The sequence below is a fragment of the Microtetraspora glauca genome, from assembly GCF_040656155.1.
Classification (GTDB): domain Bacteria; phylum Actinomycetota; class Actinomycetes; order Streptosporangiales; family Streptosporangiaceae; genus Microtetraspora; species Microtetraspora glauca.
The window spans coordinates 113,262-170,932 of the sequence record NZ_JBFALK010000017.1 but is presented as its reverse complement, the minus strand read 5'-3'; the positions used below and the strand labels follow the sequence as shown (position 1 = coordinate 170,932).

Here is a 57,671-nt window from a genome sequence, read left to right as displayed (position 1 = left end):
CCACGCCGGTGCTGCGGTCCCTGATCGACTGGAACAGCCCGGTGGACAACACCCGGTAGTCCGCCGGCAGTCCCAGCACGTACGGCGTGCCGAACGTGCCGAGCACCCGGCCGATGACCAGCAGCACCGCGGACGAGAGCGCGGGGAGCATCAGCGGCACCACGATCCGCCGGATGACGGTCCGCTGCGGGGCGCCGAGGATGCGGGCCGAGTCCTCCAGCTGGACGTCGATGCGGCGCAGCGCGTTGCCGACCAGGAGCAGCACGAACGGGTAGTAGTGCAGCCCCAGGGTGACGATGATCGGCAGCGGGCCGTAGGCGAGCCAGTCGGGCGTCCTGATGCCCACGGACTGCAGGATCCCGACCTGGCCGGCGGCGCGCTCGTTCTTGAACAGCGTCAGCCAGGCCAGGGAGAACGTCCACGACGGCAGCATGTACGGCACCACGAGCGCGCCGGCCAGCCACTTGCGGCCCGGCACGTTCGTCCTGGTCACGAGCCAGGCCATGCCTCCGCCGACGATGAGCGCGAACAACGTGGTCCCGACGGCGACCACCAGCGTGTTGAGCAGCGGCTCCCAGAACAGCAGGCCGCTGATCTGCGAGCGGAACACCCGCCAGAGGTAGTAGCCGGTCCATTCTCCGGGGCGCTGACCGGCGTGGATCTCGTCGCCGTACTGCAGCCGGGCCGAGTCGGAGAGCACCGCGACCAGCGGCGCCACGACGAGGTAGCCGAGGACGACGACCAGGATCAGGCCGAGCGCGGCGGTCGGATCATGGCGCAGAACCTGGAGCCGGTACAGCAGCCTGCGCCGTCCTGGTGGGGGTGGCGGTGCTTCCGCCTTGGTGAGAACTGCCATGGGGATTTCCTTCGGGGGGATGGTTCCACTTCTCAGTGGCTTCGCTTGAGCATGGCGTCGGCGAGGGCGTCGGCCGCCTCGCCGAGCCGGCGGCCCACCGCGTCCAGCCGGGACAGCAGTTCGCGCCTGCGCAGGGTGTCCATCTCCAGCGGGCCGGCGAACAGCTCGGCCAACCGGGTCTGGTAGAGCTGGCGGACCCTGCTGCACGCCTTGCGCGTGGCGAGCACGGCCCGGGTCACCGAGCCCGGATCATCGATGATCTTGTCGACGGCGGCCTCCAGCTCGTCCAGGCCGTCGATCACCGCCTGCAGCGGCTCGACCGCGAATCCGAGGTCCTTCGGCCCGAACAGGTCCGTCTCGCGCACGTAGTCGCGCAGGTGGTCGAGCACGTCGTCGATCGACCGGGAGAGCCGGAACAGGTCCTCCCTGTCGATGGGGGTGGCGAGCACCCGGCGCAGGACGCGGACGAGCTCGGCGCGTTCCGCGTCTCCCTCGTGCTCCACCTCGGCCATCTGGACGCGCGCCGCCGACCGCTCGATCGTGCCCTCCGCCACCGAGCGGGCCAGTACGGCTCCCGCCCTGGCGACCGCGATCTGGCCGAGGACCAGGTCCACGATCCGCCGTCCTGACCGGCCCCGCAGGTCGTCCCATGCCCGTACGAACCGCCTGAGGCGGCGGTCGGCGCTCACACCAGTCTCAGCGCGAGGCCGGCGAGGCAGGCCAGCGCCATCGACGACGGCAGCGTGACCAACCATGCCGTACCCATGTTCACGACGCCCTGCCATCGCACCCTCCGCACTCCCTCGCTCGCCGCCACGCCCACCACTCCGGCGGTGATGGACTGGGTCATGCTCACCGGACTTCCGAGCGCCGCGCTCCCGAGCACGGCGCCGGTGGCCGCCGTCTCGGCCGACACGATGTGCAGCGGGCGGGTGATGACCAGGCCCCGGCCGAGCCGTTCGCCGACCCGGGTGAGGCTGGTCAGCGCCCCGACGAGGAACAACCCCGCGAGCAGGGCCATCCAGACGGGCGGGACCTCGACCGGCCCGACACCGCCCACTCCCGCGCGGGCCACGCCGACCGCCACGCTCACGACCGCGATCATCTTCTGGCCGTCGTTCACCGCGTACGCCACGCACTGCGCGGTGTAGGCCAGAACGTGCGCGCCGAGGACGACCCGGGGCATCCCCCGGAAGGACGGCACGCGGCGCGACGACGCTCCCAGCAGGAGCCCCAGCAGCAGGCCGACCAGGGGCGCGGCGGCGCCGATCAACAGGACGGACACCAGGCCCGACCACGACACCGGGAGCCCGGCGCCCAGCCCGGCGCCGGCGATCCCCCCGATCACCGCCAGGGTCAGGCTGGTCGGCAGCCCCTTGCCGGTGAGGACGGCGACCACGACCACGCCGGTCACCACTCCCGCGAGGAACACCGCGGCGCCCGTGCCGGTGCCGAGGTTCGCCAGCCGCTCGGTGAACGTCCGCGCCACCTCCACGCCCAGCGCGTACGGCGCCGCGAAGATCACCAGCAGCGGGAGCGCCGCGATCAGCCAGCCCGGGGAGCGGGGGAACCTGAGCCCGAGCCCGATGAGCGTGGCGCCGTCGTTGGCCCCGCTGATCAGCACGAACAGGATCGCCACGGCGGCGAACGCGAGCGTCCACCCCATCAGAGGTAGAGCCGCTGGTCGCGCTTGTGCTCGTCGTAGCGTTCCCGTGCCGCCCGCACCTCGGGCAGGTTCGACACCTCGGCGACCGGGACGTCCCACCAGGCCTGCGCGCCCGGCCCCTCTCCCGGGACGGGCTCGACGTAGACGACCGTGGTGGTCGTGGCCGCGACCGCCTTGGCGAGCGCGGCCCGCAGGCCCTCCGGGTCCCTGGCCGTCAGCACGTCCGCGCCGAGGCTGGCCGCGTTGACGGCCAGGTCCACGGGGAGCCGGTCGCCGTCCAGGTCGCCCGACTCGCCGCGCAGGCGGTACGCCGTGCCGAGCCGCCGCGCGCCCACCGACTCCGACAGGTTGCCGATGGAGGCGAACCCGTGGTTGTCGACCAGGACGACGACGAGCTTGACGCCCTCCTGCACGGCGGTGGCGATCTCCTGGGCCATCATGAGGTACGACCCGTCGCCCACCAGCACGACCACCTCGCGCTCCGGACGGGCCAGCTTCACGCCCAGCCCTCCGGCGATCTCGTAGCCCATGCAGGAGTAGCCGTACTCGACGTGATACTGCTCAGGGTCGGACGCCCGCCACAGCCTGTGCAGGTCCCCGGGCATCGATCCGGCGGCGTTGACCACCACGCCGCCGTCGGGCAGGTCGTTCACCACGTCGTTGACGATGCCGAGGAGCACCGGCTGGGTGAGCGCGTCGCCGGAGACGGCTCCGGCGATCTCCGCCCGCCATCCGTCGGCCAGGTTCGCCGCCCGCGCGGTCCACTCGGGATCGGCCCGCCAGCCCGCCGCGCCCACGGTCCTGCCGACCGCCGCGTCGAGGGCGAGGAGCGCCTCCCTGGCGTCGGCGACCAGCATCTCGCCCGCGTGCTTGGCCGCGTCGAACGCGGTGACGTTGAGGTTGAGGAACCGCGCGGCGCCGAACAGCGTCCGCGAGGCGGTGGTGAAGTCGCTGTAGCGGGTGCCGACGCCGATCACCAGGTCGGCCTCGCGGGCCAGCGTGTCGGCCGCCTCCGTACCGGTGTGGCCGATGGCGCCGACCGCGAGCGGATGGTCGTGCGGGAGCGCGCCCTTGCCCGCCTGCGTCTCGCCGACCGGGATGCCGTGCCTCTCGGCGAAGTGCCGCAGTTCCTCCCACGCCTCGCTGTACTTGACCCCGCCGCCGGCCACGATCAGCGGCCGCTGCGAGGACTCCAGGGCGCGTACGGCACGGGCCAGCGCGGCGGGCTCCGGCACCGGACGCGGAACGTGCCACACGCGCTCACGGAACAGCTCGTCCGGCCAGTCGTACGCCTCGGCCTGCACGTCCTGCGGCAGCGCGAGGGTGACCGCGCCGGTCTCGGCCGGGTCGGTCAGCACCCGCATCGCGGCGAGCAGCGCCGACGGGAGCTGCTCGGGCCGGTTGATCCGGTCGAAGAAGCGGGAGACCGGCCGCAGCGTGTCGTTGACCGTCACGTCGTAGGAGCGCGGGTCCTCCAGCTCCTGGAGCACCGGGCTGGCGACCCTGGTGGCGAAGACGTCGCCGGGGAGCAGCAGCACCGGGATCCGGTTGATCGTGGCCAGCGCCGCCCCGGTGACCATGTTGGTCGCACCGGGGCCGATCGAGGTGGTGCAGGCGAACGTGGACAGCCGGTTCGCCGCCCGCGCGTACCCGACGGCGGTGTGGACCATGGCCTGCTCGTTGCGCGCCAGATAGTACGGCAGGGCCGACCGGGTGCCCCCGCCCTGCTCGGCCAGCGCCTGGCCGACGCCCGCGACGTTGCCGTGGCCGAAGATGCCGAAGCAGCCCTCGATCAGCCGCCGCTCCACGCCGTCCCGTTCGCTCCACTGCCGGGACAGGAAGAGGACCAGCGCCTGGGCCGTGGTGAGTCTCATGATGGGGTACCTCCCGATATCTCCAGCAGGCCCGCCGCGGTGTCCACCGCCGTGGCCACGTCGTCGTCGGGCGGGTAGAGCAGTGCCCTGCCGACGACCAGGCCGCGCACGCCGGGCAGCCGCAGCGCCTTGCTCCAGGACGCGAAGACCCGGTCGGGATCCTGGGCGGGGTCGCCTCCGAGCAGCAGCGTCGGCAGCGTCGTGGCCCGCATGACCCGCTCCATGTCGTCGATCACGGGAATCTTCAGCCAGGTCCTGGCCGAGGTCGCGCCGAGCCCCTGGCAGACGCTGATCGCACGGACCACCGCCTCCGGGGACAGGTCGTGGGTGACGACGCCGTCGACCCGGCCGGACCAGAACGGCTCGATCATCGCCATCAGGCCGTGCCCGGCGAGCTGGGTGATGGCCTGGCCGCAGCTCTCCAGGGTGGCGGCGGTCGCGGTGTCCTCCGGGGCGATCCGGCACAGCATCTTGCCGCCGTCCAGACGCATCGCCGCGATGGACTGGGCGTCGTAGGCGGTGAAGCGGTCGTCGAACTCGAACACCGCGTTCTGGACGCCGCCCCGGTTCATCGAGCCGATCACGATCTTGTCGTCCAGCGCGCCGAGCAGCAGCAGGTCCTCGACGATGTCGGGTGTGGCGAGCAGGCCGTCGACGCCGGGCCTGGCCAGGGCGGTCAGCAGCCGGTCGAGCAGGTCGACGCGGTTCTCCATCGCCATCGGACGGCCGCCCACGCCGAGGGCGCCCCTCGCCGGATGGTCCGCCGCGATGATCAGCAGCTGGTCCCGGTCGACCATCAGCGGCCGGCGCCTGCGCAGCGCGGCCGTGTCGGCCACCCGGCCGGGGTACCACGCGCGGTCGTCGAGCAGCCGGCGGTAGTCCTCCTCACGCATCTGACACGTCCCCCCTCAATGAGCCACCCGCAAGGACGGCCTCGACTTCCTCGGCCGTGGGCATCGCGGGCGCGCACGCCAGCCGTCCGGCGACGATCGCGCCCGCCGCGTTGGCGAAGCGCAGGGTGCGCTCCAGCGGCCAGCCCGAGAGCAGGCCGTGGCAGAGGGCGCCGCCGAAGGCGTCTCCGGCACCGAGCCCGTTGACGACGTCCACCGGGACCGGGGGCACTTCCACGGTCTCTTTCCTGGTCATGCCCAGCACTCCGGCCGAACCACGTTTGACGATCGCCAGTTCCACGCCCGCCTCCAGCAGCGCCTCGGCCGCGGCGTACGGCTCACGGGTGCCGGTGGCCACCTCGGCCTCGTCGACGTTGCCGACCGCCACGGTGACGTGCGCGAGAGCGCGCCGCACCTGCTCTCCGGCCGTCTCCATGCTCGTCCAGAACATCGGGCGGTAGTCGAGGTCGAGCACCGTGTGCGGCCTGCGCCCCCGCGACCGCCAGGCCGCGAAGTGCGCGGCCCGGGACGGCTCCTGGGACAGGCCGGTCACGGTCGCCCAGAACAGCGGGACCCGCGCGATGGCCCGCAGGTCCAGCTCGGAGGGGAGAATCTCCAGGTCGGGGGCCTTTGGGAAGCGGTAGAAGTAGAGCGGGAAGTCCTCCGGCGGCCTGATCTCGCAGAAGGTCACTGGCGTGGGCAGGCCCGGCACCGCGAGGACGTACCGGTCGTCCACTCCGTACTCGCGCAGGGCGTCGTGGACGAACAGCCCGAACGGGTCGGCCCCGGTCCGGGTGATCACGGCGCTGGACCGGCCGAGCCTGGCGGCGGCCACGGCCACGTTGACCGGGCTGCCGCCGAGGTATTTGCCGAAGGTCGAAACCTCCCGGAGCGACACCCCGGTCTGGAGGGGGTAGACGTCGACGCCGACCCGGCCGATGGTGAGCACGTCCGTCACGCGGCGCTCCTGAGAAACGCGACGCCGGCCCGGACGTCCTCGATCGGGCCGTCGCCCGCGGAGGGCTCGGCGTCGAGGATGAGGTCCTGCTCCATGACATACCAGCCGCGGTATCCGGCCCGGTCGAGGCCGCCGACGATCCGGGCGACGTCCACGTCTCCCTTGCCGAGCGGGCGGTAGATCCCCGCCTTGACGGCCTCGGTGTAGGTGAGCGCGCCCTCCCGGACCCGTGCGGCGAGCTCGGCGTCCACGTCCTTGAGGTGGACGTGCGCGACGCGGCCGGGACGGCCGCGGACGATGTCCACGGGGTCGGTGCCGCCGATGAGGAGGTGCCCGGTGTCCAGGCAGAGCGCGATGTCGCACCCGTCGAGCACCCGGTTCACCTCGTCCCGGCTCTCGACCATGGTCCCGACGTGCGGGTGCAGGGTGACCAGGTGGGACGTCTCGCGCCGGATCCGCTCCAGGTTGGCGAGCAGCGTGCGCCAGCCCTCGGTGCCGAGCTCCGGGCGGGTGTCGTACCCGTCCACGCCGGTGGCGGCGGCCAGGACGACCACCATGTCGGCGTCGAACGAGGCCAGCGTGGCGCGCAGGCCCGGCATCGGGTCGTGGCCCGGATCGTGCAGCACCACGGGCACGAAGCCGCCCACGGCGCGCATGCCGTACCGGCCGAGCAGGGACGCCCGGTCCGCGGGATCAGGGGGAAGGAAGCCGTCCGGGCCGAGTTCGGTGGCCGTCAGGCCGAGCTCCGCCATCTCGGCGAGCACCCGCTCCGCCGCCATCTGGTGCCCCCATCCGGGCACCTCGCACACACCCCACGAGATCGGGGCAGCGGCGATCCTCACTTGGTCACCTCCAGGAGACGGACCGGCCGGTCCGTACGACGGGAAAGGTCTGCCGCCTCGGCGATGTAGAGGGCGGCCAGCGCGTCACGGACGGTGCAGGGGCTCTCGCGCTCGCCCCGCGCGGCCGCGAGGAACGCGCCCATCTCGGCGACGTACGCGGCCTCGAACCTGGCCTGGAAGTCCGGCCACGGCTCGCCCTGCGGCGCGAGGCCCTCGACGGAGCTCACCGGGGTACGCTCGCCGAGCCCGACCGCGCGCGTCCCCAAGGTGCCGGCCAGCTCCATCCGCACGTCATATCCCGCGCCGTTGTAGCGGGAGCCCTGCATCGTGACGAGCGTGCCGTCGTCGAGGGTCAGCAGCGCGGCGCTGTTGTCGACGTCCCCCGCCTCGGCGAAGAACGCCTCGCCTCGGTTGGATCCGGTGGCGTAGACGACGTCCACCTCCCTGCCGGTGACCCAGCGCAGGATGTCGAAGTCGTGGATGTGGCAGTCACGGAAGACCCCGCCGGACAGCGGGATGTAGCCGGGGGCGGGCGGCCGGGGGTCGGCGGTCAGCAGGTGGACCCGGTGCAGCTCGCCCAGCTCGCCGGAGGCCAGCGCGGCGCGCGCGGCGGCATACCCGGCGTCGAAGCGCCGCTGGAACCCGATGTGCACGAGGGTGCCGGTGCGCTCGACTGCCTCGGCCACCCGCACGGTCTCCTCCACAGTGGGCGCCGCGGGCTTCTCGCAGAACGCCGGCACGCCCAGCTCGCAGGCCCGGAGCAGCGCCTCCGCGTGCGTGGAGGTGGGGGTCGCGATCACCACCGCGTCGGCGTCGAAGGGGTCTCCCACGCGGGCTCCGAGCCGCCCCGCCACCTCCTCGGCCCTGCTCGTGTCAGCGTCGAAGACGACCAGTTCCTCCACGAGGGCGGCGAGGGAGGTGGCATGAAATGCTCCTATGCGACCAAAACCCAGCAGACCCACACGCATATCGACTCCTTGTCCGGGGCCTCCAGTTCTAGATGACCGGTGGTCACATCGTCAAGGGTTTGTCCTGACATTCTGACGAACTATCATCATCACCAGCCGAAACGGATGGTTCAGCGCTCGACGAGCGTGACCTCCAAGGAGTAGTGGGACGCGCGGTAGACGTGCGAGCCGTGCTCGACCGCCCTCCCCTGGTCGTCGTACGTCGTGCGCACCATCGTGAGCAGCGGGCAGGCGCGGCGCTCCTCCAGCAGCCGGACCTCGGCCGGGGTGGCCGTGCGGGCGCCGATCCGCTGGGCGGCCACCCGCATCCGCACCCCGGCCGCGCGCAGCAACTCGTACAACCCGCGCGCCTCCAGCGCCTCGGCGGTCAGCGACGCCGGCCCCGGCGGCAGCCAGTTGTGCATCAGGGCGAGCGGCTTCCCCTCGGCGTACCTGAGCCGCTCCAGCCGGACCACCTCGGTTCCCGTGGCGACGCCGAGCGCCCCCGCCGTCGACTCGTCCGCGGGCACCGTCTCGATGGCCAGGACACGCGTGGCCGGCTCCTGGCCCACCCTGCGCAGGTCGTCGTACAGGCTGGTGAGCTCGACCGCTCGCTTGACCTGGCCGTGGACGACCTGGGTGCCGACCCCGCGTTTGCGCACCACCAGGCCCTTGTCGACGAGGTACTGGATGGCCTGGCGGATGGTCGGCCGGGAGAGCCCCAGCCGGTCGGCCAGCAGGACCTCGTTGTCGAGCCGGGATCCGGGGGCCAGCTCTCCGGCCTGGATCGCCCGCGCGATCTGCTCGGCCACCTGGAAGTAGAGGGGCACGGGGCTCGACCGATCCAGGTCGATGTCCAGCTTCGTCACAGTCACAACCTGACGGTACAGGACATCAGAATGTCCTGACCAACACCTCTCTATGCTCTATGTAACGCGCCGAAGTCAACCGCCCTGAATACGTAAGAATGTCTTGACAAATTGTTCACATGACGTTCATCGTTGAGCCCACCGTGGCGCCCGCGAGGGAGTGTCCGACGAATGCCGCCGCGCGCGGCAGGACGTGATCGGCACGACCTGGGGGCTCTGGGCGTCGCGCACGACCCCCTGAGAGGCAAGAGGAGTGACGCCATCGTGAGGCGTACCCGGAAGATCATCCCTGTGGCGCTGCTGGCACTGGCCGTCGCCGCGTGCGCGCCGTCCACCGGCACCGACTCCCCCGGCTCGACGGACGCGGCGCCGCTGCCCAGCGCCTCCGTCGACGCGAACTTCGACCTGAACGCGCTGGTCGAGGCGGCCAAGAAGGAGGGCGGCCTCATGGTGTACGACTCCAGCGGCGACATCGAGGAGGTCGCCAAGGCCTTCACCGCGAAGTACGGCATCCCCATGGAGGGCGTGAAGTCCGACAGCCCGCAGACCGCGGAGAAGATGATCAGGGAGCACGCGGCGGACAACATCACGATCGACGCGACGATGTTCGAGGACGGCGGCGTGCTGATGGGCCAGCTCATCCCGCAGGGTGTGGTCCAGACCTGGGTGCCGGCCGACCTCAAGGACCAGATCCCGGCCGAGAACCAGAACCCGCTCCTGGCGCTGTCGAAGGCCAACGTCTTCGCCTACAACACGAAGCTCTCGCCCGACGGCTGCCCGGTGAAGAACATCTGGGACCTCACCGAGCCGGAGTGGGCCGGCAAGCTCGTCATGCAGGACCCGCTGGGCAAGCCCACCGTGCTGTCGTTCTTCACCCAGCTCGACGCGCACGGCAACCAGGCGCTGGAGCAGGCCTACCAGACCAAGTACGGCAAGCCCCTGGAGACCAAGGAGAAGTCCGCGGCCTACGAGTGGGTCAAGCGGCTCTCGGTCAACAAGCCGGTGCTGACCGGCTCCGACGAGGACATCTCGGGTTCGGTGGGCGCGCCCAACACCACGGACAAGAAGATCGGCTTCATGTCGATCGCGAAGTTCCGCAACAACGACGACAAGGGATACAACCAGGCGACCTGCGCCGGGATGGCGCCGTTCGTCGGCAACAGCTATCCCAAGTTCGCCGCGATCGCCACGAAGACCAAGCACCCGAACGCGGCCAAGCTGTTCGTCCACTTCATCATGACCGAGGAGGGCGTCAAGCACGAGATCGGCGAGGGCGGCGTCTCCGGCAACGCCTCGGTCAAGCCGCTCGTCATCCCGACGGGCCTGGACGACTGGCAGAACCAGCTCTTCCACACCGACCCCGCGAGGCTGGTCGACGACCTGCGCAGCCGCCAGACCATCTCCGACTTCTGGCGCGTCAACCACGGCTGATCCCGTGAAAGGAAAGACCCCCGGCGAGGCGATTCGCCGGGGGTCTTCCTCGTTTCGGCCCTACCCGCTATCGGTTGTGCCGTCAGTCACGGGGGTCGTAGCCGTCGGTGTCCACGTCAAGGTCGAGCTCGTCCGCGATGTCGCCCCAGCCGACGAACTTGAAGTTCGTGATCTCGCGGTCACCCTCAGCGGGCGTGTTGACGCCGTCGTGCGCGATGAAGAGTCCCTCGTCGAAGTCGCCCAGCGGGACGTTGAGCACGGTCGAGCCGTCGCTCACCTCGACACCGTCCACCCCGTTGTGCGGGCTGATCCGGAACTGGCCGAGGTAGGCGTTGGAGCCCTCCTTCTTGTAGACGGCGAAGGTGTTGTCGCCCTGGCTGGAGGCCAGCAGGTAGCCCTTGCCGTTGTCGCGGTAGTAGATCGTGAGGCCCTCGACGTCGGCCGTCAGGCGCTGGCCGCCGAAGCCGGGGTCCGTGCCGGGCGTGCACTCCTCGGTGGCCGGGTCGTACGTCCCCGGCACGCCGAACTCCTTGACCTTGTCCACGAGCACCGGCGTCCCGGTCAGGTCGGCCGAGACCTTCCAGATGCCGACGTCCTCCTGGCCGGCGTAGAGGGTGTCGGTCTGGTCGTCCACGACCATGCCCTCGACCTGGGGTGTCCGGCCCGGCTCGTCGCACGGGATCCAGGTCTGGCCGTTCGGCAGGGCGAACGTGGCGGGCAGGGCCAGCGTCCTGACGACCTCATAGCCCACCTTGCCGTTCGGCTTCGGAAGCAGCTTGATCAGGCCGACGTCGGTGTTGTGCCGCCGGCTGACCACCGCGTACGTGCCGGTGGAGTTCTTGTACGTGGTCAGGCCGTACGCGGTGCCGCCCTCGTTCACCTCGGCTTGTGTGGAGTTGAAGAGGAACGGCGCGGCCGGGTCGGTCACGTCGGTGAGCTGCCCGCCCGAGATGGAGTAGATCCTGAGCTGGTCCCGGCCGCGGTCGGAGACGACCGCGAGGTCCCGCCCGCCGAAGCCATAGGTGACGTCGACGTTGTTGAACCGTCCGGGCTCGTCGTCGGGACCCGGCGCGGCGGGGGCCGCGAAGTGCTGGAGCTGCTCGCCGTCCAGGTTGTAGACGAAGAGGCCGCCCTCCTTCGCGGTGCCGATCACCACGCTCTTCGACGACTTCGACGGGTGCACCCAGATCGCCGGGTCGTCGGCGTTGGAGTTGCCGCCCGCCTCGTCGTCGAACAGCGCCGGGGTCTCCAGCTCGGGGTAGACGGTCTTGACGCCCTGGCCCGCGGCCGACGCCGGCTGCACGCCGACCAGCAGCAGCGCGGCAGCCGCCAGGGAGATGGTGGACAGGGGACGCATCGCGCCTCCTCTTTCGGGGGGATGATGTTGCACCAAGAACGTAACTACGATTTAACGACAAAGCAATAGCACGTCCTTATGTCATGACATATTCATCTGGCTTTCACCGATCCGCTACGCTCCGGAGGCGGGCGGGTCGCGGCAAACCCCTCAGCCGGCATCGAGAGCACCATCTCCCGCCAAGTAACCGCAGGTCAGACCGTACGCACTAGGTGCACGGCGCACTTACCAAGCCCGCCGGAGGTTGATAGACGTTGATGCACACGGCGTGACGCCCGCTGTGGCCAGGAGGGGGGTAGGCCATGAGCGCACCAGGGGTTACCACCGCCGCCGCTCTGGACGAGGTGCACATTCTGTGGACCTCGGAGGGGATGAGCTGCGACGGGGACACGGTCTCGGTGACCGCCGCGACGCTGCCGAGCATCGAGGACGTCGTGCTCGGCCTCGTCCCCGGCCTGCCCAAGGTCCACCTGCACAACAAGGTCCTGGCCCAGCAGGTGGGCGACGAGTTCATGGCGGCCTTCCACCGGGCCGCACGGGACGAGCTCGGCCCGTTCATCTTCGTCGTCGAGGGATCGATCCCCAACGAGAAGATCAACGGCGAGGGCTACTGGACGTCCATGGGCAACGACCCCGTGACGGGTGAGCCCATCACGGTCAACGAGTGGATCGACCGGCTCGCGCCGAGGGCGTGGGCGGTCGTCGCGGCCGGCACCTGCGCCACGTACGGGGGCATCCACGCCATGGCGGGGAACCCGACGGGATGCATGGGCCTCGCCGACTATCTCGGCAAGGACTTCCGCTCGGCCGGCGGGCTCCCCATCGTCAACGTGCCCGGCTGCCCGGTGCAGCCGGACAACTTCATGGAGACCCTGACCTGGCTGCTCTACCAGGCCGCCGGGATGGCCCCCATGATCCCGCTCGACGAGCAACTCCGGCCGACGTGGCTCTTCGGCAAGACGGTGCACGAGGGGTGCGACCGGGCCGGCTACTACGAGCAGGGCGACTTCGCCAAGGACTACAACTCGCCGAAGTGCCAGGTGCGGATCGGCTGCTGGGGCCCGGTGGTCAACTGCAACGTCCCCAAGCGCGGCTGGATGGACGGGATCGGCGGCTGCCCCAACGTCGGCGGCATCTGCATCGGCTGCACCATGCCGGGCTTCCCGGACAAGTTCATGCCCTTCATGGACGAGCCGCCCGGCGGGACCGTGTCCTCGGCCATGTCCAGCGCGTACGGCGGGATGATCCGCAGGCTGCGCGGGATCACGAACACGACGGTCAACGAGGAGCCCCGCTGGCGCCACAACCGTCCGAAGCTCACGAGCGGGTACGCCCCGCGCTGGCCGCAACGGTAGTAGAGGGGAACGACACGGTGGCAATCCGATCGCAGAAGGCGCCGGAGGACCAGCGGACGCTGGTCGACATGTCCTGGGACCCGATCACCAGGATCATCGGCAACCTCGGCATCTACACGAAGATCGACTTCAGCAACAAGGAAGTCGTGGAGTGCAAGAGCACGTCGTCGCTCTTCCGTGGCTACAGCGTGTTCATGCGCGGCAAGGACCCGCGCGACTCGCACTTCATCACCAGCCGGATCTGCGGCATCTGCGGCGACAACCACGCCACCTGTTCCGTCTACGCGCAGAACATGGCCTACGGCATCAAGACCCCGCCGCTGGGGGAGATGATCGTCAACCTCGGCGAGGCCGCCGAGTACATGTTCGACCACACGATCTTCCAGGACAACCTGGTGTTCGTCGACTTCTGCGAGCAGATGGTCAAGGAGACGAACCCCAGTCTGCTCCGCAGGGCGGAGACGACCGAGGCGCCGCGCGGCCACATCCACGGCTACCGCACGATCGCCGACATCATGCGCGCCTTCAACCCGTTCACCGGGGCGGCGTACCGCGAGGCGCTGCAGATGAGCCGGCTCACCCGCGAGATGTTCTGCCTGATGGAGGGGCGGCACGTGCACCCGTCCACCCTCTATCCCGGAGGTGTGGGGACGGTCGCGACGCCCCAGGTGTTCACCGACTACCTGGTGCGGCTGCTGCGGGCGCTGGACTTCATCAAGAAGGCCGTCCCGATGAACGACGACATCTTCGACTTCTTCTACGAGGCCATGCCGGGTTACGAGGAGGTCGGGCGGCGCCGCGTCATGCTCGGCTGCTGGGGCGCCTTCCAGGACCCCGACGTGGTGGACTACGACTACCGCACCATGAACGACTGGGGCCGGTCGATGTTCGTGACCCCCGGCATCGTCCTGGACGGCCAGCTCCTGACGACGAACCTGGTGGACATCAACCTCGGCATCCGCATCCTGCTGGGCAGCTCGTACTACGACGACTGGGAGGGCGAGGAGACGTTCGTCACCCACGACCCGCTCGGCAACCCGGTCGACCAGCGCCACCCGTGGAACCAGACGACGCTCCCCCGGCCGCAGAAGCGCGACCTGGAGAACGGCAACTACAGCTGGGTCATGAGCCCCCGCTGGTACGACTCCCGCAGCGGCGACTACCTCGCGCTGGACACCGGGGGCGGCCCCATCGCCCGGCTCTGGACCACCGCCCTCGCCGGTCTCGTCGACACGGGCACGGTGAAGGCGACCGGCCACAGCGTGCAGATCAACCTCCCCAAGAGCGCGGCGATGCCCGAGATGCAGTTCGAGTGGAAGATCCCGCAGTGGTCCAACACCATCGAACGGGACCGCGCCCGCGTGTACTTCATCGCGTACGCGGCGGCGATGGCGGTCCACTTCGTGGAGCAGGCGCTGGGCGAGGTCAGGGCGGGGCGGACGAAGGTCTTCACGGACTTCGACGTCCCCGAGGACGGGATCGGCTGCGGCTTCCACGAGGCGGTCCGCGGCGTCCTGTCGCACCACATGGTGATCCGCGACGGGAAGATCGCGAACTACCACCCGTATCCGCCGACGCCGTGGAACGCCAGCCCCCGGGACATCTACGGGACGCCGGGGCCGTACGAGGACGCCGTGCAGGGCATGCACATCTTCGAGGAGAACGGCCCGGAGAATTTCAAGGGCATCGACATCATGCGCACGGTGCGCAGCTTCGACCCGTGCCTGCCCTGCGGTGTGCACATGTACCTCGGCGACGGACAGGTGATCAGAAAGGTCCACTCCCCCACACTCGGCACGAGCGTCTCGGGCTGAGGTGGGGACGATGTCACCGCACACCCCGCTGAACGACGACGAGGCGGCCGACCGCGCGCACCGCGTGGAGGCCCTGCTGGAACGGGTCGAGTCGATGACCGACCCGGACGCCAGGGCCACGGTCACGGAGCTCCTCCAGCCGCTCCTGGAGTTGTACGGCGAGGGCCTGTCCCGGATCATGGCGGCGGCCGCGGCCGTGAGCGGTACCACGCTTGTCGACACGCTGGCGGCCGACGAACTGGTCGCGCACCTGCTCCTGCTCCACGGCCTGCACCCGTCGGACGCGGAGACCCGCGTCCGGGAGGCGGTGGAGCGGGCCGCCCCGCAGCTCGGCGGAGCCACCGCCGAGCTGGTGGGCGTCGAGGGCGGTGTGGCGCGGGTCCGCCTGCGCGGGCGCGGCGGATGCCGCTCCTCGGCTCCGGCCATGCGCGCCACGCTGGAGGAGGCGATCCGCGACGCCGCGCCGGAGGTCGCGCGGGTCGAGGTCGAGGAGGCCGCACCGCCGCCGGCCGTGATCCCCGCCGACAGCCTGCTGCGGGGCCGTACCGGCGCCCGGACGTCGTGAGGCGGGGCACCATGGAGCGACGTATCACGATGGGCGCCCTGCGCAGGTACCTCGTCCAGCCGCCGGCGGCCCCGTCCCCGGCGGAGCCCGACCGGTCAGGGCGGGATCAGTCCGGGCGGGATCAGTCCGGCCGGGACTCCTCGGAACGGTGCGACCTGTGCGCCGTTCCTGTCGCCGACGGTCACCGGCACCTGGTCGACCTGTCCAGCCGCGAGCTCCGCTGCGCCTGCCGGCCCTGCGCGACGCTGTTCGACCGGGCCGAGGAGAGCGGGCAGCGGTACCGCGCCGTCCCCGACCGGCGTTGGTACCTCCGCGGCTTCGCCCTGGACGACGCGGCCTGGGACGGCCTGAACATCCCCGTCCAGATGGCCTTCTTCTTCCATAACTCGACGGCGCGGCGGGCCGTGCTCCTCTATCCCAGCCCGGGAGGCCCCGTCGAGTCCCCGCTGGCCCGGCCGACCTGGGCGCGGCTGGAGGCGGCCAACCCGGTGCTCGGCGGTCTGGCCCCCGACGTGGAGGCACTGCTGGTCAACCGGACGGGCGACGCGCGCGACCACTGGCTCGTGCCGATCGACGACTGCTACGCGCTGGTGGGCCTGATCCGCACGCACTGGAAGGGCCTGGCCGGCGGGCCGGACGTCTGGCGCGAGATCGGCGGCTTCTTCGCCGACCTGCGCCGGCGGTCCAGGTCCGTGGACGCCGCCGGCGGCGGCACGCACGACGGGAACCGACCGGAAGGAGCCCGGAGATGATGAAGACCAAGGCGGAGGGCGGCACGAAGACCAGGAAGGGGAAGGCGGCCGAGCCGATCAGGACGGGACGCGCCATGATCCGGCCGGACGCCACCGCGCACCTCAAGGGGGTTAGGGAGGGCAACACGAAGGGGCACTACGCCCACCAGAAGGGCCACCTCCCGGACGGGCGCTCGACGGCCGCCAGGTCCACCGGCATCAATCCGCGCGCGCACGACGCCATCGACCCGCGTATGCCGAACCTCTCACCGGCCTGAGGCGGAGGCGATCATCCGATGACGACGACGGCCTGCCCGCCCACGGTGCGGATCCTGGTCGAGGGCGTGGAGGCGGCGGAGTTCGCCGCCCTCCCGACGCTGCTGTTCCGGACGCGGCTTGACAGCGCGGGCCCCGCCGAGATCCGCTCCGTCGCCCTGCACACGCAGATCCGCATCGCGGCGGCACGCCGCTCCTACGACGCCGTCGCGGGGGAACGCCTCGCCGAGCTGTTCGGCGTACAGGAGGGCTGGGGCCGCGCGCTGCGGAGCCTGCTGTGGACGCAGACGGCGACCCAGATCCCGGCGTTCGACGGCGGGACCTGCGTGACCGAGATCCCGGTGACCTGCACGTACGACTTCGAGGTGGTGGCGGCCAAGTACTTCCACGCCCTGCCGGACGGGCAGGTCCCGTTGGAGTTCCACTTCAGCGGCACGATCTTCTATCTCGATGAGGGACGGCTGCAGGCGGCGCGGATCCCCTGGGACACCGAGGCCGAGTTCGCCATGCCGGTGAGCGTCTGGAAGGACCTGATGGACCACTACTTTCCCGGCAGCGCCTGGCTGCGCCTGGACCGCGCGGTCTTCGACCGGCTGTACGCCTACCGGGTGGGCAACACGCTCACCGGCTGGGACGACGTGATGTCGGCCCTGCTCGAGGGGCGGTGACCGAGCCGTGGACCCGGTGAAGCAGCAGGCGAAGCAGCAGGTGGAGGACCCGGTACGGCGGATCGCCCAGGCGGTGCTGTACGAGGGCTACCTGCTGTGGCCCTACCGGCAGTCGGCGCTGAAGAACCGGCACCGCTGGACGCTCGGCGGGATCCACCCGCGCGCGTACGGCACGGCCGGGGGCGACGCGTGGTACGCCCAGACGCAGTGCCTGGTCGAGGCGGCGCCCGAGGACACCGTCGACGTCGAGGTGCGCTTCCTGCACGCGGTCGCGTACGACCCGGCCCGGCCGCGCGAGGACGGGAACGGGACCCGGCTGGAACCGGTGCCGGAGCTGATGGCCGGCGACCGGCGGCATCTCCCGCGCGAGGAGGCGACCGAGCGCGAGGTGCCGGTGTGCGACCTCCGCCTCGGGGCCCTCGTGGAGCATCCCCATCGTGTGCCGATCGACGTTCCCGCGGGCCGCGAGGTCGAGTGGCTGTCGGATCCGTCCGGACGCCGGGTCGGGGCGATCGTCCGCACCTGGAGGAAGGTGCGCGGCGAGGTGGAGATCCGCGCGGAGCGGTCGGCGCCCGGGGTGTTCCGGCTCACCGTCCTGGTGGTCAACACCAGCGGCTGGGAGGGTGACGACCGCGAGGAGGCGATGAGACGGACGCTCCTGTCCTGCCACACGGTGCTGCGCGCCCACGGCGACGGCGGGTTCGTGTCGCTCATGGATCCTCCGGCCGAGCTCCGGACGGTCGCGGAGGGATGCAGGAACATCGGCGTCTGGCCCGTCCTCGTGGGACCGGAGGGAACGCGGGACACGATGTTGTCGGCGCCGATCATCCTGTACGACCACCCGGAGATCGCGCCGGAGAGCCCCGGCGATCTCTTCGACTCCACGGAGATCGACCAGCTGCTGACCCTGAGCGTCCTGTCGCTGACCGACGAGGAGCGCAGGGAGATCCGCGACGGCGATCCCCGGGCGCGGGAGATCCTCGACCGCTGCGCCTCGCTCACGCCGGATCAGCTCATGCGGCTGCACGGCACCCTGCGCGACGTACGGCCGGACATGCGGCCGGACATGCGGCCGATGACCGGGGAGGGGCCGGGAACGTGAACATGGACTTCTGGACGCGCATGGAGGGGCGGGGACCGGACGCGGTGGTCGTGGACGGCGTGTCCGTCGGCCCCGGCAGCCGGGTGCGGCTGCGGCCGCGCTCGTCCCGCGCGGACATCTTCGACCTCGCGCTCGACGGGCGGGTCGCCGTCGTCGAGGCGGTCGAGCAGGACGAGGACGGCACGCCGCACCTCGCGGTCACCCTGGAGGACGACCCCGGCCGCGACCTCGGAGAGGCGCGGCTGCCCGGTCACCGGTTCTTCTACGCGCCGGAGGAGGTCGAGCCGCTGGCCGCCGATCCCGGCGCGGAGCGGCCGGTGCGCGTCCTCGTCGCCGGGATCGGCAACATCTTCCTCGGCGACGACGGCTTCGGAGTCGAGGTCGTCCGCCGCCTGGACCAGGTCGAGGTGCCGGCGGGCGTGGACGTCGTGGACTTCGGGATCCGCGGCATGGACCTGGCCTACGCGCTGCAACGGGACTACGCCGCCGTGCTCTTCGTGGACGCCGCGCCGCGCGGTGAGGCTCCCGGGACGCTGACGCTGCTGGAGCCGCGGCTCTCGGACGAGGGGGGCGTCCCGGTGGAGACCCACGGCATGGACCCGGTGCAGGTCCTGCGCCTCGCCCGCGAACTCGGCCGGGTCCCTCCGCGCGTGCTCGTCCTGTGCTGCGAGCCGACGTCCGTACTGCGGGGCACGCCCGACGAGGACGTTGTGGTCGAGCTCAGCCCCCCGGTACGCGCGGCGGCCGGCGAGGCCGCGCGCATGGTCGTGTCGGTGGTCGCGGACCTGATCGCGGAGGGCGGCGGGCCGGGTCCTGACGAGCACCCGGGAGAGTACCCGGGGGAACGGAGCGTGCGGCGATGAGGAAGCTCAAGGTGACCGCGGTGGTCCTGACCTGCGTCATGGTCACGCTGGTCGTCATGCAGTGGCCGGACATCCGCCGCTACATCAAGATGAAGCGGATGTAGCGGAGCCGGGTGTCATCCCTCCGCTGTCACCGTTCCACCTCGCCGGCCTCGTGCGGGTGGCGGTTGTCGAAGAGCGGAGCCAGCCTGCGCATGTAGTAGTCGAGCCTCCTGCGCGTCTCCTCCAGCGTGCCCAGCCAGCTCAGCAGCTCCGCCCGCCCCTTGGCGGTGAGCCGGTAGATGCGTCGCGCCGGGCCCGCGCCGGAGGGCACCCAGTCGGAGCACAGGCATCCGTGATGTTCCAGCGAGCGCAGGGTCCGGTAGACGGTGCTCGTGTCTCCGTCGGTGATGCCGAGGGGACGCAGCCGCTGGACGAGTTCGTAGCCGTGGTCCGGACGCTCGCCGAGGAGCAGCAGCAGGCAGGGGCTCAGAAGGTTCCTCGGCTCGAAACCGCTCACTCCGGATCACCGTTCCTGGCTGCTCGGCAAGGGATGGCCGGTCCGGGAATTCGAGCGGACTCGATTTCCGGGATCGGCGTGTGGATACCCGGAAGGCGATGGCCCCGCACACCGAGCTATATATCCGGATTTATAGCCTTTTCCAAGGCATCCCCGTCATTACGCAAACCGCCGGGGTCGCCCGCTTTCCCGAGCGAAGCGATTCACAGCGACCGGGACCAGGGGTTTTCGCGGAACGCGGCGGTCCGGCGGTGAACATCTGGTGGGTGCGCGTTCCTGCGACCGGAAAATCCCGTTCGTAACCGGCAGGAGCGGAGTTAAACCTGCCTTTACCCGATGCTCGCCGATCGCTGAATAAGCGCTAACTAATCTGGCGCAGATGATTCCGCCGAGCCAGGTGAGACACCTGCGCCGGTTGTGACGGGGAGAAATACGATGAATCAGCTTATGGAGACCGCCACACGGGGTGGCGCCTCCTCGCGAGCGCCGGGCCGGCCCTCCCGGAAGGGCGCCAGGGCGTGGATGGCCTCACGCCGTTGGCACCTGACGCTCGCCGCGGTGGCCGTCTGCTACTCGACGATCCAGCTCCTGGTGACGGTCAGGGTGGGGCTGGGCTGGGACGAGAGCATCTACGTCAGCCAGGTCACCCCGGGCATTCCCCCGGCCTGGTTCAGCGCGCCGCGCGCCCGGGGCGTCCCCCTGCTGGTCGCGCCGGTGACGATGTTCACCTCCTCGGTCACCGTCATCCGCGTCTATCTCAGCCTGCTGTCGGGTCTCGGGCTGTTCCTCGCCTACCTCCCCTGGGTGCGGCTGCGCCCGGGCGCCGCCGTACCCGCCGCCGCGGCCCTGTTCGCCGGGCTGTGGACGGCGCTGTTCTACGGCGGCGAGGCGATGCCGAACATCTGGGTCGCCTTCTGCGCGGTCGGCGGTGCCGGCCTCTTCTGCATGGCCAAGCGCAAGGGGGCCCTCGTGGGCGTCGCGCTCGCCTTCGCACTCGCGTCGCTGGTCCGCCCGACGGACGCGTCGTGGCTGGCGCTCCCCCTCGTGGCGTACGGGCTGGTGACCAGGCGCTTCCGCGCGGCCGTCGCCGTCGTCGCGGGGCTCGCGGTCGGCTGGGGCGAGTGGCTCGTCGAGGCGGCGCTGAACTACCACGGCCCGTTCGCGCGGCTCGCCGCCGCCGGCGCGAAGAACGAGGCCGGGCTCCACTTCAGCCTGGGCGAGCATCTCCGCGCTCTGGACGGTCCCGTCCTGTGCAGGTTCGGTCACCCCTGCGGTGACTTCCCGCTGGCGCACGTCGCCTGGTTCGCCGCGATCCCGGTCCTCACGGCGGTCGGCCTGTGGGCCATACGCAAGCCCGCGCGGCGGCGGCCTCTGCTCATCGCCACCGCCTCGGGTACCGCGCTCGCCCTGTCGTACATCTTCACGATCGGGTACGCCGCGCCGCGCTTCCTCCTGCCGGTCTACGCGCTGCTGTCGCTGCCCGTGGCCTGCGGTCTGGCCTCGGTCGCCCGGGTGCGGATCGGCCGCGTGCTGGTCGCGGTCGCGATGATCGCGTTCTTCGCGCTCCAGGGCGGCACGCTGCTCCAGCGGGCCGAGATCGAGGGCGCCGCGCGGGAGCCCGACCGCCTCGCCGCCGAAGCCCTGCGGGGTCTCGGCATCACGACGCCCTGCTTCCTGTACGGCCACGCGGCCATCCAGGTGGGGTACCTGACCGGCTGCGGCATGAGGGGGATCACCACGAACTACGGCGGGTACGAGCTTCCCCGGCAGATCGACGCGGCGCTCGTCCGCAAGGAGTGGGTCGGCGTCATCAGCAACAGGAGGGACACGCCGGCCGGGTTCCTCGCGTCCTGGCACCGCGTGCCGCTCATCACGACGGGCGACCAGCGGTGGTACCTCTACCGGCCGCCGTCGGCCCGATAGCGGGGAACGGCGGCCGGTCCGAGACGGTCGGATCAGAGGCGCTCGATGATGGTGACGTTCGCCTGGCCGCCGCCCTCGCACATGGTCTGCATGCCGTAGCGGCCGCCGGTGCGCTCCAGCTCGTGCAGCAGCGTGATCATGAGCCGGGCCCCGGTGGCGCCGAGGGGGTGGCCGAGGGCGATCGCGCCGCCGTTGGGGTTGACGCGCTCGGGGTCGGCGCCGGTCTCCTTCAGCCAGGCCAGCACGACCGAGGCGAACGCCTCGTTGATCTCGACCAGGTCCATGTCGCCGATCTGCATGCCGGTCTTCTTCAGCGCGTACGCCGTGGCGGGGATCGGCGCGGACAGCATGCGGATGGGGTCCTCACCGCGCGCGGACAGGTGGTGGATGCGGGCGCGGGGGCGCAGGCCGTGCGTCCGCACGGCCTCCTCGGAGGCGATGAGGAGGGCGGCGGCGCCGTCGGAGATCTGCGAGGCCACCGCGGCGGTCAGCCGGCCGCCGTCCTCCAGGGTCTTCAGCCCCGCCATCTTCTCGAGCGTGGTGTCGCGGCGCGGGCCCTCGTCGTGCTCGACGCCCTCGATGGGCTCGATCTCCCTGGCGAAACGTCCCTCGTCGATGGCCCTGATCGCGCGCTGGTGCGACTGGAAGGCGAACGCCTCCATGTCCTCCCGCGAGATGTCCCAGTCCCTGGCGATCATCTCGGCGCCGCGGAACTGCGACACGTCCTGCTTGCCGTACCTGGCCTGCCAGCCGCGCGAGCCGACGTACGGGCCCTCGGTGAGGCCGAGCGAGTCGGCGGCGCCGCGCGAGGCGAAGGCGATCGGGATCTGCGACATGTTCTGCACGCCGCCCGCGACCACGAGGTCGGAGGTGCCGGACATGACGGCCTGCGCGGCGAAGTGCAGCGCCTGCTGGGACGAGCCGCACTGCCGGTCGACGGTGACGCCGGGGACCTCCTCGGGCAGCCCGGCGGCCAGCCAGCAGGTGCGCGCGATGTCGCCGGCCTGCGGTCCGACCGTGTCGAGGCAGCCGAAGACCACGTCCTCCACTGCCGACGGGTCCACGCCGGAGCGGGCCATCAGCGCGTTCAGCGCGTGCGCGCCCAGGTCGGCCGGGTGCACGCCGGACAGGCCGCCGTTCCGCTTGCCCACGGGGGTGCGCACCGCTTCGACGATGTATGCCTCCGCCATCAGAACTCCTTAGGTTGAAGGATCCCTTCCAGGACCATCGCGAGGTACTGCCTGGCGATCTCGTCCGCGGACAGGGGGCCGTCGTTCCGGTACCAGCTCGCGGCCACCCAGACGGTGTCGCGGATGAACCGGTAGATGAGGCCGGTGTCGAGGTCGGCGCGGAGCTCGCCGTCCAGGACGCCCCGGTCCAGCACCGACAACCACACCTCCCTGAACCGCTGCTGGCTGTCCAGCAGGTACGAGAAACGCGGATTTGTCGTCAGATGTTTTGATTCGTTCTGATAAATCACGACTGCGGGGCGATGGTGGTCGATCGTCTGGAACGACGCGCCGATCAGCGCCCGGAAGGTCTCGCGCGCGCCGAGACCCGCGTCGAGCACCTCCTCGTAGGCCGCCCACATGTCGGTGAGGAAGGCCGAGAGGATCTCGTCGGCCATCGACTCCTTGGAGTCGAAGTGGTAGTAGAGGCTGCCGCCGAGAATACCCGCCGCGTCGGCCACCTCACGGACCGTGGTGACGGCGTATCCCCGCAAGGCGAAGACCTCGGCCGCCGCCGCGAGCAGCTCGGCCCGCCGCTCGGCCCGCGCGGCCGCGGTGCTCGCGGAGTCTCGGCGACGTGGACTCATGGAACGAGTGACCCTTTCAGGGGTGCTGGCTGGACACGGAGACGACCTCTCCGGTCATGTACGAGGAGTAGTCGCTGGCGAGGAAGACCATCACGTTGGCGACCTCCCACGGCTCGGCGTACCGGCCGAGCGCCTCCTTCCTGGTGAGCTCGTCCAGCAGCTCCTCCGTGGTCACCTTGGCCAGGAAGGGGTGCATGGCCAGCGAGGGCGCCACGGCGTTGATCCGCACGCCGTACGGCGCGGCCTCGATCGCCGCGCACCGCGTCAGCGCCATGACCCCGGCCTTGGCCGCCGCGTAGTGCGCCTGGCCCTCCTGCGCCCGCCAGCCGATCACCGAGGCGTTGTTCACGATCACGCCGCGGCCGCGCGGCTGCATGCGGGTCAGCGCGGCGCGGGTGCACCGCATGGTGCCGTTCAGCGTCACGTCGAGCACCCGGCTCCACTGCTCGTCGGTCATCTCGACGAGCTTCGCCGTACCGCCGAGACCGGCGTTGTTGATCACCACGTCGACCGGGCCGAAGCGCTCCTCCGCGACCGAGAACAGGTGCTGCACCTGCTCCTCCGAGGTCACGTCGCAGGGCACCGCGGTCACCGAGGCGGGATCGAACTCCTTCTCCAGGGCGGCGAGGCTTTCCGACAGCCGCCGCTCGTGGGCGTCGCTGATGACCACGCGGGCGCCCTCCTCCAGCATGCGGCGGGCGCAGGCACCGCCGATGCCGGTGCCGGCCGCGGCGGTCACCACCGCCACGCGGTCACGCAGCAGACCGTGACCCGGAACATAGGACGGCTTCATCCCCGGCCCTCCTCACTGAGCTTCACATGGTTTACTCTACCAAACAATTGTTAGAAAGAATGAGGGGTCCCCGATGACCGTAGTGCGCTACGAGCGGCGCGGGCCGGTGGCGGTGGTCACCATGAACCGCCCGGAGTACCGCAACGCGCAGAACTCAGCGATGACCTATGCCCTGGACGAGGCCTTCTACCGGGCCGTCGCCGACGACGAGGTCAAGGTGATCGTGCTGGCCGGCGAGGGCAGGCACTTCTCCGCCGGGCACGACATCGGCACGCCGGAACGGGACGCGCACGTCTCGTTCGAGCGCAAGGCGGTCCTGTGGTGGGACCACGTGGGCAAGGAGGGCGCCGAGAGCCGCTTCGCCCGCGAGTCCGAGGTGTACCTCGGCATGTGCCGCCGCTGGCGCGAGATCCCCAAGCCGACGATCGCGATGGTGCAGGGCGCCTGCATCGCGGGCGGGCTCATGCTCGCCTGGGTGTGCGACCTGATCGTCGCCTCCGACGACGCGTTCTTCGCCGACCCGGTGGTGCGCATGGGCATTCCGGGCGTGGAGTACTTCGCCCACCCGTGGATGATGCCGCCGCGGATCGCCAAGGAGTTCCTCTACACCGGCGACCGGATGCCCGCCCGGCGCGCGTACGAGGTGGGCATGGTCAACCGGGTCGTCGCCCGCGACGAGCTGGAGACCGAGACCTTCGCGCTGGCGGACAAGATCGCCGCCATGCCGCGCCTCGGGCTCGCGCTGACGAAGAAGGCCGTGAACCAGGCCGAGGACCTCCAGGGCATGCACGCCGGGATGGACTCGGTGTTCGGCCTCCACCACCTCGCGCACGCGCACAACGCGGAGACCTCGGCCGACTCCCTGGCCGGGATGGACCCCAAGAGCATGAAGGCGGCCGCTGATGGATCTTGACCTGTCGTCGGTGGAACCGTTCCGGGCCGAGGTCCGGGACTGGCTGCGCGCGCACGTCCCCGCCACTCCCCTGCCCTCCCTGGAGGTCGAGGAGGGCTTCGCCGCGCACCGCGCCTGGGAGCACGAGCTCCACGAGGCGCGGCTGTCCGTCGTGTCCTGGCCCGCGCGGTACGGCGGGCGGGACGCGAGCCCGCTGGAGTGGCTGATCTTCGAGGAGGAGTACTACGCCGCCGGGGCCCCGGGACGGGTCAGCCAGAACGGCATCAACCTCCTCGCCCCGACGTTGTTCAACCACGGCACGCCCGAGCAACTCGACCGGGTCCTGCCGTCGATGGCCTCGGGCGAGGTCATCTGGGCCCAGGCGTGGTCGGAGCCGGGAGCGGGCAGCGACCTGGCCTCCCTGCGCGCCACCGCGACCCGGGTCGACGGCGGCTGGCTGCTGAACGGCCAGAAGACGTGGAGCTCCCGCGCGGCCTTCGCCGACTGGGGCTTCGGCCCGTTCCGCGCAGGTCCCGAGGCCGAGCGGCACCGCGGCCTGACCTACCTGATGTTCCCCCTGGACGCGAAGGGTGTCACCCGGCGCCCGATCGGCCGCATCGACGGAAAGCCGGCGTTCGCCGAGCTCTTCTTCGACGACGTCTTCGTGCCCGACCGGGACGTGATCGGCACGCCGGGCGAGGGCTGGCGGGTCGCGATGAGCACCACCGGCAACGAGCGCGGGCTCACGCTGCGCAGCCCCGGCCGGTTCCTCGCCGCCGCCGACCGCCTGGTCGACCTCTGGAAGGAGCACGCGGACCCCGCCGACACGGCGCTGCGCGACCGGGTGGCCGACGCCTGGATCAAGTCGCGCGCGTACCGGCTGAAGGGGTTCGAGACCATCTCGCGGACCGAGGACGTCGGCGCGGAGTCCAGCATCAACAAGATCTTCTGGTCGGAGCTCGACGTGGCGCTGCACGAGACGGCGCTCGACCTGCTCGGCCCGGACGGCGAGCTCGACGGCGAGTGGCTGGAGGGCTACGTCTTCGCCCTCGCCGGCCCGATCTACGCCGGGACGAACGAGATCCAGCGCAACGTCATCGCCGAGCGTGTGCTCGGCCTGCCCAGAGCGGGACGGTGACCGATGGCACGCGACCGTGACACTGCGACGATGTTTGCGACGATGTTCGGAAGGCAGCCGTGAAGTTCATCCTCGACGCCGAGCAGCGGCTGTTCGGCGACACCCTGCACAAGCTCCTGGCCGAGGCGGGCACGCCGGCCGTGATCCGCGACTGGTCGGCCGGAGCGCACGACTCGGGCCGCGCCCTGTGGCGCTCGCTCGCCGACGCCGGGGTCCTCGCGATCGCCGTGCCCGAGTCGGCGGGCGGCGCGGGACCGCTCCCCGTCGAGCTGGTGACCGCGTTCCACGAGCTGGGACGGCATGCCGTACCCGGGCCGTTCGCCGAGACGGTCGCCGTCGCCGCGCTGCTCGGCCACCTTCAGGACGGACCGGGCGGCGGGCCGGGCGCGGGATCGGACGCGGAGTTCGGCGCCTGGTCGGCCGGGATCGCCGAGGGGGCGACCGTCGCGTCGCTCGCGCTGCCCCCCGCCATGCCGTACGCGCTGGACGCGGACGCGGCCGACGTCGTCCTGGTGGTGGACGGCGACGAGCTGCGCGCGGGCGTGCCCGGCGAACTGCGCGCCTCCCTCGATCCGGCCCGGCGGCTGTCCTCCGTCACCGGGGGCGACGTGCTCGCGTCCGGGCCCGCCGTGCGCGCGGCGGGCGAGGCGGCGTACGACATGGGCGCGCTCGCCTGCGCCGCGCAACTCGTCGGCGTGGGCCGCGCGCTGCTGGACGTCTCGGTGGAGTACGCCACGGCGCGGCGGCAGTTCGGCCGGCCGATCGGCGAGTTCCAGGCGGTCAAGCACCACCTGGCCGACGCCCTCGTGGGCCTGGAGTACGCCCGCCCGCTGGTTCACGGCGCGGCCCTCGCGTACGGCTCGCCCGACTTCGCGCGTGACGTGTCCGCCGCGAAGGTCGCGGCGTCGGAGGCCGCGTACGCGGCGGCGAAGATCGCCCTGCAGGTGCACGGGGCGATCGGCTACACCGACGAGTACGACCCGAGCCTGTGGATCAGGAAGGCCCGCGCCCTCCACGCGGCGTGGGGCTCCCCCGCCGCCCACCGCGCCCGGGTGGTGTCCGCTCTGACCTGAGCCCGCGAGGGCGCGCGCCGCCGTCGAGGCCCCGTACCGGATCGGTGCGGGGCCTCGCGAATATCACGCTGGCCGCAATAATGCGCGTGAGGCAGTTTTATACCGTTTTGGCACCAGATATGTGACATATCATTGGATAAATGATCATTGCTGTCTAGTGTCAACGGCCGTGACCATTCATGTAGCGGTGACGGCCCAGGCGGAGCGGACACCCGACGCGATCGCCTACGTGGCCGGTGACCTGCGAATCTCCTACAAGGAGATGGATCGGCGCGCGAACCGGATCGCGCACGCGCTCCTCAGGAACGGCGTCGCCCGAGAGGAACCCGTGGGGGTGCTCCTCGACCGAGGCGAACATCTGATCCCCGCGTTGCTCGGTGTTCTCAAGGCGGGAGCGGCCTACGTGCCGCTGGACCCGGCCTATCCCCCGGACCGGCTCCGGCTCGTCGCCGCCGACAGCGGCCTGAAGTCGATGATCACGCTTCCGGGACTCGCCCACCTGCTGGAAGCGCGCGTGATCCTCGCCGGAGCCGGCGACGCGGCGGTCCCGGATACGGATCCGGGCACGGCGGTGTCGCCCGACGACCTGGCGTACGTCATCTACACGTCCGGATCGACCGGCCGGCCCAAGGGCGTGGCCGTCGAGCACCGCGGCGTGATGAACCAGCTCACCTGGATCACCGAGACGTGGACGCCCGAAACGCTGGCCGGCACGCTGGCCGCCGCGTCGATCTGCTTCGACCCCTCCGTGATGGAGATCTTCGCGCCGCTGCTGGTGGGCGGCACAGTGATCCTGGCGGACAACCTGCTCGCCCTGCCGGGCCTGCCCGCGCGCGACGAGGTGACGGTTCTCGGCGGGCCGCCCTCCGTGCTGGCCGCGTTGCTGCGCACGGGCCCGTTGCCGCCGCGTACGCGCCTGGTGCACTCGGGGGCGGAGGCGGCGTCGGCTGAGCTGATCGCCGCGATCTACCGGAACCCGCAGGTCGAGCGGGTCTTCAACCTCTACGGGCCGACCGAGTGCACCATCCAGTGCCTCGCCCACGAGGTCCCGCGCGGGGCGACCGGCGTCCCGCCGATCGGGTCGCCCATCGCCGGCGCCGTGGTGAGCGTCAGGGACGCCGACGGCGCCGAGGTCGCCGAAGGCGAGGTCGGCGAGCTGTGGGTGAGCGGCCCCGTGGTGGCGCGCGGCTACCTCGGCCGTCCCTCCGGGGGCCGCCCCGGCGAGGACCGGTTCATCGAACGCCCCGGTGCCGGGCGGATCTACCGGACCGGCGACCTGGTCAGGTTCGACGGCGGCGTCTACCACTTCGCCGGGCGGGCCGACGACCAGGTGAAGATCCGCGGCCACCGGGTGGAACTCGGCGAGATCGAACGGACCCTCGCCGCCCATCCCCGCGTGACGGCCGCCGCCGTGCTGGCGTTGCCCGACGCGGACGGCACCCGGCGGCTCGCGGGATACGTCCAGATCGACGTCCAGATCGACGTCCAGACCGGCGACCAGACCGACGTCCAGACCGGCGACGCGGCCGAGCGGGAACTGCTGGACTACCTGCGCGGGCGCCTGCCCGGCTACATGGTTCCGGACCGCCTCGCCCTCCTCGACAGGCTCCCGCTGAACCCGAACGGCAAGATCGACCGCCAGGCCCTCGGCGCCGTACGGGCCACCGCGCGCGAGGCGACGACGGCGCCCCGCGACGACCTCGAACGGCGGCTCGCCGGGATCGTCGCCGACGTGCTGGGAATCGACGCCGCGCAGGTGGGCGTGGACGACCGTTTCCCCGATCTCGGCGGGCACTCCCTCGCGGCGGCCCGCGTCGTGGCGCGGGCGGGCGCGGAACTCGGGACCGAGGTGCCGCTGCACGAGTTCCTCGCCGACCCCACGGTGGCGGCGCTGGCCGGGCGCGTACGCGCCGGATCCGGCGGGCGCGCTCCCCTCGTCCGGCACGCCGGGCGCGACCGCTATCCGCTCACCGACATGCAACGCCAGTTCTGGGCACTGCGGCAGATCGAGCCTGGGACGCGGGCCACGACGATCGCCCTACGGCTCCGCGTGCGCGGCGCCGCGACCGCGGGGCCGTTCCGATCCGCCCTCGACGGCATCGTGAGCCGCCACGAACCGCTGCGCTCCGTCATCGAGCATCACGACGGTGAGCCGGTCGCCCGCGTCCACGCCCCCGCACCCGTACGCGTGGCCGAGCACGATCTGCGCGACCTGGCGCCGGAGGCCCGCGAGGCCGAGATCCTGCGCCTCGCCGACCTGGCCGCGACGCCGTTCGACCCGGCCTCGGACGTGCCGCTGCTGCGCGCGGTTCTCGCCTGGACGGGTACGGCCGCGGCCGAGCTAATCGTCGTCACGGATCACCTCGTGTTCGACGGCTGGTCGACCCGGATCCTGATCGACGAGCTCGCGGCCGGGCTGGCCGGGTTGCCGGTCCCCGACCCGGCCCTCCAGCTCGGGGACGTGGCGGTGCGTGAGGAGGAGCGCCGGGAGGCGGCGCTTCCCCGCGAGACGGCCCACTGGCGGGAGGCGCTGGCCGACGCCGCCGTGCCGTACGACCTCCTGGGCGCGGAGCGGGCGGCGACGCACACGGGACGCCGGCTCAGGCGGCCGATCGGTCCCGCGCTCGAAACGGGGATCAGGAGGGTCGCCGCACGCCACGGCGTCACCCCCGCGGCGGTCCACCTGGCCGCGCTCGCCACCGTGATCGGCGGCCTGACCGGGCGTGCCGAGACGATGATCGGCCTGGCCGCCGCCGAACGCGACCGGCCCGGCCTGGACCGGGTCGTGGGGCCGCTGCTCGGCGTGCTCCCCGTCCCCGTACGCTTCGGCGACGATCCGGCGTTCGGGGACCTGGTGAGTGCGGCGGGCGCGGCGATCACCGGGGCGCTCGCCCACCAGGAGCAGGTCGGGTCGGCGGTCTCCGGCGCGGTGCCCCGCCCTCCCGGGGCCGGCCCCGCGCCGATCGTGCTGTCGGTGCAACCCGAGGACGTGCCCGCCGTACTGGAGGCGGGGCCGGTCCGGATCGAGCTGGTCGGCGAACTGGACTGCGGCGGCGCGGTGGCGGAGCTGACGGTCCTGGTGAACACCGGTGCCGACGGGCCGGAGCTGCTGGTCGAGTACGCCACCTCGCGCTTCGGCGCGGCCGACGCGGAACGGGTCGCCGACGCGCTGCTCCACGCGCTCGAACGCGGCCTGGACGACCCGCGCACGCCGGTCTCCGCGCTGCGCCTCGTCTCGGAGGAGGAGCGTACGGCCCTGCTCGCGGCGGGCACCGGAGCGGAGATCGACCCGCCCGCCACCATCGTGGACGCGATCATCACGCAGGATCGGCGCCGGATCGCGATCGAGGCAGCCGGAACCCGGCTGACCTACGGTGAGCTGGAGGAGATCTCCGCCAGGGTCGCGACCGGGCTCGTCGCCGCGGGCGTCACCGCGGAGGAGCCGGTCGGCGTGAGCCTGCCCCGCGATCATCACCTGCCCGCGGTCCTGCTCGGCGTGCTGCGGGCGGGCGGCGCGTACGTGCCGATGGACCCCGACCTGCCGGCCATGCGGCTGGCGGCCATCGCCGAGGACGGCGGCGTACGGCGGGTGCTCGCCCTCGGCGAGGAGGCGCACGCCGCGGTCGCGCCGATCGGCGGCGTGACGGTCCTCGACGCGGAGGCGCTGATGGCGGTGCCTCGCGGCGAGATCCCGGAGGCCGACCCCGGGGGACTCGCCTACGTGATCTTCACGTCGGGCTCGACCGGACGGCCGAAGGGCATCGAGATCCCCCATCGCGCGCTGGCCGCGTTCGTCGTCTCCATCCAGGCCGATCCGGGGCTGACCGGAGACGACGCCGTGCTCGCGGTGGCTCCGATGGTGTTCGACGTCTCCGCGTTCGATTTGTGGGCCACGCTCACGGCGGGAGGGCGCGTGGTCATGGCCGACACCGCGACGGCCTTCGACGGCCGTGCCCTCGCCGAGCTGTGCGACTCGGCCGGGGTGACCCTCGTTCTCACCACGCCGAGCCGGATGCGGCTCATGGTGGAGGCGGGCTGGCGGGGCCGTCCCGAGATGCGGCTCATGGTCGGCGGCGAGCCGTTCGATCCCACGCTGGCGCGGGAGCTCCAGGCGCGGGCCGGGAAGCTCTGGAACGCGTACGGCCCGGCCGAGGTGACCGTGGCCTCCACCGTCCATCCGGTGACCGGGCCGGTCGGGGAGAGCGTGCCCATCGGGCACCCGCTCCCCGGCGAGCGCCTCTACGTCGTCGATCCGCTCGGCCGGCTGCTGCCTCCCGGGGTGCCCGGCGAGCTGTGGCTGGGCGGTCCCGGCGTCGCCCGCGGGTATCGCGGGCGTCCCGAGCTGTCCGCCGCCGCGTTCGTCCCCGAGCCCGCGTTCGTCCCCGAGCCCGCGACCGCCCCGGCGCGGCGCTACCGGTCCGGGGACATCGTGCGCTGGATCCCGGACGGCGCGGGCGGACTGGTGCTCGACTTCGTCGGCCGCAGGGACGAGCAGGTGAAGGTGCGCGGCTACCGCGTCGAGCCGGGCGAGATCGACGCGGTGCTGCGCGCCCACCCCGCCGTCGCCGATCTCGCGGTCATCGCCACGACCGGCCCCGACGCCCACCTCGTCGGGCACGTCGTCTGGCGCGGCGAGGAACGGGCCGCCGAACTGGAGGACTACGCCAGGGACCGGCTCCCCGGCTACATGGTGCCCCGCCGGTGGGCCGCGCACGCCACGCTCCCCCGCACCGTCAGCGGCAAGCTCGACCGCCGCGCCCTGGAGGACGTCGAGGTGGCGGCCGCGCCACACACGCCGCCGGAAGGCCCGATGCAGGAGTTCACCGCCGAGATCTGGCAGGAGGTGCTGCGTGCTCCCCTCGTCGGGGCCCGCGACGACTTCTTCGCGCTCGGCGGCACGTCGCTGCTGGCCACCCGGGTGACCGTCCGGCTGCGTGAGGCGCTCGCCTGCGACCTGGCCGTTCGCCTCCTGTTCGACCATCCCGTACTCGCCGACTACGCCGCCGAAGTGGAACGACTGGTCATCGCCGAGATGGCCGGACAGGAGGCTCGCTCATGACCGTCGTCTCCGGAGATGACCGGCTGCGCGCCCTGCTCGACCAGCGCATCGCGCGGGCACGCCAGACGGCGTCGGCGGGCATCCCGCGCCGTACGGACGGCGGGCCGTGGCGGCTGTCGCCCGTGCAGCGGCGGATGTGGCTCGCGTCCGAGGTGGACCGGGACAGCCCGGCCTACAACGTGCCGCTCGTGCTGCGGCTGCGCGGCGAGCTGGACGTGGACGCGCTGCGCCGGGCCGTGGTGGACGTCGTGGAGCGGCACGAGGTGCTGCGCTCGACGGTGGAGGTCCGCGACGGCGAGCCGTACGCGGTCACGGGTGACGCGGACGGGTTCGCCGTCGCCGTGGAGGACGTCGCCCCGGAGGCGCTGGAGGAGCGGCTCGCGGAGCTGGCGCGTGTGCCGTTCCGGCTGGCGGAGGAGCGTCCGCTGCGGGCGGCGATCCTCGCCACCGGTCCCCGCGAGCACGTGCTGGTCCTGCTCATGCACCACATCGCGATCGACGCGTGGGCGCAGCCGCTGCTGGTCGACGACCTCGCCGCGCTGTACCGCTTCCGCGCCGGGACCGGGCCCGCGCTCGACCCGCCGTCGCTGGGTTACCCCGACGTGGCCGCGTGGTCGAACGCCCGAGCCGAGTCCCCGCGGACGGAGCGGACGCTCGATTGGTGGGAGGACTACCTCGCCGGGCTGGAACCGGTGCCCGGCCTGCCACCGGACCGTACGGCGGTCTCCGGTAGCCCGGGAGCCGGAGGATCCACGACGTCGCCGGGATGGCACGCCGGGGTGGCGGACGTCGCCGTCGCCCCCGAGACCGCCGCGCGGCTGCGCGCGCTGGCCGCGGAGAGCGGAGCGACGGTGTTCATGGTGCTCCTGGCGGCGCTCCAGGCGACGCTGGCACGCGTGTCCGGCGCCTCCGGCGTCACCTCTGACGTGACGGTGGGCGTGCCGGAGTCGGGCCGCCGGCATCAGGACACCGAGTCCATGGTCGGCTGCCTGGTCGAGACCCTGGTCATCCGCGACCGAGTCGACGGCGACCTCAGCGGCAGGGACCTGGTCGGGCGGGCCCGCGCCCGTGCTCTCGACGTCTTCGGCCACGCCGACGTGCCGTTCGACCGTGTGGTGGAGCGGGTGCGCCCGCACCGGTCCGGTACGGCGGCGCCGCTGTTCGACGTGCTGCTCAACGTCTACGACGCTCCCGCGGAGGTCACCGGCTTCCCCGGGCTGACTGCCGAGACGATCGAGGTGCCGCCCTTCGCCGCGAAGTTCGACCAGGCGTGGACCTTCCTCGACGACGGCACCGCCCTGCACGGCAGCCTGACCTACCGCACCGACCTGTACGAGCCGGACACGGCGGCCCGCCTCGCGGGCTGGTTCGGCGCCCTGCTCGCCCAGCTCGTCGCGGATCCGGAGCGCCCCGTGGGCGAGCTGGAGCTCGAACCCGGCGTCGATCCCGCCCTCTCCGAACCTGATCCGCCCGTGCTCGGCGAACCGACTCTGCACGGGCGGGTCACCGCGCAGGCGGCCCGCACCCCTTCGGCCACGGCCGTCGTGGCGGCGGACGGCACGCTCACCTACGCGGAGCTGGACGAGCGCGCGAGCGGTCTCGCCGGCCGGTTGCGTGAGGCGGGCGTCGTGCGCGGGGACCGGGTGGCGCTCCTGATGGAACGGACCCGGGACCTGCCCGTGGCCCTGCTCGGCGTGCTCAGGGCCGGGGCGGCCTACGTCCCGATCGACGACGCCGCGCCCACCGACCGGATCGCCGCCGTCGTGTCCGCAGGCGGAGTCCGCGTCGCGGTCTGCGCCCCCGAACTCGCGGACCGGCTGCCCGCCGGCGTCACCGTGATCACGCCCGGCGATGCCGCGCACGGATCCGCGCACGACCCGGTCGCGAACGACGCGAGCCGCGACCGGGACGGCGACGGCGACGGCGACGGCGACGGCGACGGCAGCAACAGCAGCGACCACGGCGCGGGCGGCGCGGCCCGGCCGGACGACCTCGCTTATGTGATCTTCACATCCGGCTCGACCGGTACGCCCAAGGGTGTGGCGGTCGAGCATCGCCAGGTGGCCGCCTATCTCGACGCGGTGCTTTCCCAGATCGGACGGGACGGCACGACGCCCCGCTCGTACGCGCTCGTCTCGACGATCGCCGCCGACCTCGGCCTCCTGAACGTCTTCGGCGCGCTGACCACGGGCGCGGCACTGCACCTGCTCGGCAGGGAGACCGCGGTCGATCCGGAGGCGTACGCGGACTGGCTGCGCCGGTACGACGTGGACGCGGTGAAATGCGTGCCCAGCCAGCTCGAACTGCTGGCGGCGCACGGCGATCTCGCCGCGGTGCTTCCCCGCCGCCTGCTCGTGCTCGCCGGCGAGGCCACGCCCTGGACCCTGGTCGACCGGATCGCGGAGGTACGGCCCGATCTGGAGGTCCAGATCCACTACGGTCCGACGGAGACGACGATCTCGGTACTCGGATGCGTGGCCGCGACGACCCCGCGTACGGGATCCGTGGTGCCGCTCGGCACGCCCTTCCCGGGAGTGCGCTGCTTCGTCGCCGACGCGGCCGGGCGTGCCCTGCCGTACGGGGTGGCGGGCGAGTTGTGGATCGGCGGCCCGCAGGTCGCGCGGGGATATCTGGGCGCCTCCGGCGACGCCCGTTACGCGGACCGCGCCGACGGCCGTCACTACCGGTCCGGCGACCGGGTGCGGATCACCCGCGACGGGTTCGTGGAGTTCCTCGGCCGCGTCGACGACCAGGTGAAGATCAGGGGATACCGGGTCGAGCCGGGCGAGGTCGCCGCCACCTGCCGGTCACTGCCCGGCGTGGCGGAGGCCGTGGTCCTCCCGACGGGAGAAGGCACGGCACGGAGGCTGGCCGCGTGGCTGGTCCCCCGGTCGGACGCCGCCGTCACCGACACCGACACCGTCACCGTTGACGGCGTACGCGCGGCGCTGCGGCGCGTGCTGCCGGACTACATGGTGCCGTCGACGATCACGCTCATGGACGCGCTGCCGCTGAACGCCAACGGCAAGGTGGACCGGACCCGGCTGCTCGACCTGCTCGACCTGGCCGCTGCCGACCCGTACGGCGGTTTCGGGGCGGGTGGTGTCGGGCCGGGCGACGGAGGACCCGCGCCCGAGACGGGCACCGAACGGCTGATCGCGGACATCTGGGCCGAGTTGCTCGGAGTGCGCGGGACCGGCCCGATCGCGATCAGCGCGGACGCGATCGGCGTGAACGCGGACTTCTTCGCGCTGGGCGGCGACTCCTTCACCGCCGTGCGCGTGGCCGGGCGGCTCACCGCCGGGCTCGGGACCACGGTCCCGCTGCGGCTGCTCTTCGAGCGTCCGGTGCTCGCCGACCTGGCCGCCGGGCTGGACGCGTTGCCCCGGAGCGAGGCGGCTCCGGCGGCCGTCGCGATCCCCCGGCGGGCGGGCACCGGCCCGGTCCCGCTGTCCCCGGTCCAGCGCCAGATGTGGCTGGCCGGAGAGGTGGACCCGGACAGCGCGGCCTACAACGTGCCGGTCGTGATCCGCCTCGCCGGCGACCTCGACGTGGAGGCGCTGCGGCTCGCCGTCGTGGACCTGGCCGAGCGGCACGAGGTGCTGCGCTCGACCGTCGAGGTACGCGACGCGGAGCCGTACGCGGTGACCGGTCCCGCGTCCCGGGTCACCGTGGACCTGATCACGGACCTGTTCACGGACCTGATCACGGACCCGATCACGGGCCCGGAGGATCGCGGCCCCGGCGAGGACCGGGTGGAGCGGCGGCTCGCGGAGCTGGCGACGCGGCCGTTCCGGCTGGAGGAGGAATACCCGCTGCGGGCCTCGATCCTCGCCACCGGCCCGCGCGAGCACGTGCTCGCGCTCGTCCTTCACCACATCGCCAGCGATGCCTGGTCGCGCGGCGTCCTCCTCCGGGACCTCGCCGACCTCTACGCGGCCCGTACGGGAGCCCGGCCCGCTCCCCCGGCCCTCGACCGCCAGTTCGCGGACGTCTCGGAATGGCAGCGGCTGGCCACCGAAGCCGCGGACCCCGGCTGGTGGGCGGCCGAACTGGACGGGATGCCAGTCGAGATCGCGCTTCCCGTGGACCGCGTACGGCCCGCCGCGCCCGGCACCGGGGTGGGACTGCTCGACCTCGACCTGCCGGACGAGTTGGCCGCGCGGGTGCGGGCGCTCGCCGCCGCGAGCGGCGCGACGGTGTTCATGGTCCTGCTCGCCGGGTTGCAGGCCATGCTGGCGCGGGTGTCGGGCGGCTCCGACATCGCCGTAGGCGTGCCGGAGTCGGGTCGACGGCATCCCGAGACCGAGCGGCTGATCGGCTGCTTCCTCCAGACCCTGGTCGTCCGGACCTCGGTGGAGGACGCCCTCACCGGCAGGGACCTGGTCGAACGGGCCCGCGCGGAGACGCTGGACGCCTTCGCGCACGCGGGCGAGCCGCTCGGCGCCGGGCAGGTGCTGCCCCAGGTCCTGCTCAACGTGTACGACGCGCCGGGGCCGGTCACCGGCTTCCCCGGACTCGACGCGCACGCCGTGGAGATGAAGCCGGTCACCGCGAAGTTCGACCTGAGCTGGACCGTCCAGGACACCCGCACCGGGCTGTGGGGCGGGCTGGCCTACCGGCCCGAGTTGTTCGACGAGGCGACCGCGCGGCGGATCGCCGGTTTCTTCCTGGCGGTCCTGGACCAGCTGACCGCCGACCCCGACCGCCGGATCGGCGACCTGGACCTCGACCCGGGCGTGGACACGCTGCTGGCGGGGCCTCCCGGAACGCCGGTCGGCGGGCCGACCCTGCACGGGCGGATCTCCGCACACGCGGTACGCACACCGTCGGCGACGGCGGTCGTGGCGGCGGACGGCACGCTCGACTACGCGGAACTGGAGGAGCGCGCGGCCCTGCTCGCCCACCGCCTGCGCGAGGCGGGAGTGGAGCGAGGAGACCGGGTCGCCGTCCTGATGGAGCGCACCCGGGACCTGCCCGTGGCCATGCTCGGCGTGCTGAAGGCGGGCGCGGGTTACGTCCCGATCGACGACGCCGCGCCCGCCGACCGGATCGCGGCGATGCTCGCCACCGCCGGGGCACGCGTCGTGGTCTGCGCCGCCGATCTCGCCGCCCGGGTGCCGGAGGGCGTCGCCACCGTCCCGCCCTGGCTTCCGGACGCGGGTGCCGCCGACAGCGCCGTACCGGACGACACCGAGGTGGGGAGCGAGGTCGGGCCGGAGGATCTCGCCTATGTGATCTTCACCTCCGGCTCGACCGGTACGCCCAAGGGAGTGGCGGTCGAGCACCGGAACATCACGGCGTACCTCGACGGCATCCTGTCCCGCCTGGGCCCGGCCGGTCCGCTCGAATCCTGGGCGCTGGCGTCCACAGCCGCCGCAGACCTGGGCATCCTCAACGTCTTCGGAGCGCTGACCACGGGTGCGGCGCTGCATCTGCTGGACCGGGACACGGCGACCGACCCGCCCGCCTTCGCCGCGCACATGACCGGGCACGCGGTCGACTTCCTCAAGTGCGTGCCCAGCCACCTGGAGCTGCTGGCCTCGCACGGCGACCTGGCGGCGGTGCTGCCGCGCCGCGTGCTGGTCCTGGCGGGCGAGGCGGTCCCGTGGGCGCTGGTGGACCGCATCGCGGAGGTACGGCCCGACCTGGAGGTCCAGGTTCACTACGGTCCGACGGAGACGACCGTCGCCGTGCTCGGCTGCTCCACCGGGAACGCGCCGCGCGCGACGGCGAACGTCCCGCTGGGCCTGCCACTGCCGGAGGCGCGGTGCTTCGTGGCCGACCACGCCGGGCGTGCCCTGCCGTACGGCGTGGCGGGCGAGTTGTGGATCGGCGGCCCGCAGGTGGCGCGGGGCTACCTGGGACATCCGGAGGATCCGCGCTATGTGACGCGGGACGACGGCCGCTGGTACCGGTCGGGCGACCGGGCCCGGGTGACCTCCGAGGGATTCGTGGAGTTCCTCGGCCGGATCGACGACCAGGTGAAGATCAGGGGATACCGGGTCGAGCCGGGCGAGGTCGCCGCCACCTGCCGGTCGCTGCCCGGCGTCGCGGAGGCCGTGGTCCTCCCGGTCGGCGAGGGTACGGGGCGCCGCCTGGCCGCCTGGCTGGTCCCCACCGCGCCGGGCGCGGGTGTGCCGACCGTGGACGACGTCCGCGCGGCGCTGCGGGACGCGCTGCCCGACTACATGGTGCCGTCGGTGATCACGTTGCTTGACGCGTTCCCGCTGAACGCCAACGGCAAGGTGGACCGCACCCGGCTGACCGCGGAGCTGGGCGCGGTGAGCACGGGCGAGCGGGTGGCCGCCGCCACGGACACGGAACGGAGGCTCGCGGAGATCTGGGCGCGGCTGCTCGGCGTGGAGTCCGTCGGCGCGACCGACGACTTCTTCGCGCTCGGCGGCGACTCCTTCACCGCCGTCAAGGCCGTGCACGAGATCGACGAGGGGTTGCGGGTCATCGACCTGTTCACCCATCCGACCGTGCGCGAGCTCGCCGCCCACCTCGACGGCCGTTCCGGCGGCCAGGGTGGGCTGCTGCACCGGCTCGGCGGCCCGAAGGCGGGGGCGAAGGCGACCGCGACCGTGGTCTGCGTGCCGTACGGCGGCGGCTCGGCGGCCGTCTACCGGCCGCTGGCCGAGGCGCTGCCGGAGGGAGTGGAGCTGCTGGCGCTCGAACTGCCCGGCCACGATCCCGCCCGCCCCGACGAGGAGCCGCGGCCGCTGGAGGAGGTGGTCGAGCGGTGCGTGGCCGAGCTCGCCGCGCGGGAGACCGGGCCGATCTCGGTCTACGGACACTGTGTCGGCACGGCGCTCGCCACCGCCCTGGCCCTGCGGCTGGAGGAGACGGGCGTCCCGATCACCGGCGTGTTCCTCGGCGGCAGCTTCCCGACCGCGCGACTCCCCGGAAAGGTGTCCGCGTGGTTCAACCGGCATCTGCCCGCCGACCGCTGGTTGTCCGACCGCGCCTACCGTGACGTCCTACGGGCGATGGGCGGCCTGCCCGAGGACCTGGAGGGCGCCGCGGTCGAGACGGCCGTCAACGCGCTCAGGCACGACGCCCGCCAGGCGCAGGCGTGGTTCACCCGCCGGCTCGCCGATCCGGCGCGCCGCCGGCTGCGCGCGCCGGTGCTGGTGGTCATCGGCGGCGCCGACCGCGCGACCGAGTTGTACGAGGAGCGCTACCGGGAGTGGACGGCCTTCGCCGACCGGGTGGAGCTCGCGGTGATCCCGCACGCCGGGCACTACTTCCTGCGCCACCAGGCCGACCAGCTCGGCGGCCACCTGGCCGAAGCGCTGCGCCGCTGGGCGGAGCCGTACGAACGACCGGGCGGGCAGCCGGACGAGGACCGGCCCGCGGACCAAGACGGGAACCCGGGCGGAACCCAGGGTGGGGAACAGGGCGGGCGCGCGGTACAGGCGGCGCCGAGCCCGCGCGACCTGCGCGGCTTCTTTACCGTGGCGATCGGCCAGCTCGTGTCGATGGTCGGCAGCTCGCTCAGTTCGTTCGGCCTCGGAGTGTGGACCTTCCAGCGCAGCGGCGCGGTCTTCGACTTCGCCCTGGTCACGATGCTGGCGCTGCTGCCCTCCGTGCTGATGGGGCCGGTCGGCGGCGCGGTCGCCGACCGGTACGACCGGCGGCGGATCATGCTGGTCTGCGACGCGCTCAACGGGCTCGGCATGGCCGCCGTGGCGCTCCTGCTGTGGCTGGACCGGCTCGACTTCGTCGTGGTCTGCGGCATCGTGACGCTCACCTCGGTCGTCACGGCGTTCCACCGGCCCGCGTACCTGGCCGCGATCGCCCAACTGGTGCCGAAGCCCTACCTGCCGCAGGCCAACGCGCTGGCGCAGGCGGGTATCGGCCTGGGCAACCTGGTCGCCCCGCTGGCGGGAGGCGCGCTCGTCGCGCTCGCCGGGCTGCCCGTCGTGGTCGGCGCCGATGTGGTGACGTTCGCGGTCGCGTTCTTCTCCCTGCTCGCCGTACGGATCCCGGACCGGATGTTCCGGCGCAGGGAGGAGTCGTTCCGCGCGGCCGTGGCCGGTGGATGGCGGTTCTTCGTCCGGCGGCCCCCGCTGATGGTGATGGCCGGGTACTTCATGGTCGTCAACTACTTCACCGCGCTGACGCTCGCCGTGGTCTCGCCGATGGTGCTGTCTCTCGGGGACGCCACGGACCTGGGCGTGGTGACGGCCGTCGGCGGCCTCGGCGCGGTGCTCGGCAGCGTCGTGATGATGGTCTGGGGAGGCACCCGGCGGCTGGCCGACGGGATGGTCGGGTTCGTGGCCGTGGCGGGCCTGGCGACGGTGCTGGTCGGGCTGACCGGCGCGCTGGCGGTGATCCCGCTCGTCGCCTTCGGCCTGGCGCTGCGCTGGGGTGCCACCAGCGTGATCAACGCCCACTGGCTGTCGATCATCCAGCTCAAGGTCAGGATCGAGTTGCAGGGCCGCGTGCTGTCCACGAACCAGATGCTGGCCACCGTGATGACCCCGGTCGGGTACCTCACCGCGGCGCCGCTCACCACCTGGTCGGAGTCGCTGACGGGGGCCGCGACGGGGCCGGCCATCGGGGTGCTCCTGGGCGCGTCCGGCGTGCTCCTCTCGCTGTGGGGCGTCGCCGGGCTGCGGATCAGGCGGTTGCGCCTCATCGAGGACGAACTGCCGGACGCCCTGCCGACGGCGGTGATCAGCACCGATCTCGACGAGCTCCAGGAGGAGGCCGACCGGCACGCCCTGGCCGGGTGACCGGCGGGCGGGTCACATCGCGGTGCGGGCGGACCACAGCTCGGGGAAGACCTCCCGGCGCATCGAGCGTTCCAGCCAGCCCGCACCGCTGGACCCGCCCGTGCCGATCTTGGCGCCCATCGTCCGCCGCACCGACATCAGGTGCCGGTACCGCCACTCGGAGAACCGCTCGGACATGTCGGTGAGCGTCTCCGCCAGCTCCCACAGCTCGTCGCCGGGCCCGTGCTCGGTGTAGACGCGCACCCAGGCGGCCTCCACCACCGGGCTCGGCGTGTACGGCTCCGCACGGTCGCGGGCGAGCGTCTCGGCGGGGATCGGGTGGCCGTGCCGGGACAGCAGGGCCAGCACGGCATCGTACAGGCTCGGCGCGCGCAGCGCCTCCAGGAGTTCCCGGTAGTGCTCCGGGCTGCCCCGGTGCGGCCTCGTCAGCGGCTCCGACTTGTTGCCGAGCAGGAACTCCACGTGGCGGTACATCGCCGACTGGAATCCGGACCCCTCGCCCAGGCTGTCCCTGAAGGCGTTGAACTGGGGCGGGGTGAGCGCGCCGAGCGCCGACCAGGCGACGTTCAGCACCTCCAGGTAGCGCGTGACGCGGCGCAGGACGACGGTCGCGGCGGTGACGTCGTCCTCGTCCAGCCGCCGTACGGCGAGGCGCAGCTCGGCCCGGATCAGCCCGAAGTACAACTCCATGACCTGCGTGGTCACCAGGAAGGCGGGCTCCTCGGGGACGTCGGTCCGCGGCCGCAGCAGCGTGTGCAGGACGTCGGTGCCGACGTACTCGTCGTAGGGCGTGCCGTGTGCGAAATCCACCGTGGGCGATCTCATGTCCCCTCCTCGTTCTCTTTCAATGATCTGCGACTACGGCAAAGCATGAAATAGCATGTGAAAGGCGATATGGCCGAGATGCTTTACGATCGGAAGCCAGATCGGCCGTTCACCTTTCACCTCTGCTCATCTCTGCTCATCTCTGCTCATCTCAACGAGCTCGGCCCCCGCGAGCTCATCCACGGAGGGTGTGGTCATGGACGCGATGGACTGGGCGATCCTGGCCGAGCTGCAGGCGGACGCGCGGCTCTCCTACAGCGAGCTGTCCCGCCGGGTGCACATGTCGGCCCCCGCCGTGGCGGAGCGGGTCCGGCGGCTGGAGGAGACCGGGGTGATCTCGGGCTACCACGCCCATGTGGACCTGGCGGCGGCCGGGCGGACGGTGCGCGCGCTGATCCGCATGTCCTGCTACGGCGCGCGCTGCGTGCTCCGGGACGAGCAGGCCCTGGCCCGTCCGGAGATCCTCCAGGTGTACCGGGTCACCGGCGACACCTGCTGCCTGCTCCTGGTCGCGGTGCCGTCGATGGGCGAGTTCGAGGCGCTGATCGACCGGCTCGCGCAGTATGGCAGGCCGTCCAGCACGATGGTCCTGTCCAGCCCGGTGCCCTGGCGCCCGGTCCCCGCCCCTCCCGCCCCGCACCATCGGGATCGCCAGGACGCCGCCGAACCATGGTGAAGCCGCCTCATCGGCGGACGCTTCGGAGGATGTTCAGGGGTGAACGTTCACGGTGAGGTGTAGTGGTCCTCCTGGGCGATCCGGCGGCTGAGCAGGCGGCGCGGACCGGGGCCGACGTCCCCCAGCCGGTCGTCCAGGTTGCGCAGCGCGCATCTGTCGAGGGACAGGCAGCCGCACCCGATGCAGTCGGACAACCGGTCACGCAGGCGAACAAGCTGGTCGATGCGGGCGTCGAGCTCGGCCCGCCATTCGGTGGACAGCCGCGCCCAGTCCTCCGGGGTCGGCGTGCGGCCTTCGGGGAGCGTCTCCAGCGCCTCGGCCACGACGCGCAGAGGGATGCCGACCCGCTGCGCCACGCGGATGACCGCGACCCGGCGCAGCGTGTCCCGTGAGTAGCGGCGCTGGTTCCCTGCCGTCCTGTGGCTGGTGATGAGGCCCTTGGCCTCGTAGAAGTGCAGGGCGCTCACCGCGACGCCGGACCGCTCCGAGAGCTGCCCCACGGTGAGCTCCTTGATCTCCAGGGGGAGTTTGGGCATGTGTCGATCATACGACTTGACCTCAATATTGCTTGAGGTTCCAGGATCGACCCCATGACGACGCACGAGGAAAGACTCGACCCCGTCGGACACCATCCGGCCGGAGGGCGTGAATGGGCCGGGCTCGCCGTACTGGCGCTTCCCGCCCTGCTCGCGTCCCTGGAACTGACCGTGACGCATCTCGCGCTGCCCGCCATCGGCAGGGACCTGTCCGCGAGCAGCACCGAGCTGCTGTGGATCGTGGACGTGTACGCGTTCCTGCTCGCGGGGTCGCTCATCACCATGGGCGCGTGGGGCGACCGGATCGGACGCCGCCGTCTGCTGCTGATCGGCGCCGCCGCGTACGGCGCCGCCTCGGTGCTCGCGGCGTACGCGGCCGGCGCCCCGGCGCTGATCGCGGCCCGCGCCCTGATGGGGGTCGCCGGCTCGACCCTGATGCCGTCCACGCTGTCCCTCACCGCGACCATGTTCCGCGACCCCCGGCAACGGACGGTGGCGGTCGGGATCATCGTCGCCAGTGTCTCCGCCGGCACCGCGATCGGACCCCTGGTGGGCGGATGGCTGCTGGAACGCTACTGGTGGGGATCGGTCTTCCTGCTGGGCGTCCCGGTGATGGCGTGCCTGCTGCTCGCCGGCCCCCTCCTGCTGCCGGAACACCGCGATCCCTCGACGGGCCGGATGGACGCCGTCAGCGCGCTGTCGTCTCTCGCCGCCGTCCTGCCGGTGGTCTACGGGCTCAAGCGGATCGCGGCCGACGGCCCGGACCCGATCTCCGTACTGGCCGTCCTGGCCGGTGGCGTGATGGCGGTGCTGTTCGTGCGCAGGCAGCGTGGCCTCGCCGACCCGTTCGTCGATCCGCGCCTGTTCGCCGACCGGGCGTTCAGTACGTCGGCGGGCACCCTGGCGCTCGGCATCTTCGTGCTGTGGGGGTCGAACTACGCCGTCGCGCAGTATCTCCAGCTCGTGCACGGGCTGTCGCCGCTGGACGCGGGGCTGTGGACGGCGCCGTCCGCCGCCGGTGTCATCGCCGGGTCCATCCTGGCGCCGAGGATCGTCCGCCGGGTCCGCCCGGCGGCGGTCATCGGCGCGGGCCTGGCCGTGTCGGCCGTCGGGTACGGCATGCTCACCCAGGTGAGCGAGCCGGGCGGCCTCGGCCTGCTCGTGTCCGGGGCCGTCGTCGTCTCCGCCGGGCTGGGCCCGATGATGGCGCTGGCCACCGACATGGTCGTCGCCGCCGCGCCACGCGAGCGCGCCGGAGCCGCGGCGGCGATCTCCTCGACGGCACCCCAGCTCGGCGGGGCTCTCGGGATCGCGGTACTCGGCAGCGTCATCACCGCCGTCTACCGCGGCGAGATGTCGGAGAGCGTCCCGCCCGGTGTCCCCGCCGCCGTGGCCGCCGCCGCCCGGGACAACCTGGGCGCGGCCGTGTCCGCGGCGGGCACGTTGCCCGGCCGGTTGGGCGCCGAGACGCTCGACCTGGCCCGTGAGGCGTTCACGCATGGATTTCACCTGACCGCCACGATCAGCGCGGTGCTGATGGGCGGAGCCGCCGTCCTGGTCACGGTCCTGCTCGGACGCGCCGTCGCGGGCCGGACGTCACGGGTCCGTTGACAGCCGGGCGGCGCGGGAGAGGAGATAGCGCTGCTCGGGCAGGCTGGCCGTACGGCGTGCGGCCAGCAGGTAGCACTCACGGGCCGCGACGTGGTCCCCGGCCATCTCCAGCAGATGGGCGCGCACGGCGTGGAGGCGGTGGTGAGCGGCCATCCGATCGTCGTCCTCCAGCGTCCGCAGCAGGTCGAGCCCGGCTCGGGGCCCCTCGGTCATCGCGACGGCGACGGCGCGGTTGAGGGTGACCATCGGGTTGGGCGCGACACGTTCGAGGATCCTGTACAGCACGGCGATCTGCCGCCAGTCGGTGTCCTCCGGCTTGGGGGCGTGGACGTGCACCGCCGCGATGGCCGCCTGGAGCTGGTACGGCCCGAGCGGGGACCGGGCCATGGCATCGGTGACCAGCGCGGTGCCCTCCTCGATGGCCGCGGCGTTCCAGAGCGTACGGTCCTGCTCCTCCAGCGGTACCAGGGCGCCGTCGTCCGTGGTGCGGGCCGGGTGCCGCGCGTCGGTGAGCAGCATGAGCGCCAGCAGCCCGGCGACCTCGCCGTCGTCGGGCAGCAGCCGGCGCACCATCCTGGCCAGCCGGATCGCCTCCCCTGTCAGGTCGTGGCGGTGCAGGTCGGGGCCGGAGGTCGCCGCGTAGCCCTCGTTGAAGATCAGGTACAGCACGTGCAGCACCACGCGCAGCCGCTCGGCCCGCTCGTCCTCCGGCGGCATCCCGAACGAGGCGCCCGCGTCCCTGATCTGCTTCTTGGCCCGGCTGATACGCGGGCCCATGGTCGCCTCGGGCACGAGGAAGGCGCGGGCGATCTGCGCGGTGGTCAGGCCGCCGACGGCGCGCAGGGTCAGCGCGACCTGGGAGGCCGGAGTCAGCGCGGGATGGCAGCACAGGAACAGCAGGGTCAGCGTGTCGTCCCCGCCCGGCGGCCGCTCCTCCTCCGGTCCGGGCGCGAGATGCTCGTCGTACGGCGTGCGGGCGGCCACGGCGGCCTCCCTGTCGCGCCGCGCCTGGTCTCCGCGCATCTGGTCGATCACCCGGCGCCCGGCGACGGTGGTCATCCAGGCCTGGGCGTTGCGGGGCACCCCCTCGACCGGCCACTGCAGCGACGCGGCGAGCAGCGCCTCCTGGACGGCGTCCTCACAGGTCTCGAACTGGCCGTACCTGCGGACGAGCAGGCCGAGGACCCGCGGCGCCAGCTCGCGCAGCAGGTCCTCGATCTCCGTTGTCGTCGTCACATTTCCATTCCGGCCGAGAACATGACCGGCCGCACCTCGATGCCCATACCGGGAACCGCGGCGTCCGGGATCATGGCGGCCAACTCGATCGCCCGTTCCCTGCTCTCGCAGTCGACCAGGTAGAAGCCGGCGAGGTACTCCTTGGCCTCCAGGTACGGCCCGTCGGTCACGGCCGGGTTCCCGTCGCGGACGCGGACGACCGCGCTGGTGGACGGGTCGGCCAGCGCCTGGGTGCCGATCATCTCGCCGGACTCCTGGATCGTCTTGATGAATCCGCCGTGGCCGTTCATCACGTCCTGGCGCTCCTCCTCGGTCAGCGCGTCCCAGATCTGCGGGTTCATGTGCATGATCAACAGGAACTGCACGTCGTTCTCCTCGCTGTCGTTCGTACGACATCCGTGGTGCCCCCGATGGGCGCCCTCATAGATGAGTCGTGGCGGGCGACGCGGTTTTGACATCCCCGCGGCATCTCCCCCAGGACGACTTTCCGGCAGCTTCCGGACGTACTTCCGGGCGTGCTTCCGGGCGTGCTTCCGGACGTCCGTGCATCCATTCAACCCGGCGTCCGCCCGGGGTTTCCCGGGAACCCGCATGTCGCGCGCCAGGATCCCCGCGGCCGGGCGCAAGAATCGGCTTCCCGCTCCGACCCCCTGTGGGGGGACCGCGAATCTGCGCGGACCATTCGAGTCGACGAGGAAGGACATCTCATGCCCCATGCTCCGAAAGCGGGCTGGCGCGAATGGGCCGGACTGGCGGTGCTGACGCTGCCCACGTTGCTGGTGGCGCTGGACATCAACTCACTGTTCCTGGCCCTGCCACATCTGAGCGCGGATCTCGGCACCAGCGGCGCCGAACAGCTGTGGATCACGGACATCTACGGGTTCATGGTCGCCGGTCTCGTCGTCACGATGGGCACGCTCGGCGACCGGATCGGTCGCCGCAGGCTGCTCTTGATCGGTGGGACCGCCTTCGGCCTCGCCTCGCTGCTGGCGGCGTACTCCGTCAGCCCGGCGATGTTGATCGGCTCCCGCGCGGTCCTGGGCGTCGCGGGGGCCACCCTGATGCCCTCGACCCTGGCGCTGATCGGCAACATGTTCCGGGACGCGGCACAGCGGGGCACGGCGATCGCGGTCTGGGCGACCTGCCAGTTCGCCGGCGCCGCCCTCGGGCCCGTGCTCGGCGGGATCCTGCTGCGGCACTTCTGGTGGGGGTCGGTGTTCCTGCTGGCCGTGCCGATCATGGTCATCCTGCTGCTGGCCGGGCCGCTCCTGCTGCCCGAGTTCCGCAACCCGGACGCCGGACGGCTCGACCCGGCAAGCGTCGCCCTCTCGCTGCTCGCGATCCTGCCGATCGTGTACGGCATCAAGCAGCTCGCGGTCGGCGGCACCGGCCTGTCGGCCGTCCCGCTGTCGGCACTCACCGTGGGCGCCGTCTTCGCGGTCGTCTTCACCCGCCGCCAGATGCGGCTGCGCGACCCGCTCCTGGACCTGCGCCTGCTCGCCCGGCGCTCGTTCCGCCTGGTGCTGGTCGCGCTGGCGCTCGCCGGGGTGGTCATGGCCGGGACCGGCCTGCTGGTCACGCAGTATCTCCAGAGCGTCCTCGGATTCGACCCGGCGGAGGCGGCGCTGTGGTTCGCGCCGATGGGGCTGGCCGTGGCCCTGGGCACCATGCTGACCCCGGTGATCGTCCGGCGGATCTCCCCCACCGCCGCCATCGCCGGCGGGCTGGCACTGTCCGCGGCCGGCACGGGACTACTCGCCCTGGTCTCCGAGGTCGGCGGCGACCGGCAGGGGCCGGTACTGATCGTGGCGGGCATCGCCGTACTCGCGCTGGGCACCGGGCCGTTGTTCGCGCTCGGCACTGACATCGTGGTCGGATCGGTCCCGCCGGAGCGGGCCGGTTCCGCGGCGTCGATGTCGGAGACCAGCAACTTCCTCGGGGGAACGCTCGGCGTGGCCGTCCTCGGCACCGTCGGCGCGGCCGTCTACCGCCATCACATGTCCGGAGCCGTCCCGTCGCGGGTCCCGGCCGAGGCGGCCCAGGCCGCCCGCGAGACCGTCGCGGGCGCGAACGGCGCGGCGGCGGGCCTGCCCCCGGCGGACGCGGCCGAGCTCCTGCGCACCGCGCACGACGCGTTCACCGGCGGGCTGGTCACCGTCGGCCTGATCGGCGCGGTCCTCTTCGCCCTCCTCGCGCTCCTCATGACCCGCCTGCCCCGGCGGAGCGGTCACGACGGGGACACCGCCGACGCCGCCGAGCGCAGCGCCGTGGGCGAACCCGACGCGACCACCGGGCACGCGCGGGGCGCACACCGGGACGCCTGACGACCCGGCCGACGATCACGGTCTCCGCGCCGTTCGCGCCGAGGGGACCGGGATCGTCGGTGATGAACCGGTGGACATGCGAAGGGTCCCTGACCGAGACCGCCGCATGCGGGCTGGAGGGCCGCCGGTGGCGAACGCGCCGTGCACGGCCGAGTGCGCGGAAGTCTTGACGTGGGGACCCTCATGGCGTTTTCATTAGGAAAGTTTCCTAATGGAAATGAAGCATCGCCACATCGGCGTCACAGCAGCGGATGCACCTCGGGGTGCGCGTCCCACCAGCGTCCGAAGACGGGATTGTCGTCCACATGGTCGGTGAAAGCGGCGGCCAGGCCGCGATAGATCGCCCCGGCGGTCGCGTCGCTCAGGCGATCCCTGCGCCACGCGACGAGCAACCGGGCGACCTGCGGCTCTCCGGCGAGAGGCCGTACGACGGTCCCGTCCGGCGCGGGCCAGGAGGGATCGACCAGGCGCACCCCGTGCCCGTCCGCGACCAGCGGCCGCGCGGCTCCACTCGGGGCCTCGAAGCGTATGTCGGGTTCGAAGCCCGCCGCGCGGCACGACGCCCGCAGCGCCGCGAGGGAGCCGTCGTCGGCGCCCGGCGGACTGATCCAGGACTCGTCCTTGAGGTCGGCCAACCGGATCTCCTCGTTCCCCGACAGCGGGTGCGCGGCGGAGAGCGCGACGAATATCGGATACCGGGGGACCAGCGTCCTGCTGACGACCGGCGCCGCCAGCATGACGTCGAATCCCTCGATCACCCCGAGCAGTGCCGCGTCGAGACGGCCGTGGGTGAGCGCCTCGGCCAGCAACACCGCGGAGGGCTCGATGCGCAGTGAGATCTCGCGTCCGGGAAGCGCGTCGCCGACGCGGTTGACGATGCTCCCCACGCAGGCCACGTGCACCGATCCCAGCCGGAGGGAGCCCGCCGCGCCGGAAGCTCCGCGCAGGTCACCGAACAGCGTGTCGACCTCCGACAGCACGATCCGGGCGCGGGCGATGACCTGGTCGCCCAGCGGTGTCGGCTCCACGCCGGAGCGGCTGCGGACGAAGAGCGCGCCCCCGACGAGACTCTCGACCCGGCGCAGCAGGTTGGTCATGGCCGGCTGGGAAAGCCCCACCTGGGCAGCGGCCCTTGTCAGGCTGCCCGACTCCGCTATCGCGCAAATCATACGGAGATGCCGGATATCGAGATCCATAACCGAGAATTATGCGACAACTAATAACAGCCGGCCGGGTTCCCCGGACAAACTGCCACGTACAACTCCCCCATCCCCATCCCGCCGTTCCCTCCCCTTCTCCCTACGCTCACCGAAAGGAAGTCCGGGGACCACTCGGCCGTGGATCACGGCCATGCCCGGCGCCCGTTCCCGGGCCGCCGCGAAGGAGCGCGACATGGTCCTGACCACGGCTGATCTCCACCCCGGAACCGAGCCATGGACATCCCGGCGAACCTGAGCGACGGCGGCTTCCCCGCCTGGCCGTTGCCGCTGGACGCGACGTGCGCCGAGTTCGCACGCTCGGCCGTACGATCCGTGTACCGCGAGTTCGGCATGCCGCGCGACCTGACCTGCGACGCCACGGTGATCGCCTCAGAGATCGCCACGAACGCGCTGCTGCACGCGTACCGGGCTGAACGGACATCATCGGGGGCGGGCCGACCGGAGCTGTGGGCCTACCTGCGGCGGCACACCGGCCCGGAAATCGTGATCAAGGTGTTCGACCCCGCGCCATGGACGGGACCCGCCCGCCGCCCGCCGCGGTCGGCGCCGACGGACGCCACCGGCGGGCGCGGGCTGCACCTGGTGGACGCCCTGACCGCGGAGCACGGCGGGCGCTGGGGCATCCACCCGACACGCGGCCGTCTGGGCGCGGCGCCGAGTCCGGGAAAGGTGGTCTTCTTCACCGTTCCCCTGCCCGCCCAGGCGACGATGCCGCCGGCACTGCCGCGACCGAGGTCCCGCCGCAGGTCCGCCGAGCGGATACACACGCTGCTCACGGCCCGTGGTCTCCGGTCACACCTGGCGGCCGACCGGAGCGTGCTGCACGCCGGCGCCGGGTGGCAGGTGTGGATCCGGGAGGAGTCGATCTCCTACCACCTGCCCGGCCGCGAGATCGCGTGGCTCCCCGCGTCGGACGAGATCGAGGTCGTCGAGCGGATCGTCCGCCACAGCGAGGAGTTCACCCCGGTCTGCTCCCCCGCGGCACTCCCCCTGTAACACGGCCTCCCTCCGGCTCTTTCCCCATCGGCATTCCATTTCCGCGCAGAGGTCATGGTTGAGGAGCACGCCGATTGGCGAGCCATAACCAACAATTATGTCCGCCTTTATGGCCGCTGGTCGGATTTCGTCACCAAACTACGGGCTGCACACCCCCTTCGATCCTCCGGATGTGAAACCCCGGAGCCACGCGGCCCGCGTACGCGGAGCCCCTCACCCGAACACCCAACCTCACGCTCGTTCTTCGACACCCCCCCGGAGGTTGCACGTGAGAATCACCTCACCCCTGCGCGCGCTCAGACGACCACCGCTGCTCGCCCTCGTCCTCGGTCTGGGGCTCCTGCTCCAGCCGGCCGCGATCTCGGCGGCTCGCGCGGACGCCAGACCCGCGCCGGTCCCGGCGCTGACCGCCGACGACGGGGCCCGGCACGTTCAGCGCTCCCCGCTCCCGGTCAGGGACCGCGCGCCGCTCCCCTCGTCCACCGACCACCTGCGGCAGGACTACGACCTGCCCGAGTCCGCCCCGACACACCCCCGGCCGTCGCTGAAGTCCAGGTCGGCCACGTCGGCCAAGGCCGCCGCCGCGTGCAACGTCAGCGACTTCACCGGCCGTACCGGAAGCGCCCTCGTCCAGCAGATCACGTCCTCCACCACGGACTGCGTCAACACCCTCTTCAACCTGACCGGGGGCGACGCCGCGGCCGCGTTCCGCGAGGCACAGATGACCAGCGTCGCGTACGGCCTGCGCGACAACGCGGTGAACTACACCGGTGACAACAGCACCGGCACCGCGCAGCTCGTGCTGTACCTGCGGGCGGGCTACTACGTGCACTGGTACAACCCGTCCACCATCGGCTCGTACGGGTCGACGCTGAAGACCGCGATCCGGGCCGGCCTGGACGCGTTCTTCGGCAACTCCCACTCCTCGACGGTCAGCGACGCCAACGGCGAGGTGCTCGCCGAGGCGGTCACGCTGATCGACAGCGCCGAGGAGAACGACCGCTACCTGTACGTCGTGAAGCGGCTGCTGAGCGGCTACACCAGCGCCTACGACGCCCACTGGTGGATGCTGAACGCGGTCAACAACGTCTACACGGTGCTCTTCCGGGGCCACCAGGTGCCGGCGTTCGTCACCGCGGTCCAGGCCGACCCCAGCGTCCTGAACACGCTCGACTCCTTCGCCGTGAACCACCTCGACCTGCTCGGCACGGACCGCGCGTACCTGACCTCCAACGCGGGCCGTGAGCTCGGCCGTTTCCTGCAGCACTCCGCGCTGCTGTCCACGGTCCGGCCACTGGCCAGGGACCTCCTCCAGCGCAGCGCCATCACCGGGAGGACCGCGCCGCTGTGGGTCGGCGTGGCCGAGATGACCGACAGCTACGACAAGGCCAACTGCTCCTACTACGGCACCTGCGACCTGCAGGCGCGGCTCGCGGCTAGCATCCTGTCCATCACGTACTCGTGCGGTTCGAGTATCAAAATCCGCGCCCAGGACATGACCTCCGCGCAGCTCGCCGACTCCTGCGCCAGCCTCACCAACCAGGACGCGTACTTCCACACCCTGGTCAAGGACGGCGGCACGCCGGTCGCGAACGACAACAACACCACGATCGAGGTCTGCGTCTTCGACTCCAGCACGGACTACCAGACCTACGCCGGCGCGATGTTCGGCATCGACACCAACAACGGTGGCATGTACCTGGAGGGCGACCCGGCCGCCGCGGGCAACCAGCCGCGGTTCATCGCCTACGAGGCCGAGTGGGTACGGCCGGCGTTCCAGATCTGGAACCTCAACCACGAGTACACCCACTACCTCGACGGCCGGTTCGACATGTACGGCGACTTCAGCGCCGGCGTCACCACCCCGACCATCTGGTGGATCGAGGGGTTCGCCGAGTACGTCTCGTACTCCTACCGGAACGTCGCCTACGACGCCGCGATCGCCGAGGCGGCGAACCGGACGTACGCGCTGAGCACCCTGTGGGACACCACCTACTCGCACGACACCACGCGCATCTACCGGTGGGGCTACCTGGCGGTGCGGTACATGTTCGAGAAGCACCCGGCCGACGTCGCCACCGTCCTCGGTCACTACCGCACCGGGAACTGGAACGGCGCGCGCACCTTCCTGACGAGCACGATCGGCGGCCGCTACGACGGCGACTGGTGGACGTGGCTGGCCGCGTGCGCGTCCGGGTCCTGCTCGGGCGGCGGCGGCAACCAGGCGCCGGTGGCGGGCTTCACGTTCACCGCGAGCGGTCTCGGCGTGGCCTTCACCGACACCTCGACCGACTCCGACGGCACGGTCTCCTCGCGCCGCTGGGACTTCGGTGACGGCTCGTCGTCCACCTCGGCGAACCCCTCGCACACGTACGGCACGGCCGGCACGTACACGGTGACGCTGACCGTCACCGACGACGACGGCGCGACCGGGACGGCCACCCGGCAGGTGACGGTGTCGTCCGGGGGCGGATCCGTGCCCGAGTGCACCTCGGCCGACACCCGTGAGCTGGGCAAGAACTGCCGGCGGAGCAACGTGTCGGCGACCTCCGGCAACTACGCCTACTTCTACCTGTACGTCCCGGCGGGCACCGCGAGGCTCGTCATCACCTCGTCGGGCGGCACGGGGAACGCCGACCTCTACTACAGCGCCAGTACCTGGGCCACGAAGACGGCGTACAGCCAGCGGTCAACCGGCTCCGGCAACAGCGAGACCCTGACGGTCACCGGCCCGGCCGCCGGTTACCACTACGTCAGCCTGCACGCGAGCCAGAGCTTCAGCGGAGCCGCGGTGAAGGTCGAGTACTGACGCTCAACCACCGTTCGGTAGCACCGAATCCCCGGCCGGGATCGGACCTCGTGTCCGGTCCCGGCCTCCGTGTCAGACGCTCTCGCCCCTGATCAGAAGGTGGTGGGAGTCCTGCAGCCCTTCAGGAAGGTCGTCCGGCGAGAACCAGCCCGCCTCCAGGATCTCGAAGCCGTCGGTCCTGAGCGTGCCGCCGAGGAACTCGGCCTCGTAGGCCACCTCCACCCGCAGCCGGAAGCCGCTCCGGAGATGGACGAGCCGGTGCGCGCGGACGTCCAGTCCAGTCTCCTCGCGCACCTCGCGGACGACCGTGTCCTCGAACGTCTCCCTCCTCTTGGCGTAGCCCGACGGCAGACCCCACTGGCGCCCTTCCGGCCACAGCCGGTGCTTCAGGAGGAGCACCCGCCCCTCGGAATCGCGTACGACTCCGGTGACGCCGACCATGAACGTGGCGTGGGCCAGCCACAGCAGACGCCACTGCATCGGGCCGCGGATGGCCCGCCACAGGCGGGCGATGAGCCTCTTCACGTCGTTCACCTCGGGTGGTCCTGCCGATCGATGGCCCGTCAACGATGGCGTAACCACCACGTGTTTTCCACTCGGCACGGACTCCCACCGTCAGGCGTCCGCCGATGGGGGGAATCCCGCGGGCAGCGGGCGGGAGTGCAGCACGTCGAGCCGCGAGACCGCCCGGGTCAGCACCACATAGAGCCGGTTGAGACCACGCTTCTCCGCCTCGACGATGTCCGCCGGCTCGGCGACGATCACGTGGTCGTACTCCAGCCCCTTGGCCAGCGACGCGGGCAGCACGGTGACCCGGGCATGGCCATCGGCCGCACCAGACCGACCGGATAGATCGGCGAGTTCAGACAGATCGGGCAGGCCGGATGATTCGCCCGGGACGCCGCCGCCCGCCGGTTCTCCCCGCGGCACCCGATCCAGCTCTTCCGCCAGCGCGGTCGCCAGGACGCCCACGGCCGCGGCATCGGCGATCACGGCGATCGAGCCGTCATGGCGGAGGGCGTCGCGCACCGCGGCGACGGTCGCCTCAGTGAGGTCGGGCACCCGCGTGACACGAAGACGGCCGTCGCCACGGAAGGAACGCGTCGGCGGCACGTCCACCTCCAGCATGTCCAGCAGCCGGTTGGCGAGCCGGGCGACCGCGCCGGGGACGCGGAAGCCGGTCGTCAGCGCGATCACCGACGCCTCCGGCTTGCCCAGATGCGCGAGCAGGTGCCGCCAGTCGCGGGCGGCCCACGGCGTCGTGCCCTGCGCCAGGTCGCCGAGCACGGTGATCGAGCCGTACTCGCTCCTGCGGGCGATGACCCGGCACTGCATCGCGGACAGGTCCTGCGCCTCGTCGAGGATCACATGACCGTAGCCCTCGGGGCGTCGCAGCAGGCCGGCGACCTCGTCGATGAGCACCGCGTCGGCTGCGGACCACCGGGCGCTCTTGAATGTGCGCGGCGGGCTCGCCCACCGGATCGCCGCCTGCTCGTCCGGCGTCAGGACACCTTCGGCGGCCCTCGCCAGCACGGCGGGGTCGCCGAGTACCTCCGCCACGACCTCCTCCGGTCGTACGGCGGGCCACACCGCGTCCAGGAACGGGGTGGCCGCGCGGGACATCCTGCGCGTCCAGACCGCGTTGAGATTCTGGCCGCGAGCCTCCGCCTGCCGTCCCAGCACGGAGACGATCCGGGACAGGACACGCTCGCGTCCCACGGCGTACGGCGTGGCCTCGCGCCGGGTGTCGTCCACGATGCGGCGCAGTTCCTCCTCGGACACCCGCAGGCGAGCGGAGCCGTCGGCCACGCTGACCGGCCCGGCCGGCTTTCGCACGCGGCCGTACAGCGCCCGGCGCAGCACGGTGGCCATGCGGACGTCGTGCTTGACGGCGGCCGCCGCGTCGCCGTCCTCGGCCCGCGCCGGGCTCCGGCCCAGCAGCCGCTCCATGGTGGTCTGCTCGACGTCCACCTCGCCGAGCACCGGAAGCACCGCCGATATGTAGTGCAGGAACGCCGGGTTGGGCCCCAGCACCAGGACTCCTGTGCGGGAGAGCCGCTGCCGGTGGGCGTACAGCAGATAGGCGGCCCGGTGCAGGCCGACGGCGGTCTTCCCCGTGCCCGGGGCGCCCTGGACGCAGATCGACTCCTCCAGTCCGGCGCGTACCAGGTCGTCCTGTTCGGGCTGGATGGTGGCCACGATGTCGCGCATGGGGCCGACGTGGGGGCGCTCGATCTCCGCCGCGACGATCCGGCCGCCGGCTCCCTCGTCCTCACCTCGGTCGAGGTGCTCGTCCTCGTATCCGGTCAGCTCGTTCTCCGCCCAGCCGAACCGGCGGCGTACGGCGAGGCCCTGCGGGGCACGCGCGCCGGCCCGGTAGAACGACCGGGCGACCGGGGCACGCCAGTCGATCACCATCGGCTGCTCTCCGACACCGCCGGAGATGTGCCGCCGGCCCATGTAGTAACGCCGGCCCCGGTGGTCGCCCGCGTCCGTGCCGGTGCCGAAGTCCATCCGGCCGAAGAACGGTGGCCCGCCGGGCTCCTCGGCGAGCTCCTTGGCCAGGCTCTTGAGGTGACGTCCGAGTCTCTCGGCGCTGTAACGGTCGCCCGCCACCTGTTCGCCGACGATGACGTTCAGCCGGGCGCCGTCCAGCATCGCGCGCAGCGCGGCCCCGCATCGCGCGGCGTAGACCTTCTCCTCGTCGAGTTCGCTCATCGCACCACCTTAGATTAACCTAGTTAAGATATTAACCGAGTTAACACGCTTGGTATGCTGTGCGCATGACAGGACTTCGCGGACTCAAGCGGCAGCGGATCCACGAGGCGATCTCCGCGGCGGCGATCTCGCTCTTCCTGGAGCGCGGCTTCGACGAGGTGTCCGTGGCCGAGATCGCGGCGGCGGCGGAGGTCTCCAAGCCCACGCTGTTCAAATACTTCGCGACCAAGGAGGACCTCGTCCTGCACCGCATCGCCGACCACCAGGGCGAGGCCGCACGCGTCGTACGGCGGCGCGCTCCCGGGGAGGAGCCGCTGGCCGCGCTGCACCGGCACTTCCTGGACGGGCTGGCACGGCGCGATCCCGTCACCGGCCTCAACGACGACGCCGAGGTCATCGGCTACCACCGGATGGTCTTCTCGACCCCCGGCCTGGCCGCCCGCCTGCTCCACCACATGGCCACGGACGAGGAGGCGCTCGCCGAAGCGCTCGGCGAAAGCATGGACGATCTCACCGCCCGTCTCCTGGCCGGACAGGTGCTCGCCGTCCAGCGGGTGCTGGCGCGGCACAACTGGCTGGCGCTCGCCGAGGGAACGAGCGCGGAGGACGCCTACCCGTCAGCCGTCGGCGCCGCCCACCGCGCCTTCACCCTGCTCCGTCACGGCCTCACCGCCGCCTGACCGGTCTGGTTGATCACGACCTTCAGCGCGTGGTTCTCCGCGGCGTTCGCGAAGACGTCGTACGCCTCCTCCATCTGGCCGAACGTGAACGAGTGGGTGCCCAGGTTCTCGGCGGGGATCCGGCCGTTGGCGACCATCGTGAGCAACGTGGGAATCGACACCGTGTCGACCAGCCCCATGGTCAACTTCACGTTCCGGATCCACATATCCTGCATCGGCAGCTCCACCGGAGAGCCGTGCACGCCGGCGTTGGCGATCGTGCCGCCCGGCCGTACGAGCGACACCGCGGTCCTGAGCGTCTCCGGATGTCCCACCGCCTCGACGGCCACGTCCACGCCGAGCCCGTCGGTGAGCGCGATGACGTCGGCGACCGCACCGGGCCCCGCGCGTACCGCGTGGGTGGCGCCGAACTCGAGCGCCTTGTCCAGCCGGAACCCGTCGGTGTCGATCGCGACGACTTTGGACGCGCCCCACAGTCCCGCCGTCAGGACCACCGAGAGCCCGACCGCTCCGGCTCCGACCACCGCCACCGTGTCACCCGGACGTACGTTCCCGGCCAGCACGCCGACCTCGTACCCCGTGGGCAGCGAGTCGGCGAGGAAGATGGCCTGCTCGTTGGTCACACCTTCCGGTACGGCGTACAGCGAGGTGTCGGCGAACGGCACGCGGACGGTCTCGGCCTGGGTGCCGTCGATGAGGTGGCCGAAGATCCAGCCGATGCCTCCCACGGTCTGGCAGTGCGAGGGCATGCCGCGCAGGCAGTACCCGCATCGGCCGCACCGCGTGACCGCCGGGACGAGCACGCGGTCGCCGACCCGGAACGCCCTGATCGCGTCGCCGGCCTCGGTCACGGTGCCGACGGCCTCGTGTCCCAGGATGCGACCTGCGGTCACGGCCGCGACGTCGCCCTGCAGGATGTGCAGGTCGGTGCCGCAGATCGTCGTGGTGTCGACCCGGACGACCACGTCAGTCGGCTCCTGGAGCGTGGCGTCGGGAACGTCCTCCCAGGACTTCGCCCCCGGGCCGTGATATACGAGCG

44 protein-coding genes (2 of these 44 cut by a window edge) are annotated in these 57,671 nt (G+C 71.9%); 22 read left to right on the top strand and 22 right to left on the bottom strand.

Going from position 1 to position 57,671, the window contains the following annotated elements; translation table 11 throughout:
- The 9 genes from AB0I59_RS28810 to AB0I59_RS28770 form a co-directional block, all read right to left on the bottom strand.
- On the bottom strand, window positions 1-856 hold the beginning of the coding sequence (locus AB0I59_RS28810) for an ABC transporter permease (protein WP_358137887.1). 971 nt of this gene lie to the left of the window's left edge; only the first 856 of its 1,827 coding nucleotides appear in the window; it begins with the start codon at window positions 854-856; its stop codon lies off the left edge, out of view.
- 32 nt (window positions 857-888) lie between these two features.
- On the bottom strand, window positions 889-1,545 hold the full coding sequence (locus AB0I59_RS28805) for a DUF47 domain-containing protein (RefSeq protein ID WP_358137884.1): 657 nt from the start codon (window positions 1,543-1,545) through the stop codon (window positions 889-891).
- Window positions 1,542-2,522 carry an inorganic phosphate transporter gene (locus tag AB0I59_RS28800; protein ID WP_358137881.1) on the bottom strand — a complete coding sequence of 327 codons (981 nt, stop codon included), beginning with the start codon at window positions 2,520-2,522 and terminating at the stop codon, window positions 1,542-1,544. The genes AB0I59_RS28805 and AB0I59_RS28800 overlap by 4 nt, the downstream gene beginning before the upstream one ends.
- Window positions 2,522-4,396: a 3D-(3,5/4)-trihydroxycyclohexane-1,2-dione acylhydrolase (decyclizing) gene (gene iolD / locus AB0I59_RS28795; protein WP_061257882.1), complete on the bottom strand. Its 1,875-nt coding sequence runs from the start codon at window positions 4,394-4,396 to the stop codon at window positions 2,522-2,524. The genes AB0I59_RS28800 and iolD overlap by 1 nt, the downstream gene beginning before the upstream one ends.
- Window positions 4,393-5,289 (bottom strand): Cgl0159 family (beta/alpha)8-fold protein, encoded by an 897-nt coding sequence (locus tag AB0I59_RS28790; RefSeq protein WP_358137878.1) that lies wholly within the window; start codon window positions 5,287-5,289, stop codon window positions 4,393-4,395. The genes iolD and AB0I59_RS28790 overlap by 4 nt, the downstream gene beginning before the upstream one ends.
- Window positions 5,282-6,244: a 5-dehydro-2-deoxygluconokinase gene (gene iolC, locus AB0I59_RS28785; RefSeq protein WP_358137876.1), complete on the bottom strand. Its 963-nt coding sequence runs from the start codon at window positions 6,242-6,244 to the stop codon at window positions 5,282-5,284. Before iolC ends, AB0I59_RS28790 begins: the two co-directional genes overlap by 8 nt.
- Window positions 6,241-7,086: a TIM barrel protein gene (locus AB0I59_RS28780; protein ID WP_358137874.1), complete on the bottom strand. Its 846-nt coding sequence runs from the start codon at window positions 7,084-7,086 to the stop codon at window positions 6,241-6,243. Before AB0I59_RS28780 ends, iolC begins: the two co-directional genes overlap by 4 nt.
- Entirely contained in the window at window positions 7,083-8,054 is a 972-nt protein-coding gene (locus AB0I59_RS28775; protein WP_358137871.1) for a Gfo/Idh/MocA family protein, read from the bottom strand. The genes AB0I59_RS28780 and AB0I59_RS28775 overlap by 4 nt, the downstream gene beginning before the upstream one ends.
- Window positions 8,055-8,164: 110 nt before the next feature.
- Entirely contained in the window at window positions 8,165-8,908 is a 744-nt protein-coding gene (locus tag AB0I59_RS28770; RefSeq protein WP_061257877.1) for a GntR family transcriptional regulator, read from the bottom strand.
- Between the two features lie 258 nt (window positions 8,909-9,166).
- Between AB0I59_RS28770 and AB0I59_RS28765 the strand changes: the two genes are divergently transcribed.
- Window positions 9,167-10,333 (top strand): ABC transporter substrate-binding protein, encoded by a 1,167-nt coding sequence (locus AB0I59_RS28765; RefSeq protein ID WP_061257955.1) that lies wholly within the window; start codon window positions 9,167-9,169, stop codon window positions 10,331-10,333.
- Between the two features lie 82 nt (window positions 10,334-10,415).
- Here the strand turns inward: AB0I59_RS28765 and AB0I59_RS28760 are convergent, their stop codons facing one another.
- Complete coding sequence (locus AB0I59_RS28760) at window positions 10,416-11,690, bottom strand: phytase (protein ID WP_358137868.1); 1,275 nt, start codon at window positions 11,688-11,690, stop codon at window positions 10,416-10,418.
- Window positions 11,691-11,992: 302 nt separating this feature from the next.
- Here AB0I59_RS28760 and AB0I59_RS28755 point away from each other — a divergent pair, with 302 nt between their 5' ends.
- From AB0I59_RS28755 to AB0I59_RS42155, 9 genes are read left to right on the top strand one after another with little or no spacing between them, the layout of a single operon-like run.
- Window positions 11,993-13,045 carry an NADH-quinone oxidoreductase subunit B family protein gene (locus AB0I59_RS28755; RefSeq protein ID WP_061257875.1) on the top strand — a complete coding sequence of 351 codons (1,053 nt, stop codon included), beginning with the start codon at window positions 11,993-11,995 and terminating at the stop codon, window positions 13,043-13,045.
- 17 nt (window positions 13,046-13,062) lie between these two features.
- The gene (locus AB0I59_RS28750) at window positions 13,063-14,859 is read left to right on the top strand and encodes a nickel-dependent hydrogenase large subunit (protein ID WP_358137864.1); all 1,797 of its coding nucleotides are present in this window, start codon (window positions 13,063-13,065) and stop codon (window positions 14,857-14,859) included.
- Between the two features lie 10 nt (window positions 14,860-14,869).
- Entirely contained in the window at window positions 14,870-15,424 is a 555-nt protein-coding gene (locus AB0I59_RS28745; RefSeq protein ID WP_061257873.1) for a NifU family protein, read from the top strand.
- Between the two features lie 11 nt (window positions 15,425-15,435).
- Window positions 15,436-16,176: a DUF5947 family protein gene (locus AB0I59_RS28740; RefSeq protein WP_358137861.1), complete on the top strand. Its 741-nt coding sequence runs from the start codon at window positions 15,436-15,438 to the stop codon at window positions 16,174-16,176.
- Window positions 16,173-16,433: a hypothetical protein gene (locus AB0I59_RS28735; protein WP_358137858.1), complete on the top strand. Its 261-nt coding sequence runs from the start codon at window positions 16,173-16,175 to the stop codon at window positions 16,431-16,433. The genes AB0I59_RS28740 and AB0I59_RS28735 overlap by 4 nt, the downstream gene beginning before the upstream one ends.
- 18 nt (window positions 16,434-16,451) lie before the next feature.
- Window positions 16,452-17,099 carry a DUF6084 family protein gene (locus AB0I59_RS28730; protein WP_061257872.1) on the top strand — a complete coding sequence of 216 codons (648 nt, stop codon included), beginning with the start codon at window positions 16,452-16,454 and terminating at the stop codon, window positions 17,097-17,099.
- Between the two features lie 7 nt (window positions 17,100-17,106).
- Window positions 17,107-18,201 carry a hypothetical protein gene (locus tag AB0I59_RS28725; protein ID WP_358137854.1) on the top strand — a complete coding sequence of 365 codons (1,095 nt, stop codon included), beginning with the start codon at window positions 17,107-17,109 and terminating at the stop codon, window positions 18,199-18,201.
- A gap of 2 nt (window positions 18,202-18,203) precedes the next feature.
- Entirely contained in the window at window positions 18,204-19,064 is an 861-nt protein-coding gene (locus AB0I59_RS28720; RefSeq protein WP_358137851.1) for a hydrogenase maturation protease, read from the top strand.
- Complete coding sequence (locus AB0I59_RS42155) at window positions 19,061-19,168, top strand: DUF6893 family small protein (protein WP_374462750.1); 108 nt, start codon at window positions 19,061-19,063, stop codon at window positions 19,166-19,168. The genes AB0I59_RS28720 and AB0I59_RS42155 overlap by 4 nt, the downstream gene beginning before the upstream one ends.
- Window positions 19,169-19,194: 26 nt before the next feature.
- On the opposite strand, the gene AB0I59_RS28715 is transcribed toward AB0I59_RS42155, so the two are convergent.
- Window positions 19,195-19,563: a PadR family transcriptional regulator gene (locus AB0I59_RS28715; protein ID WP_061257870.1), complete on the bottom strand. Its 369-nt coding sequence runs from the start codon at window positions 19,561-19,563 to the stop codon at window positions 19,195-19,197.
- 522 nt (window positions 19,564-20,085) lie between these two features.
- On the opposite strand from AB0I59_RS28715, the gene AB0I59_RS28710 reads away from it, so the two are divergent.
- Complete coding sequence (locus tag AB0I59_RS28710; RefSeq protein ID WP_358137847.1) at window positions 20,086-21,486, top strand: glycosyltransferase family protein; 1,401 nt, start codon at window positions 20,086-20,088, stop codon at window positions 21,484-21,486.
- Window positions 21,487-21,518: 32 nt separating this feature from the next.
- Here AB0I59_RS28710 and AB0I59_RS28705 read toward each other — a convergent pair whose 3' ends face one another.
- From AB0I59_RS28705 to AB0I59_RS28695, 3 genes are read right to left on the bottom strand one after another with little or no spacing between them, the layout of a single operon-like run.
- Complete coding sequence (locus AB0I59_RS28705) at window positions 21,519-22,676, bottom strand: acetyl-CoA C-acetyltransferase (protein WP_061257868.1); 1,158 nt, start codon at window positions 22,674-22,676, stop codon at window positions 21,519-21,521.
- Complete coding sequence (locus tag AB0I59_RS28700; protein ID WP_358137844.1) at window positions 22,676-23,302, bottom strand: TetR/AcrR family transcriptional regulator; 627 nt, start codon at window positions 23,300-23,302, stop codon at window positions 22,676-22,678. The genes AB0I59_RS28705 and AB0I59_RS28700 overlap by 1 nt, the downstream gene beginning before the upstream one ends.
- A 16-nt stretch (window positions 23,303-23,318) precedes the next feature.
- Entirely contained in the window at window positions 23,319-24,095 is a 777-nt protein-coding gene (locus AB0I59_RS28695) for an SDR family oxidoreductase (RefSeq protein ID WP_061257866.1), read from the bottom strand.
- Window positions 24,096-24,168: 73 nt separating this feature from the next.
- Here AB0I59_RS28695 and AB0I59_RS28690 point away from each other — a divergent pair, with 73 nt between their 5' ends.
- The 5 genes from AB0I59_RS28690 (at window position 24,169) to AB0I59_RS28670 (ending at window position 41,001) form a co-directional block, all read left to right on the top strand.
- Window positions 24,169-25,008 carry an enoyl-CoA hydratase gene (locus AB0I59_RS28690; RefSeq protein WP_358137842.1) on the top strand — a complete coding sequence of 280 codons (840 nt, stop codon included), beginning with the start codon at window positions 24,169-24,171 and terminating at the stop codon, window positions 25,006-25,008.
- Window positions 24,998-26,125, top strand: coding sequence for an acyl-CoA dehydrogenase family protein (locus AB0I59_RS28685; protein ID WP_061257864.1), 1,128 nt, complete (start codon window positions 24,998-25,000; stop codon window positions 26,123-26,125). The genes AB0I59_RS28690 and AB0I59_RS28685 overlap by 11 nt, the downstream gene beginning before the upstream one ends.
- 59 nt (window positions 26,126-26,184) lie before the next feature.
- Window positions 26,185-27,198: an acyl-CoA dehydrogenase family protein gene (locus AB0I59_RS28680; protein ID WP_358137839.1), complete on the top strand. Its 1,014-nt coding sequence runs from the start codon at window positions 26,185-26,187 to the stop codon at window positions 27,196-27,198.
- Window positions 27,199-27,367: 169 nt separating this feature from the next.
- Window positions 27,368-32,257 (top strand): non-ribosomal peptide synthetase, encoded by a 4,890-nt coding sequence (locus tag AB0I59_RS28675; protein WP_358137836.1) that lies wholly within the window; start codon window positions 27,368-27,370, stop codon window positions 32,255-32,257.
- A complete protein-coding gene (locus AB0I59_RS28670; protein ID WP_358137834.1) occupies window positions 32,254-41,001 on the top strand; it encodes a non-ribosomal peptide synthetase/MFS transporter in 8,748 nt (2,915 codons plus the stop codon). Before AB0I59_RS28675 ends, AB0I59_RS28670 begins: the two co-directional genes overlap by 4 nt.
- 12 nt (window positions 41,002-41,013) lie before the next feature.
- Here the strand turns inward: AB0I59_RS28670 and AB0I59_RS28665 are convergent, their stop codons facing one another.
- Window positions 41,014-41,826, bottom strand: a complete 813-nt coding sequence (locus tag AB0I59_RS28665) for a tryptophan 2,3-dioxygenase (RefSeq protein ID WP_061257860.1) — start codon at window positions 41,824-41,826, stop codon at window positions 41,014-41,016.
- A gap of 196 nt (window positions 41,827-42,022) precedes the next feature.
- On the opposite strand from AB0I59_RS28665, the gene AB0I59_RS28660 reads away from it, so the two are divergent.
- Window positions 42,023-42,502, top strand: coding sequence for an Lrp/AsnC family transcriptional regulator (locus AB0I59_RS28660; protein ID WP_358137832.1), 480 nt, complete (start codon window positions 42,023-42,025; stop codon window positions 42,500-42,502).
- Window positions 42,503-42,549: 47 nt separating this feature from the next.
- Here AB0I59_RS28660 and soxR read toward each other — a convergent pair whose 3' ends face one another.
- The gene (gene soxR / locus AB0I59_RS28655) at window positions 42,550-43,038 is read right to left on the bottom strand and encodes a redox-sensitive transcriptional activator SoxR (protein WP_061257858.1); all 489 of its coding nucleotides are present in this window, start codon (window positions 43,036-43,038) and stop codon (window positions 42,550-42,552) included.
- A gap of 54 nt (window positions 43,039-43,092) precedes the next feature.
- Here soxR and AB0I59_RS28650 point away from each other — a divergent pair, with 54 nt between their 5' ends.
- A complete protein-coding gene (locus tag AB0I59_RS28650) occupies window positions 43,093-44,649 on the top strand; it encodes an MFS transporter (protein WP_358137829.1) in 1,557 nt (518 codons plus the stop codon).
- On the opposite strand, the gene AB0I59_RS28645 is transcribed toward AB0I59_RS28650, so the two are convergent.
- Complete coding sequence (locus tag AB0I59_RS28645) at window positions 44,635-45,885, bottom strand: RNA polymerase sigma factor (protein ID WP_358137826.1); 1,251 nt, start codon at window positions 45,883-45,885, stop codon at window positions 44,635-44,637. The genes AB0I59_RS28650 and AB0I59_RS28645 overlap by 15 nt on opposite strands.
- Window positions 45,882-46,250: a YciI family protein gene (locus AB0I59_RS28640; protein ID WP_061257855.1), complete on the bottom strand. Its 369-nt coding sequence runs from the start codon at window positions 46,248-46,250 to the stop codon at window positions 45,882-45,884. Before AB0I59_RS28640 ends, AB0I59_RS28645 begins: the two co-directional genes overlap by 4 nt.
- Window positions 46,251-46,592: 342 nt before the next feature.
- On the opposite strand from AB0I59_RS28640, the gene AB0I59_RS28635 reads away from it, so the two are divergent.
- A complete protein-coding gene (locus tag AB0I59_RS28635) occupies window positions 46,593-48,209 on the top strand; it encodes an MFS transporter (protein ID WP_063818835.1) in 1,617 nt (538 codons plus the stop codon).
- 239 nt (window positions 48,210-48,448) lie between these two features.
- On the opposite strand, the gene AB0I59_RS28630 is transcribed toward AB0I59_RS28635, so the two are convergent.
- Entirely contained in the window at window positions 48,449-49,405 is a 957-nt protein-coding gene (locus AB0I59_RS28630; RefSeq protein WP_061257854.1) for a LysR family transcriptional regulator, read from the bottom strand.
- A gap of 237 nt (window positions 49,406-49,642) precedes the next feature.
- On the opposite strand from AB0I59_RS28630, the gene AB0I59_RS28625 reads away from it, so the two are divergent.
- Both AB0I59_RS28625 and AB0I59_RS28620 read left to right on the top strand, forming a co-directional pair.
- Window positions 49,643-50,425 (top strand): ATP-binding protein, encoded by a 783-nt coding sequence (locus tag AB0I59_RS28625; protein WP_358137822.1) that lies wholly within the window; start codon window positions 49,643-49,645, stop codon window positions 50,423-50,425.
- A 268-nt stretch (window positions 50,426-50,693) separates the two neighbouring features.
- On the top strand, window positions 50,694-53,234 hold the full coding sequence (locus AB0I59_RS28620) for a collagenase (protein WP_358137819.1): 2,541 nt from the start codon (window positions 50,694-50,696) through the stop codon (window positions 53,232-53,234).
- A 72-nt stretch (window positions 53,235-53,306) separates the two neighbouring features.
- Here the strand turns inward: AB0I59_RS28620 and AB0I59_RS28615 are convergent, their stop codons facing one another.
- Window positions 53,307-53,759: an NUDIX domain-containing protein gene (locus AB0I59_RS28615; protein ID WP_061257952.1), complete on the bottom strand. Its 453-nt coding sequence runs from the start codon at window positions 53,757-53,759 to the stop codon at window positions 53,307-53,309.
- A gap of 90 nt (window positions 53,760-53,849) precedes the next feature.
- Window positions 53,850-55,952 (bottom strand): HelD family protein, encoded by a 2,103-nt coding sequence (locus tag AB0I59_RS28610; RefSeq protein WP_358137817.1) that lies wholly within the window; start codon window positions 55,950-55,952, stop codon window positions 53,850-53,852.
- Between the two features lie 65 nt (window positions 55,953-56,017).
- Between AB0I59_RS28610 and AB0I59_RS28605 the strand changes: the two genes are divergently transcribed.
- Entirely contained in the window at window positions 56,018-56,632 is a 615-nt protein-coding gene (locus tag AB0I59_RS28605) for a TetR/AcrR family transcriptional regulator (protein WP_358137815.1), read from the top strand.
- Here the strand turns inward: AB0I59_RS28605 and AB0I59_RS28600 are convergent.
- Window positions 56,611-57,671: the 3' portion of an alcohol dehydrogenase catalytic domain-containing protein gene (locus AB0I59_RS28600; RefSeq protein ID WP_061257849.1), read on the bottom strand. It continues 7 nt past the right edge of the window; the window shows 1,061 of its 1,068 coding nt (coding positions 8-1,068); its start codon lies off the right edge, out of view; it ends in the stop codon at window positions 56,611-56,613. The genes AB0I59_RS28605 and AB0I59_RS28600 overlap by 22 nt on opposite strands.

Bases quoted from the DNA above. Each gene is read 5' to 3' on its own strand.
- AB0I59_RS28800 (WP_358137881.1), bottom strand. From the start codon at position 2,522: ATGGGGTGGACGCTCGCGTTCGCCGCCGTGGCGATCCTGTTCGTGCTG.
- iolD (WP_061257882.1), bottom strand. From the start codon at position 4,396: ATGAGACTCACCACGGCCCAGGCGCTGGTCCTCTTCCTGTCCCGGCAG.
- AB0I59_RS28790 (WP_358137878.1), bottom strand. From the start codon at position 5,289: ATGCGTGAGGAGGACTACCGCCGGCTGCTCGACGACCGCGCGTGGTAC.
- AB0I59_RS28775 (WP_358137871.1), bottom strand. From the start codon at position 8,054: ATGCGTGTGGGTCTGCTGGGTTTTGGTCGCATAGGAGCATTTCATGCC.
- AB0I59_RS28760 (WP_358137868.1), bottom strand. From the start codon at position 11,690: ATGCGTCCCCTGTCCACCATCTCCCTGGCGGCTGCCGCGCTGCTGCTG.
- AB0I59_RS28755 (WP_061257875.1), top strand. From the start codon at position 11,993: ATGAGCGCACCAGGGGTTACCACCGCCGCCGCTCTGGACGAGGTGCAC.
- AB0I59_RS28745 (WP_061257873.1), top strand. From the start codon at position 14,870: ATGTCACCGCACACCCCGCTGAACGACGACGAGGCGGCCGACCGCGCG.
- AB0I59_RS28740 (WP_358137861.1), top strand. From the start codon at position 15,436: ATGGAGCGACGTATCACGATGGGCGCCCTGCGCAGGTACCTCGTCCAG.
- AB0I59_RS28735 (WP_358137858.1), top strand. From the start codon at position 16,173: ATGATGAAGACCAAGGCGGAGGGCGGCACGAAGACCAGGAAGGGGAAG.
- AB0I59_RS28730 (WP_061257872.1), top strand. From the start codon at position 16,452: ATGACGACGACGGCCTGCCCGCCCACGGTGCGGATCCTGGTCGAGGGC.
- AB0I59_RS28720 (WP_358137851.1), top strand. From the start codon at position 18,204: ATGGACTTCTGGACGCGCATGGAGGGGCGGGGACCGGACGCGGTGGTC.
- AB0I59_RS42155 (WP_374462750.1), top strand. From the start codon at position 19,061: ATGAGGAAGCTCAAGGTGACCGCGGTGGTCCTGACCTGCGTCATGGTC.
- AB0I59_RS28710 (WP_358137847.1), top strand. From the start codon at position 20,086: ATGGCCTCACGCCGTTGGCACCTGACGCTCGCCGCGGTGGCCGTCTGC.
- AB0I59_RS28705 (WP_061257868.1), bottom strand. From the start codon at position 22,676: ATGGCGGAGGCATACATCGTCGAAGCGGTGCGCACCCCCGTGGGCAAG.
- AB0I59_RS28700 (WP_358137844.1), bottom strand. From the start codon at position 23,302: ATGAGTCCACGTCGCCGAGACTCCGCGAGCACCGCGGCCGCGCGGGCC.
- AB0I59_RS28695 (WP_061257866.1), bottom strand. From the start codon at position 24,095: ATGAAGCCGTCCTATGTTCCGGGTCACGGTCTGCTGCGTGACCGCGTG.
- AB0I59_RS28690 (WP_358137842.1), top strand. From the start codon at position 24,169: ATGACCGTAGTGCGCTACGAGCGGCGCGGGCCGGTGGCGGTGGTCACC.
- AB0I59_RS28685 (WP_061257864.1), top strand. From the start codon at position 24,998: ATGGATCTTGACCTGTCGTCGGTGGAACCGTTCCGGGCCGAGGTCCGG.
- AB0I59_RS28670 (WP_358137834.1), top strand. From the start codon at position 32,254: ATGACCGTCGTCTCCGGAGATGACCGGCTGCGCGCCCTGCTCGACCAG.
- AB0I59_RS28665 (WP_061257860.1), bottom strand. From the start codon at position 41,826: ATGAGATCGCCCACGGTGGATTTCGCACACGGCACGCCCTACGACGAG.
- AB0I59_RS28660 (WP_358137832.1), top strand. From the start codon at position 42,023: ATGGACGCGATGGACTGGGCGATCCTGGCCGAGCTGCAGGCGGACGCG.
- soxR (WP_061257858.1), bottom strand. From the start codon at position 43,038: ATGCCCAAACTCCCCCTGGAGATCAAGGAGCTCACCGTGGGGCAGCTC.
- AB0I59_RS28650 (WP_358137829.1), top strand. From the start codon at position 43,093: ATGACGACGCACGAGGAAAGACTCGACCCCGTCGGACACCATCCGGCC.
- AB0I59_RS28635 (WP_063818835.1), top strand. From the start codon at position 46,593: ATGCCCCATGCTCCGAAAGCGGGCTGGCGCGAATGGGCCGGACTGGCG.
- AB0I59_RS28630 (WP_061257854.1), bottom strand. From the start codon at position 49,405: ATGGATCTCGATATCCGGCATCTCCGTATGATTTGCGCGATAGCGGAG.
- AB0I59_RS28625 (WP_358137822.1), top strand. From the start codon at position 49,643: ATGGACATCCCGGCGAACCTGAGCGACGGCGGCTTCCCCGCCTGGCCG.
- AB0I59_RS28610 (WP_358137817.1), bottom strand. From the start codon at position 55,952: ATGAGCGAACTCGACGAGGAGAAGGTCTACGCCGCGCGATGCGGGGCC.
- AB0I59_RS28605 (WP_358137815.1), top strand. From the start codon at position 56,018: ATGACAGGACTTCGCGGACTCAAGCGGCAGCGGATCCACGAGGCGATC.